Genomic DNA, 57,671 nt, shown 5'->3' with positions numbered 1-57,671 from the left:
CAGGATCCCCATCATACCAATGGTAGGGGTAGGGAATACCGGACCATCCGGAGATTGGTTATAGAAGCTTACATTACCACCGGTAACAGGCGTATTGAACTTATGACAGGCTTCTCCCATGCCTTTAATCGCATATACAAACTGGTAGTATACTTCCGGATCGTAAGGGTTACCAAAATTCAGACAGTTGGTAATCGCTACCGGTTCTCCACCGCTGCATACGATATTACGGGCAGCTTCTGCCACTGCCATCTGGCCACCCAGGTGCGGGTTGGCATATACATAACGGCTGTTACAGTCTGTAGTAACCGCTAAAGCCTTTTTAGTACCTTTTACGAGCACTATAGCAGCATCGCTGGGCGCATTGGTGCTGGCATTAGCTGTACCTACCATACTATCATACTGGTTGTAAATCCAGCGTTTGGAAGCAATATTAGGCAGCTGTATCAGTCGCTCTGCTACAAAACGGGCATGTGTGGTATCCGGAACGGCCTGAATATCAAATGCTTTTAATTTCTCAAAGTAAGCCGGCTCTGTGTACGCACGGTGATATTGCGGAGCACCACCACCCAGTACCATACTTTCAGCAGGTACATCAGCTTCCAGTTCACCATTCATGAAGAACTTCAGATTTTTATCTGCTGTTACTTCACCAATCTGCACACAGTGCAGATCCCATTTATCAAATATTTTCAGCACTTCTTCCTCACGGCCTTTGTGCACTACAATCAACATTCTCTCCTGGCTTTCGCTCAGCAGCATTTCCCATGCCTTCATATTTTCCTGGCGGGTAGGAACTTTATCCAGCCAGATATGCATGCCATGTTCTCCCTTAGCGCTCATTTCAGCAGTAGAACAGGTAATACCGGCAGCGCCCATATCCTGCATACCTACCAGAGCAGTAGTCTGGCACAGTTCCAGGCATGCTTCCAGCAATTTCTTTTCCTGGAAAGGATCCCCTACCTGTACAGCTGGTAAATCCTCCACGCTGTCTTCCGTAATGTTAGCAGAAGCAAAAGAAGCACCACCAATACCATCTTTACCGGTAGCAGAACCTACGATGAATACCGGGTTGCCTGCTCCGTAAGATGTAGCAGAAACAGTTTGTCCTACTTTTACTACTCCCACACTCATGGCATTCACCAGCGGGTTGGTGCCATAGCAGTCTTCAAAATAAGCTTCTCCACCCACGGTAGGCACACCAAAGCAGTTACCATAATGGCCAATACCATGTACGATCCCTTTTACCAGGTGTTGTGTTTTTTTATCATTGATATTACCAAAACGCAGGGAATTCAATGCCGCAATAGGGCGTGCACCCATGGTAAATATATCACGGTGAATGCCACCAACACCGGTAGCTGCACCCTGGAAAGGCTCAATAGCAGAAGGGTGGTTATGCGATTCTATTTTAAATACCACCGCGTAGCCATCGCCAATATCTACCAGACCAGCATTTTCTTCCCCTGCTTTTACCAGCAGGCGTTCTCCGTCGCGGGGCAGGGATTTGAGCCAAACTATAGAGTTTTTATAACTACAGTGCTCACTCCACATAACGGAGTACATACTTAATTCGGTAAAATTGGGTGTGCGGCCTAAAATAGATTTTATGCGTTCAAACTCGTCGGCGGTAAGTCCTAGCTGTTCAGCAATTTCTACGGTGGTTTGCATGTATGTGAATATGTAAATACAAGAATTAAAAAGAAGATGCAAACCTACATGATTTTCCGGCAATTGACAAGAGGGTAGCCATCTCTGCCTGCAAGTATATATATGATAATGGGTTCATTCCTGCCAGGTGAAGGTGCATTTAACAGATTATATCATATTATCAAATTTTCAATATATCAGTTTCAGCGTACTCCCACCTCTTTTTTTTGTTTAAATATCAAAAAACGGGGTTCATTTCCCTTAAAAGTGTAATTTTTTCTTCTTAACGAACATAATTCTTGCATTTGTTGTAAAAGCGCCGTTTTTTTGTATAAAATATTACAGCATGCAATCGTTACGCTTTACAGCGCTGGAAAACTTATCATCCGGCAGTGATTCAAAGATCAAGCCCGAACAAAACGGTAAGATTACCGATATGTTTGGCAGTAATGTATTTACCGGCAAAGTTATGCGGGAACATCTTAATGATGAGGCATACAAAAGCCTGATGAATTCTATTAAGAATGGTACCAAGATAGACCGTAAAATGTCTGAGCAAATTGCTTCCGGCATGAAAGCCTGGGCAATGAAAAAGGGTGTAACGCACTACACACACTGGTTTCAGCCTTTAACCGGTACCACTGCTGAAAAGCATGACTCTTTCTTTACACTGAAAGGTGATGGCACTGCACTGGAAACTTTTGATGGCGATGCTTTGGTACAACAGGAACCTGATGCTTCCAGCTTCCCAAATGGTGGTCTGAGAGCAACATTTGAGGCCCGTGGTTATACTGCCTGGGATCCTTCCTCCCCTGCTTTTATCCTGGAACAAGGTTATGGTAAAACCCTCTGTATCCCTACTATATTTGTTTCATACACCGGTGAATCCCTGGATTACAAGGCACCGTTGCTGAAAGCACTGGCTGCCATTGATAAAGCGGCTGTAGACGTATGTAATTATTTTGATAAAAATATTACCAAGGTAACCCCTACCCTGGGATGGGAACAGGAATACTTCCTGGTAGATGAGGCTATGGCCAATGCCCGCCCTGACCTTATCATGTGCGGACGTACCGTTGTGGGCCATGCGCCTTCCAAAGGACAACAGCTGGAAGATCACTACTTTGGTGCTATTCCTGAGCGTGCATATGCTTACATGCGCGACTTTGAACTGGAATCCTATAAACTGGGTATTCCTTTAAGAACGCGTCATAACGAAGTGGCTCCTTCCCAATTTGAGTGTGCTCCTATTTTTGAAGAAGCTAACATTGCAGTAGATCATAACTCCCTGTTAATGGACGTAATGACCAAAGTGGCCAAACGTCATAAATTACGGGTACTGCTACACGAAAAACCTTTCGCAGGTATCAACGGTTCCGGTAAACACAATAACTGGAGCATGGCCACCGATACTGGTGTAAACCTGCTGGCTCCCGGTAAAACGCCGAAAACCAACCTCATGTTCCTGACCTTCTTTGTAAATACCATCAAGGCAGTACATGATTACGCAGACCTGATGAGAGCATCTATTGCCTCTCCCAGCAATGATTTCCGTTTAGGAGCCAACGAAGCGCCCCCAGCTATCATCTCTGTATTTACCGGCAAATACCTGTATGAAGTATTACAGGAAGTTAAAACCCGTGTAAACAATAAATTTGACGAACAGGATGAAGCTATCCTGAAGCTGGACCTGCATCGCCATATTCCGGAACTGATGCTGGACAATACTGACCGTAACAGAACTTCCCCTTTTGCTTTTACCGGCAATAAATTTGAGTTCCGTGCGGTAGGTTCTTCTGCCAACTGTGCCTCTGCAATGACTACCCTGAACTCTATTATGGCTAAAACCCTGATCGATTTCAAGGCAGAAGTAGATGGCCTGATTGAGAAAGGTGAGAAAAAAGAGATTGCGATCATGCAAACTCTTCGGAAATATATTGTAGATTCGGAAAGAATTTTGTTTGAAGGTGATGGCTATAGTGATGATTGGGCAAAAGAAGCAGAAAAAAGAGGTCTTGAAAATATCAAAACCACGCCTAAAGCTCTGGATGCTTTAATATCTGCTAAATCTGCTGACCTGTATACCCAGATAGGTGTATACACCGCGAAAGAATTACACGCCCGCCACGAAATACTGCTGGAAGATTATGTGAAGAAAGTACAGATCGAAGCACGTGTAATTGGTGACCTTGCTACCAATAACATTTTACCGGCAGCTATCCGTTATCAGAATGAACTGATCGCGAATATCCGTGGATTAAAAGAAATTGGCCTGGGCGATGCTGCGGCAAAAGCACAGAAACAAATTGCTGAAAAAATTGCTGAACATATCAACGTAATCAGTGAAAATGTACAGGCAATGATCGAAGCACGAAAAGTAGCTAATAAGCTGACCGACAGCCGTCAGAAAGCAATTGACTACTGTGAAAAGATCAAACCTTATTTCGATGTAATCCGCTACCATTCCGATAAATTGGAATTCCTGGTGGATGACAGAAACTGGACACTGCCTAAGTACAGAGAACTTCTTTTCTTGCGATAAACCGTAAGATTGTTTTGGTGTATGATTAGCCCCTGGTTTTTACCAGGGGCTTTATTTTTTTACAGATCATTAAGAACCAACCACTTAAGCACCTCTATTAAACTTCCACCTTTCTCATCAGTCCAACCCTCACAAACAAATACTTTTCTTATGAGAAAATTTGCCGTTATCGCACTATTGCTGATTTTATCCGGAACAGTTATTTACGCACAGGATACTACCCGCCAGGCCGGAAAAAATAAATTCAGGAAGGACCTGAGTCTGACCACCCAACAGCGTGATCAGTTGAAAAGCATTAATGAGGGATACATGAAAAGTGCACAGGAAGTAAGAACCAACAAAGCATTAAGCGATCCCGACAGAAGCAGTAAACTCCGGGAGTTGAGTACTGACCGCGAAGGTAAAGTTAAAGCCGTGCTTACACCACAACAATTTGATACCTGGCAGCAACAACGTACAATAGCACAGGAAAGAATGGGAAAGATGCGGAAAATGAAAGATGGTAAAGGCCGGAAAGATGGAGATAAATTCGGGAAAAAAGCCACTGCATCATTAGGTCTGACAGCAGACCAGCAGCAACAGCTGAAGAATATCCGTGAAGAATTCAAAACCCAGGCAGGTACCATCAGGAATAATACAAGTCTGGATGATGCTGCCAAAAAAGAACAAATGCAAACACTTAAAAAGGGGCAGCAGGAAAAAATAAAAAGCACCCTTAGTGCAGCACAATTTGAAAAATATCAACAGGTGCGGAATCACAGAATGAAACGCATGAAAACATTGGAAAAGCAACAGGACAGAGACTTACCAGGTAAAACATCTCCTGGAAAAAGCTGATCATCCGTATTACCTGTAAATAAAAAGGAGCTACCTAATGGTAGCTCCTTTTCTATTCAGACACAGTAGATCTTTTTAAACCAGCTTAAATGTTTCAGTAAACTTCGTTGTAAAGTTACCTTTACGGAAGTCTTCATTACGCATTAATTGCTGGTGGAAAGGAATTGTTGTTTTTACCCCTTCGATCACAAACTCACTCAATGCTCTTTCCATGGTATTAATTGCTTCTTCCCTGGTTTGTGCCATGGTAATAATTTTAGCCACCATGGAATCATAATAGGGAGGAATTACATAACCGGCATAGATGTGGGAATCTACCCGCACACCATGTCCACCAGGTATATGCAATACGGTAATTTTTCCAGGAGAAGGGCGGAAATCATTATACGGGTCTTCCGCATTAATACGGCATTCTATCGCATGCATTTGCGGCGTATAGTTTTTACCGGAGATAGGGATACCCGCAGCGATTTTTATTTGTTCCTTCACCAGGTCAAAGTTGATGACCTCTTCGGTAACACCATGTTCTACCTGGATACGGGTATTCATTTCCATGAAATAAAAATTACGGTGTTTGTCTACCAGGAATTCAATGGTACCTACACTTTCGTAATTGATAGCGCTGGCTGCCCTGATAGCGGCTTCCCCCATTTTCTCACGCAGTTCGGGCGTCATAAACGGAGAAGGAGATTCTTCCACCAGTTTTTGGTGACGTCTTTGAATAGAGCAATCCCTTTCACTCAGGTGGCATACTTTACCGTATTGATCACCTGCTACCTGGATTTCAATGTGACGGGGTTCTTCCACAAATTTCTCCATATAGATACCATCGTTATTAAACGCTGCACGGGCTTCATTTTTAGCCATATTATAGGCGTTTTCTATCTCGCCGTCTTCCCATACTACACGCATCCCTTTACCACCACCGCCGGCAGTAGCTTTGAGGATTACGGGAAAGCCCATTTCTGTAGCCAGTGATTTGGCTTCTTCCACACTCTGCAATAATCCACCGGAGCCTGGAATTACCGGCACACCGGCAGCAATCATGGTTTCCTTGGCGGTCATTTTATCGCCCATCCTGCGGATCATATCAGGTGTGGGGCCGATAAATTTGATCCCATGTTCCCCACATATTTCAGCAAAACGTGCATTCTCCGCCAGAAATCCATAGCCTGGATGTATCGCATCCGCATTGGTGATTTCAGCTGCCGCCATCAGGTGAGGAATGTTCAGATAAGACTCGCTGCTTTGCGGCTTACCGATACATACTGCCTCATCTGCAAACTTCACATGCAAACTATCCTTATCCGCAGTAGAATAAACTGCCACTGTTTTGATACCCATTTCCTTACAGGTACGGATAATCCGCAGGGCAATTTCTCCACGGTTGGCAATCAATATTTTTTTAAACATTGTATTCCTTATAAGTTAAAAAAAGCAGGTAGCTGTTAGCTTTTTTAGCTTTTAGCCGTTAGTAATTAGCTGTTAGCACTTAGCCTTTAACCAGACGATTTGTGTCAACGGGCTAAAGGCTAAATGCTAACAGCTAATAGCTATATTATGGTTCTACTAAAAATAAAGGTTGATCATATTCTACCGGGGAAGCATCATCCACCAGCACTTTCACTATTTTGCCACTTACTTCACTTTCAATTTCGTTGAACAGCTTCATGGCTTCAATAATGCAGACTACTTTACCTGGCGCAATTTCATCACCCACATTTACAAAGGGAGCTTTATCCGGGCCGGCGCTACGGTAAAAAGTACCGATCATGGGAGATTTCACGGTTACCAGGTTATCCGCCTTGGGAGCTGCAGGTGCGGCTTCTGCTTTAGGCGCTGCAGCCGGTGCCGCGGGTTGTGCTGGAATACCGGCTGGTACCATTTGCACAGGTGCTGCTGCTGGAACCGTTATTATTTGTGCCTCGTTATCTTTTTGCTTTATTGTAATCTTAAACTTGTCTTGCTCTATGCTCAGTTCACTGATATTTGACTTGTTAATCATTTTTACCAGCTCCTGAATCTGTTTAAAATCCATGTAGACAGTTTTTGGTTTAGAAATTTTTGTTGTTGGATAAGGTTTATACTATTGTTTTACTCTTTCGATATATTCACCAGACTTGGCATTCACACGGATTAATTCTCCTTCTTCAACAAATAAAGGCACCATTACAGTTGCACCGGTTTCTACAGTAGCTGGCTTCAGGGTACGGGTAGCAGTATCCCCTTTAATACCGGGTTCGGAATAGGTTACTTTCAAAACTATTTTGTCGGGTAATTCAACATTCATGTACTGATCCGTTTCAGTGTTTACCTGTACAAAAACTTCCAGGCCTTCTGTCAGAAACTGTGGAGCATCCACTGATTCTTCCGGCATAGCCATTTGTTCAAAAGTTTCGTTGTCCATGAAGTTGTACCCGCTATCATCTTTGTATAAATACTGGAAAGATTTCTTTTCAATACGAACCGGATAGATATTATCTCCTGAGTTCCAGGTATGCTCAATAGAGCGATTGTTATCCACACCCTTCAATTTTGCCCATACTTTAGCAGCGGCACGGGCGGTTTTGTTCTGACCAAACTCTACAACAGAATATAAGCTGTTATCCAGCTTTATGATTAATCCTGTTCTAATATCTGCGGTGGTAGCCATAAAACGGTTACTGATTTAAAGTTAAAAATTTATATAGGATTGCAAAAGTAAAAATTTTCGCATATGAACAAGCATGAAATTACCAAAATTAGCCGGAATCGTTTCTTTTTGGCCTGGTTTTAGCCCTTTTTGGCACTTTTGGACGGCATTTTAAGGTTTAATAACTTGCCTTGCTTTGTTTCGAACCGGAAAAGTAGCTTAATTTTATCATTCATCAATATAATACGTGAGAACATGCGTTACTTGTTTTTTTTGTGGTTATGCTGTATACCAGCCTTATTACATGCCCAATCAGCCACCACTACACCTCCGGTAAAGGCCCCCTACCTGCAGTACCCGATTATACCTGCCTTTCCGCTTACCCTGCCCGATGGGCATGTGATCAGCAAAAATGACATCCGGAAAAATGTTAAGACCCTGGTGTTTGTATTCAGCGTAGACTGCGATCATTGTAAACACCTGACAGGTGAAATCATAAAAAATATAGATAAGTTCAAGGATAAACAGATCCTGATGGTTACTCCTTTTAAAGTAGAGCAAATGAAAACCTACTATGATGAGTTCAAAATCCAGAACTATCCTAATATTATTATGGCCAGCGAACCTACCCGCCAAATCATGTATTTCTATGATATTAAATATTTCCCTGGCCTGTTTGTTTATAATAAAAAACAACAGCTGGTGAAAGGGTTTGAAGGCGAGGTAAAACTGGATACCATATTGGAGCAATTCAATTAATCCCGGCCAATAGCTACATGGGATAGCAGCTGGTTTTATCAGCAGAAAAATGCAATAAATAAGGCAGTTTCTGTTGACTATATTCTATGGACGGTAAACAAAAAGTACTACTTTTGTTTCTCCAATTATTCTTCACATTTAAACTTTTTAGATAAGATGAAAGTTACTGTTGTAGGAGCGGGTAATGTAGGTGCAACCTGCGCCAATGTACTGGCCCACAGAGATTTTTTACAGGAAGTAGTGTTACTGGACATTAAGGAAGGAACAGCGGAAGGTAAGGCACTGGATATGTGGCAGCAGGCGCCTATTGATTACTACAGCACTAAAACCGTTGGTGTTACCAATGATTATGCTAAAACTGCTAACAGTGATGTGGTGGTAATTACATCAGGCCTGCCCCGTAAACCAGGCATGAGCCGTGATGATTTAATTTCTACAAATGCCAATATCGTTAAATCCGTAACAGAGAATATCACTAAACATTCTCCTGATGCGGTGATCATTATAGTAAGCAATCCGCTGGATGTAATGACTTATTGCGCCTACCTGACGGCTAAAAAAGACAGCAGTAAAGTATTTGGTATGGCTGGTATCCTGGATACTGCCCGTTACCGTGCTTTCCTGGCAGAAGAGATCGGCTGCTCTCCCAAAGATATCCAGGCTATCCTGATGGGTGGCCATGGTGATACCATGGTGCCTTTGCCAAGATATACTACTGTAGGTGGTATTCCGGTAACTGAACTGGTAGCTAATGACAAACTGGAAGCTATTATCCAGCGTACTAAAGTGGGTGGCGGTGAAATCGTAAACCTCCTCGGTACTTCTGCATGGTATGCTCCAGGTGCGGCGGCTGCACAAATGGTAGAAGCCATCCTGAAAAATGAAAAACGTATTTTCCCTTGCTGTGCATGGCTGACCGGCGAATACGGATTAAAAGATATCTACCTGGGTGTTCCGGTGGTATTAGGCAAAAACGGTATCGAAAAGATCATCGAACTGCAATTGAACGAAGAAGAAAAAGCTTTGCTGAATGCTTCTGCACAACACGTGAAAGAAGTAATGGACGTACTGGACAATATGAAGGCAACTGCCTAGTTCACTAACCATTAGATATAAAGCATTAAAAGCGTAAAGCCAGCCGGCCTTACGCTTTTTTTTACCTGTGATTGGTGCAACAAAAGGCCGGGCTGAAGGGTTATAATAACAGATCGTTCATTACAGATTATCCACCTGTTATTTTCCGGGAGGATCATTCATAATCAGTTTTTGACCATTTATAATTCGTAAATTTAGATAGCATAGCGTTGAGGCACATACCCTTATCACAGTTCCGGTATGTTGACTTTTCTTATCTTCACGCCTTTTTAGCGCTATTTATTCAGAAGGTATGTCAAACAACATTGAGAAGCTGATTTCGCAGAAAGCATTCAATAACGAGCACCACAAAGGGCTGGTGAGTCTTATTTTTGTTGGCAACTGGGTCACCTCACGGCACCAGCAGTTTTTCAAGAAGTTTGATATTACTATGCAACAGTATAATATACTGCGCATCCTGCGTGGGCAGCATCCCAAAGCAGCTACCATCAATCTGCTCAAAGAAAGAATGCTGGACAAAATGAGTGACGTATCCAGACTGGTGGAACGGCTTCGTAAAGCCGACCTGGTAGAGCGAAAAAACTGCGAACTGGACCGAAGGGCCGTAGACGTGAAAATAACTCCCAAAGGCCTTCAGCTGCTGAAAACCATTGATGAAGAAATAGCAGAGCTGGACAGCTGCATGAAGTCCCTCTCTGAAAAGGAAATTATACAGCTGAATAAACTATTGGATAAAATGCTGGATAACTATTAACAGTATAATGTTTACCCCGGACACGGGTATTACTACAATTCTTCAACATAATTCAGGTCTTTCCCAAACGTTTCCTCAATATTCCAGGAAGTTATCAATGCTACCGCTATACAGATAGCTGCTACAATAGCACCGCTTTGCAGATAGGTAAATGAAGATTGCAGGCCAGTGAATAACAAGGATATCAATGGTAACATACCCCGTGCAAAATTAGGTACAGTAGTCGCTACTGTGGCCCGCAGATTTGTTCCAAAACTCTCTGCTGCAATAGTTACAAATATGGCCCAGAAGCCAACTCCAAAGCCTAATGCAAAACATACCGTATAAAACAGCCAGGTTTCAGCCCCATGCATCTGGAAATAGGTAAATACAAAAATGGAGGTTAACACCAGAAAGAGTAACATTACTTTACGCCTGCTTTGCCACAACTGGCTGATAAGTCCGCTGCTGAAATCACCCAGCACCAGGCCGGTGTAACAAAAAGCCACCGCATCACCTGGGCTAATGCTGCCTTTTACATTCATTTCTACGGCAAACTTGTTGGAAAAAGCCATTAATATTCCTACCACAAACCAGGTAGGAGTACCCAACAGCATGCATTTAAGATATTTCAGAAAGCGGTCACGACGGGTAAATAAAGCGAGGAAACTGCCCCGGTTAGACGTGCTGCTCTTGATGCTGTTAAACATATGTGACTCCATAACGCCCACCCGTAACGCCAGTAAAGCCAGGCCCAATCCACCACCTATAAAATAGCAGATGCGCCAGTCGCCTACCATCTTGGCGATAAAATTGGCAGCCACAGCACCCGATACCCCTACAGTAGCCACAATCATGGTACCGTACCCTCTTTTTTCCTTTGGCAGTAGTTCAGAAACCAGGGTAATACCAGCCCCCAATTCTCCTGCCAGGCCCAACCCGGCTACAAAACGCCATAACAGGTATTCATTGGTGCTATGGATAAAGCCATTGGCAATATTAGCAACAGAATAGATTAATATAGAGCCGAACAACACATTCAGCCTCCCTTTCTTATCACCGATAATGCCCCAGAAGATGCCGCCTACAAGCAGTCCCAACATCTGCACATTAATCAGTAATAATCCAACCCCTGTATCTATTTCCTGCTGCGGTACTCCCAGCGATTGCAGGCTGGGCACTCTTACTATTGTAAATAACAACAGATCATATATGTCTACAAAATAGCCCAAAGAGGCTACGACCACTGCTATGTTAAAAACAGATACAGGACGATTGGTGGAATTCATATGGTTGATAAAATGGGTGTAAGTGTTAATTACGCCACAGGATCTTTCTCCTCAGGTTTTACCGGCTCATGGTGCTGGTGTTTTATTTTTCCAAACACCAGTTTGATAATTACCGGCAAAGTAGTGATCAATATAATTACCAGGATAATCCATTCCAGGTGATTTTTCAGATTCGGAAATAATTTATCCAGGTAGTGTCCGGCCAGCATCATGGAAAATACCCAGGTAAAAGAGCTCGCGATATTAAAGATCATAAATTTCTTCCGGTCCATTTGCACAATACCTGCTACTATTGGAGCAAAGGTGCGTACGATAGGGAGGAAACGGGCCAGGAAAATGGCGCCTCCACCATATTTATCATAAAACTCTTTGGCCTGGTATAAGTGTTTTTTCTTAAAGAAGAAAGTGTCTTTACGGCTGAATAATAAAGGGCCGGATTTGCGTCCGAACCAAAATCCTACCATGTTGCCCAGTACACCTGCAACGGCAATCAACGTCATGATACCAAAGAAAGGCATATTGAAAAAGCTTTCACTCAGCAAGCCGCCGTAAATCCCAGCTACAAATAACAAGGAATCGCCTGGTAAAAAGAATCCGATAAACAGACCGGTTTCTGCAAAAATAATTGCTAATAAAAGGTAAAGCCCGCCATGCTCAATAATCCACGTGGGGTTAATCAGGTGCTTAAATAACTCAATAATCTGGTCCATCTGTTTCTGTGTGTATGTCTGTCCGCTGTTTTTTAGTACGCTATATCAGCGTGCGGCAAAATAATAATTTAAAAGTTAGCGAATTGTTATTGTTTCTGATAGAGGTCTGCTGGAGGGTTCCAGGCCTTTTCCCATTTAGATACTACCGCCGTAGCCATCGCATTGCCTATTACGTTGGTAGCGGAACGTCCCATATCCAGTAAATGGTCTACTCCCAGCAACAATAATAATCCTGCTTCCGGTATTTTAAACATGGAAAGTGTACCGGCAATAACAACCAGGGAAGCACGGGGTACCCCGGCAATGCCCTTACTGGTGATCATTAATACCAGCAACATTGTAATCTGTTGATCCATAGGCAGATGCATTCCATATGCCTGGGCAATAAACAAGCTGGCAAATGTCATGTACATCATAGAGCCATCCAGGTTGAAGGAATAGCCAAGGGGTAATACAAAACTAACAATCCGGTTATCACAGCCAAATTTCTCCAGCTCCTCCATTGTACGGGGGTAAGCCGCCTCACTGCTGGCCGTACCAAAGGCCAGTAGTACCGGATTTCTTATCCGGCCCAGCAAGGGAAATACCGCACGCCCCATCACGAAGAAACCCGCCAGGGCTAATAACAGCCATAAACAAGCCAATCCGATATAAAACTGGAGGATGAACACCCCGTAAGTTAAGAGGATACCTAATCCCTTTTGTGCAATGATAGCCGCCATAGCGCCAAATACCGCAAATGGCGCAAAGTTCATCACAAAACCAGTCACCTTCAGCATAATATGCGCTACACTATCCATCAGCTTGACCACCGGAGTACCCAGCTCACCAATGGAAGCAGTCGCCACCCCAAAGAAAATCGCAAATACCACAATCTGCAGGATTTCATTATGGGCCATGGCCATCACCACACTATCCGGAAATACATGGTGAAAGAATCCTTTTAGAGTCATATCAGCCTTGGATACGCCAGTCGCTGCATGAATATCAGGTAAAGGAAGCCCCAGCGATACGCCGGGTTGCATTACATTGACCAGTACAAGTCCCAGAAACAGGGAAACAAAAGTAGCTGAAATGAACCAGAGCATTGTTTTTCCGCCTATACGGCCTACCGCACGGATGTCGCCCAGCTTGGCCACCCCTACTACCAGGGTAGAAAATACCAACGGAGCAATGATCATCTTTACCAGCCGGAGGAAGATATCTGTAAGAATGGAGATATTGTCTGCAAATTTTTTAAGAGAAGCCTCATTCGCTGCCTCTTTCACCAGATCCCCGGCCTGTCGGGTAATTTTTATATTGTTACCATCCAGGGCTACCTTTGTATCACCACCATACATCTGATTAATGATATACCCCAAAATGATCCCCAAAACCATTGCTACAAATATGAACAACGTAAGCCGGTTAGATTTCTTCATGCAGTAATGATTTATGCCTTATTTAAATGTATTTATCCTTTTTAAAAGGTGTATGTTAAACAGGTACCCTGGTGTTAAAATTCCCCAAAAATAAGGTTACTGTAGTAAAAAAGCGCTTTGGAGGCCAAAATAAAAGTGGGGGCATTTACATTTTACATATTATATTTGGCAATCTGTTACACAAAAATCTAAACCACTTAACCATCAACCACAACCAAAAAGTATGAGCAAACTCTTTGCTAAGAAAACGTTATCAATCTTAATAGCAGAAGCGGATGAATCTGAAAAAGGATTAAAAAGAACGTTAGGTTCTGGCTCACTAGTTGCCCTTGGTATAGGTGCTATCATTGGAGCAGGTCTTTTCTCCCTTACGGGGATAGCGGCTGCTGAAAATGCTGGCCCTGCTGTTACTATTTCCTTTGTATTAGCAGCCTTTGGTTGTGCTTTTGCCGGCCTTTGTTATGCAGAATTTGCCTCTATGATACCTGTTGCCGGTAGTGCATACACCTATTCTTATGCCACTATGGGTGAATTCATAGCCTGGATCATAGGCTGGGATCTGGTGCTGGAGTATGCCTTAGGTGCTGCTACGGTAGCTGTAAGCTGGTCAAGATATCTCCTGGAGTTTTTACATAAATTCGGCATCCATCTTCCCCATCAGCTGGTTGTATCCCCCTGGGAAACTATCAAGATGAGTGATGGTACTATGATTGAAGGAGGATTATTCAATCTCCCGGCAGTTATCATTGTATTACTGTTGTCCTTACTATTGATCAAAGGTACCCGGGAGTCTGCCGGGATGAACAACTTCCTCGTAATATTAAAAGTATCTGTAGTGATATTGTTTATTGTTTTAGGCTGGAGCCATATTGACCCTGCCAATTACGATCCGTATATCCCTGCTAATACTGGTAAATATGAACATTTCGGATGGACGGGTATTGCCACCGGAGCTGCTGTGGTATTCTTCGCCTTTATAGGCTTTGACGCCGTATCCACCGCTGCGCAGGAAGCCAAAAATCCTCAAAAAGGTATGCCAATTGGGATCCTGGGATCATTGATCATTTGTACCGTATTATATGTGCTTTTTGCACACGTGATGACCGGCTTATTAAATTATAAGTTATTTGCAGGTGATGCCAAACCAGCAGCCACTGCTTTTGCCCAAACAGGGTATGACTTTTTACAGACAGGGCTGATCGTTGCTATTCTCGCCGGGTATACCTCTGTGATATTGGTAATGCTACTGGGACAGAGCCGTGTGTTTTACTCTATGAGTAAGGATGGATTGCTGCCTAAATTCTTCAGTGATGTACATCCAAAGTTCAGAACCCCCTGGAAAACCAATGCCTTCTTTATGGTATTTGTGTCCCTTTTTGCCGGACTGGTACCGGTAAGCGACCTGGGCCACATGGTAAGTATTGGTACTTTGTTTGCTTTTAGCCTGGTATGTATAGGAGTGATGATTATGCGGAAGAGAATGCCGGATGCTCCCCGTGCCTTTAAAACCCCATTTGTACCTGTTGTACCGATTATAGGCGTGATTGTGTGTGTGTACCTCATGTATTCCCTGCCTAATGAAAGCTGGGCAAGGTTGGCCATATGGCTGGGACTGGGATTAGTAATTTACTTTACCTACAGCCGTAAGAACAGCAAAGTAAGTAACAAGCCGTAAATACTACTAAACGATATCGGATACTGCCCACCTTTCAAAGTGGGCAGTATTTATTTTAAGCATAGCGGTATGTTTTGCAGAATTTAATATTTTTGTGCCTCGTAAAATAAAATACCGATTGCAGCAAGGCATTAAAAGCCCAAAGACAATCATTGACCCCAGCTAATTTAAATTATAACAATGGGAAGAATATTTGAAGTAAGAAAAGCTACCATGTTTGCCCGCTGGGACAAGATGGCCAAACAGTTTACCCGTATAGGCAAGGAAATTGCCATGGCAGTAAAACAATCCGGACCTGATCCGGACAACAACCCCGCTCTCCGTCGTTGTATACTGAATGCCAAAGGTGTAAATATGCCCAAGGATCGGGTAGATGCTGCTATCAAACGCGCATTGGGAAAAGACAAAACTGATTACGAAGAGGTAGTATATGAAGGATATGCGCCACATGGCGTAGCAGTGATGGTGGATACCGCTACCGATAACACCACCCGTACAGTAGCCAATGTACGCATGCATTTTAATAAAGGTGGCGGCAGCCTGGGTAATAGTGGGTCTGTTGGATTTTTGTTTAACCGTGTAGGAGAGTTTAAAGTAAAAAATGAAGGACAGGATCTGGAAGAACTGGAGTTAGAGCTGATTGATTTTGGATTAGAAGAAATAGGGGAAGACAGTGAGGGCAATATCATTATTCGTGCTGCGTTTAACGAATTCGGAAATATGGCCAAAGCACTGGAAGACAAGGGGATCGTTACTATCAGCTCTGAATTAAAGCGGATTCCAACCACTGTAGTGGAGCTGAATGAAGAACAGGCAAAAGAAGTGCTGGAGTTAATAGACCGCCTGGAGCAGGACGACGACGTACAGCAGGTATTTCACAATTTGAAGTAAGTACAATAAACTATAATTAAAAGCGTCCTGCTGTAATAGTAGGACGCTTTTTTTATGACAAAAACAGTAGGAGGTTTATAAGGCACAATATCTACTGCCTATACCTATAGATATAGCATCTTTGGCGGAAAGGTAAGTACCAGTTATGCACTGGCAGCCTCGCAGCAATTATCATTGATAATAAACATAAAGCCTTTGCCGTGGAAAGTTTCCAGTCTGATGGTAGGATCCAGTGAAAAATGCTTGCGTAAGCGGGTAAGGTATACATCCATACTCCTGCCGGCAAAGAAATCATCACTTCCCCAGACGTGCATCAGCACATACTCCCTTTTCAGTTTCTTGTTAGAATTTTCACAAAGGAACCGTAGTAATGCAGCTTCTTTGGGAGGCAGCTGTATACAGGTATTGGAAGCATTGTGGAGAATTTTTAACTCACTGAAGTCGAATGTCAGGGAGCCCATATTGTAAGAAAGGCGCCTGTCACTCTGCAGTAGCCTGCTTCTTTTCAAAAACACCTCTACCCTCATCAGGAGTTCCTCCAGGTTGAAAGGCTTGATCATATAATCATCACAGCCAATTTCAAATCCATGAATCCTGTCCTGCTCCAGATAGCGGGAGGAAGTAAAAATAATAGGCATGTTTTCATCCTGGGCACGGATTTCCTTTGCCAGGTTAAATCCATCCTTTTTGGGCATAATAATATCTAATAAACAAAGGTCAAAGGGGTGATCCTGAAAGGTTTCCCATCCCTCTTCCCCATCCTGGCAATGTGTTACTTCATGCCCTGCTCTTTCCAGGTGCCGTTTTACCACTCTGGCAAAAAACTGGTCATCTTCGACCAAAAGTATTCCTGCTTTCATATTCGTTTTGGTTGGTTTTTGGTTTAATGAAAGTCTTTGGTTCTAAAGATGTTGTGTAAAAAATGGTTGAGCACTTGGGTGGGTTTTCTAAAATCCTAACCAATTTAGGATTATAGCACTAAAATGGACAAATCCTTTATTGTTCATTTTAATTTATCCTGTTCATTTTGTTCATTTATGATGTTAATAAAACATTTTACATATAGGCTTCGGGGTCTATCAATAAAAAGCACATAGCAGGTAATTATAAATTGTATAATTACCTGCTATGTGCTTTTTATTAAATGCTTATTTATTCACTACATTCTGGGGGCGCCCGGCTAAAAAGGCCTGGATATTGTCTATTACGGTTGTTAATAACCGTTGCCGGGCCGCCTGCGTTGCCCAGGCAATATGAGGTGTAATAAGGCTATTCTTGGCAGTAAGAAGGGGGTTATCCGCAGCCGGTGGCTCTGTAGACAACACATCCAGCGCAGCACCGGCAATGTACCCCTCATTAAGTGCTGCCGCCAGATCCTGTTCCCGGATCAATGGTCCTCTGCTGGTATTTATAAGGAAGGCTCTTTTTTTCATGGTGGATAATAACGCCAGGTTTACAAACTCCCTGTTTTGTTCATTTAAAGGACAATGCAGGGTAACAATATCTGCCTCCCGGAAACAATCTTCCAGCGAAACAAATGTTACCCCTTCCATCCTGTCCCGTTCAGGATGCCTGTGAGAAGCTATTACTTTCATCCCAAAAGCAAGTGCAATACGGGCTACCGCCTGCCCTATCTGCCCCAGCCCCACTATACCCAATATCTTACCCGCTAATTCATGCAAAGGCATTTTCCAATAACTGAAATCCTGACTATTACTCCACTCTCCTGCACGTGCACTTTGCGCATGCAATCCTACATGATTACATAATTCCAGCAGAAGGGCAAAGGTAAGCTGCGCCACCGACGGCGTACTGTAAGCCGGAACATTGGTTACCGGAATCTTCCGGGCACTGGCGCCTGGCAGGTGCACCACATTATATCCCGTGGCCATCACCCCAATATACTCCAGGTGAGGCAGCTGCTCAATAGCCGCCGCACTTATGATGGCTTTATTAGTAAGCAGAATAGCTGCATCCTTAGCCCGTTCTATTACCGCTGCTTCACTGGTACGGTCATACACGGTTACCTCCCCCAACATTTTCAAGGGCCCCCAGTCCAGATCACCCGGATTTAATGCATAGCCATCCAGTACAACTATCTTTTTCATATAGTCTTATGTTTTATATCAGAATACTAATTTAGGGAAGATTTTTTCTTCCTCTAGCTATGATTAGCCTGCTATTATAAAAAAACGCAGGAATATTGCTATCCTGCGTTTTCTCAATATCAGATATCTGTTAATGACCTTATTATTCTTCCATCATTTCCATTACTATCTTCACAATATCCTCTGTGTTAGGCTTAGAGAAATAATCTCCATCAGAACCATAGGCCGGGCGATGTGCCTGAGCAGTTAAGGTGCGTGGAGCTACATCTAGCCAACGATATCCCCCCTGCACTTCCATTACCTGCTGGAACATGTATGCTGAGGCTCCCCCAGGTACGTCTTCATCTATAAACAGGATCCGGTTGGTTTTCTTCAGCGATGCAATAATACTTTCATGGATATCAAATGGCAGCAATGTTTGTACATCTATCAACTCGCAGGAAATACCAATTTCCTGTAAGGTGCCCATAGCTTCCTCAATGATACGAAGCATAGAACCATATGAAACCAGCGTAATATCCGTACCCTCATGCAGTACTTCTGCTACACCCAGTGGCACAGTAAACTCACTAAGATTAGTAGGAAGCTTTTCTTTAAGACGGTATCCATTCAGTGATTCAATTACAATAGCCGGCTCATTTGCTGTCAAAAGGGTATTATACATACCGGCAGCCTGCACCATATTACGGGGTACACACACATGCATGCCCCTTAATGAGTTAATGATCATTCCCATAGGAGAGCCGGAATGCCATACACCTTCCAGACGATGCCCACGGGTACGCACAATAATAGGACAATGTTGTATACCGCGAGTACGGTATTGTAAAGAGGCTACATCATCACTCAATGGCTGTAAACCATACAGCAGGTAATCCAGGTACTGAATTTCTGCGATAGGCCTTAATCCACGCATGGCCATACCTATGCCCTGCCCCATAATGGTTAGTTCCCGTATACCCGTATCAGATATACGCAATTTGCCATGCTTCTGTTGCAAACCTGCAAATCCCTGGTTTACATCTCCAATCTTTCCTACATCTTCCCCAAAAGCAAACACACGGGGATTATTGACAAACAACTGATCAAAGTATTTATTCAACACTTCATATCCGTTGATCATGTGCGCCTCTTCCTCATATGCGGCAGGTACCACTGCTACATTCAACGCAGAGTTAACTCCTGTAGCATGCAGGTAAGTGTTGTAGTTTTCTTTTTCCAGTTGTATCTGCTGATCATAATATTGCTGCAGCTCCTGCAATGCGGGCAGATGCAGCCATCTTTTGTGTTTGAACAGAATGGTAGCTGCCGCTTTCAGAATATCACGCCGCTGTGGTTCCCGGTTAGCACTCAACTCCTGCAACAAATGATTTACCAGCTCACTATTTATCTCTGGAATTGCAGCTACAGCCTTCCCGAGCGCGATAAATGCCTGTACCTTTTGTTTGATGGGAGTAATGAATTTTTCCCAGGCAGCTTTACGTGCCTGCTGGGCAGTTACTTTCGCTTCTGCCTCCACCTTTAATAAGGTCTCTTCATCTACCAGCGCATTTTCCAGCAGCCATTGGCGCATTTTAAGATTGCAATCGTATTCTCTTTCCCATGCCAGTCTTTCTTTGCTTTTATAGCGTTCATGAGACCCACTGGTAGAATGTCCCTGAGGCTGCGTCATTTCTTCCACATGAAATAAAGCAGGCGTATGCGTTTCACGCACCTTACGGATACCTGCTTCAAACACTTCACACATACCAGCGTAATCCCATCCTTTCACATTATAAATATCAAAGCCATTGGAATCTTCCGTTTTACGGAATCCTTCCAATGCTGCACTGATAGAACCCTTTGTAGTCTGATATTTACGGGGTACAGAAATCCCATACCCGTCGTCCCAGACAAATACGGCCAAGGGTACCTGTAGCACTCCGGCAGCATTCATTGTCTCCCAGAAATGTCCTTCAGACGTAGAAGCATCACCGATAGTAGCAAAGCAAACTTCATTACCATGATTTGATAAATTGCTGAACTGTTGCAGATCAGCTACCTGCCGGAACATTTTAGAAGCATATGCCAGTCCTACCGCCCGGGGCATCTGCGAAGCAGTGGGTGCCATATCGGCCGCCATGTTTTTTATCTGGGTAAGGTCCAGCCAGTTCCCATTCTCATCCAGATTAGGCGTAGCAAAATGGGAATTCATCTGCCTACCGGCAGAAAATGGATCATGTTCCAGATCCGGATCCGCATATAATTGCGAGAAGAACTGCTCCGGAGTACATACGCCACTGGCAAAAGCAATGGTCTGGTCGCGATAGTAGCCCGAACGGAAATCACCAGGCTGGAAATACTTGGACATTGCAATCTGCGCCACTTCTTTCCCATCCCCAAATATTCCAAATTTGGCCTTGCCTGTTAATACCTCTTTACGGGCCAGGAGACTAACCTCCCTGCTTTCGCAGGCCAACCTGTAGTCATGTAATACTTCCTTGCGGAATTCCTCGAATGACAACCGGCTTTCCATATTCATAGCTAGTTCGTTATTTTCTATCATGCCTCTTGGTTAAAGTGCAAAAGTAAGGTTAATTATACAGTTGAAAAACGCCTGATAATCCGGTATTTAAAATAAATTGATTTTTTTTAATAAGATTTTAATAATTTGTAAGGTAAGAAATACTTTTTGGCTGTAAATTTGTACTAAGAAAAAAGGAAATCTTTTTTTTAACCGGTCGATATAAAACCATTATATGAACATGAAAAAACTAATCTTATCCCTATTTGCAAGCATGCTGTTAACTACAGCTTTATTTGCACAGGCTCAAACTGGTTCCGGTACTGCTAATCCGGCTGATGCTAAAGTGAAGTTTGTAAAGGAAACTATTGATTTTGGAAAAACTGAACTGAACAAGGCAGTAACAATAGACTTTGAATTTACCAACATCTCTAAAGAACCCGTTTTGATTGAAACTGCCCGGGCCAGCTGTGGTTGTACCACCCCTAAATGGACGCTGGAACCTATTTTACCTGGTAAAAAAGGGAAAGTAACTGCTTCTTACAGCGCTAATGGCGTAGGTCAGCAGAACAAAACCATCTGGGTTAAATTTAAAGGCATAGATCAGGACAAGGAATTGCACCTGACTGGTACTGTTACCGCGGGCAGTAAATAATTAATAATTTAATTACTACCGGCCTCCTGCGTACCGATTGTTGAAGAGTGAATGCGTGCAAACAGGAGAATTATGCCTTCATCATACTGCTAAAAATAGCAAAAAGCCTTACAGTATACAGCTGTAAGGTTTTTTTTGCCCCATTATTAATAATAGCACAAAATTTACTATGGATAAATGCGATTCAAATAATAGGCAAGCCATTTGTCCTTTCCTGCAATTCGCTGCACCTCAAAATCCCCTACCTTTGCATCGCTAAAAGAATTGAAGAATTATGCCTACCATTAGCCTGAGAGGACAGCTGATGCCTCCTTCTCCTATCAGAAAATTAGTACCGTTTTCAGAAGCTGCTAAAAAAAGAGGGGTACATGTATACCACCTTAACATTGGCCAGCCGGATATTGAAACGCCCAAACCTATACTGGATGCAGTACGGCATGCGGATTTCAAAATACTGGAATATAGCCACAGTGCAGGCAATGAAAGCTACCGCCGGAAACTAGTAACTTATTACGAAAGGTTTGGAATCTCCCTTACCCCACAACAGATTATTGTAACCACCGGAGGCTCCGAAGCTATTGTTTTTGCATTCATGGCCTGCCTGGATCCGGGGGATGAAGTGATTATTCCGGAACCTTTTTATGCTAACTATAATGGCTTTGCCGTAGAAGCAGAAATAAGCATAAAAACGATTACTTCCAGCATTGAAAGCGGTTTCGCTTTACCTGCCATGGAAGCGTTTGAAAAAGCGATTACTCCTAAAACCAAAGCCATCCTGATCTGTAATCCGAATAACCCCACAGGATACCTATATAGTAAAGCGGAAATGGAAGTATTAAGACAATTATGCCTTAAACATAATCTGTTCCTGTTCTCTGATGAAGCTTACCGCGAATTCTGTTACAGCGGTACCCATTTTTCAGCAATGAATCTGGAAAATATGGAAGAGCATGTGATTTTAATGGATACTATTTCCAAACGATATAGTGCCTGTGGAGGCCGTATCGGTGCTTTTGTCACCAAAAATCAGGTGGTACTGGATGCTGCAATGAAGTTTGCACAAGCCCGGTTAAGTCCCCCATCCTTTGCTCAGATAGCAGGTGAAGCTGCAGTAGACTTGCCAGGTGATTATTTTAATGGTATTAAAGCAGAATATCTGAGTCGTCGTGATCTGTTGGTAAAATTAATGAATGAAATACCAGGAGTGTTTTGCCCCAACCCCGGTGGAGCATTTTATGCTATGGCCAGATTGCCCATAGATGATAGTGACAAATTTTGTCAGTGGATGCTTGAATCATTTGAATATGAACAGCAAACCGTGATGATGGCACCAGGTACCGGCTTTTATGCTACTGCCGGATTGGGAAAAAATGAAGTAAGATTAGCTTATGTACTTAATCTTAAAGATATAGCCAGTGCCATGACTTGTTTAAAGAAGGCATTGGAAGTTTATCCTGGCCGCACTACAGCTTAATTTATCTCCTACTCCTGCTGTATGGAAGAATATTTTTCCATACAGCAGGAGTTATTTTCGGAATCGTTCCCGGTAATATTTTAACAAAACCAGCCAATATAGCCCCATTAACAAGTATTTCAAGTAATTGAAAGAAAGACTATATGTATTATATAAAATAATATATAATTAATTTTAAGAAAAATGTACATTATTTAACATCACACCTTGCATTTTTAATAATTTGTATTGTATCTTTGATCTATAATTAACAGTTAAGATTAAAATATTCAAATAATAATATTTACAATACGATTAAAAGCAACCTGTTCATTGTTTAGCAAAAATTTAACCTACATTATTTTTGTAAACATAAAATTGGTCCGAACTTTGAATTATAGATGTACAGATCACAGAATTATCAATGATCTGTAAAAAAAGAGAAGACTAACTAAAACGTTTTAGCTAAATATCGTATTTTTGTATCAGTTTTTCATAACGTGGAATTTATAAAGGCAAACGGCTCCGATCACGGAGCCGTATTTTTTTGCTCATAACTTACTCATTTTGTTATAGTTATAATAACCACCTCGCTCTCCTGCCCTTTGTTTCCTTTAGTAAACTCCTATCATTAGCCAGATCGCTTGTTTGATAAACGCTGCAATATCTAAAATAAAAACGGCCCCGAAAACCGGCGCCGCTTCTGCTTTATTTTAACAGGCAAATATGTGAAAAATGGCTTGATCTATAAAACAATCCTATTATTTCATATTCGCTTTAATCATGTTGAAAAAATCATCAAATAAATAACGGGAATCATGTGGACCCGGAGTAGATTCCGGATGGTACTGTACAGAAAATGCGGGCTTATTCTTTACCCGGATTCCCTCTACTGAATTATCATTCAGATTAATGTGCGTTACTTCCACATGCTCACTGGCTTTTACAGCTTCCTGATCCACCGCAAAACCATGATTCTGGGTAGTGATCTCACATTTTCCAGTCAGCAGATTCTTTACCGGATGATTCAAACCCCTATGCCCATGGTGCATTTTATGCGTAGGAATACCATTAGCTAATGCCAATAACTGATGACCTAAACAAATACCAAACATAGGTTTGTTGGCATCCAGTATTTTCTTCACAGTATCCACAGCATACTTAAGCGGAGCCGGATCACCAGGGCCATTAGATACGAAATAAGCGTGGGGCTTAAATTTTTCGCACTCTTCAAAAGACGTTGCTGTAGGGAACACCTGAAGATAAGCTCTGTCAGACAAACATTTCAGCATATTACGTTTAACCCCATTATCCAGCACCGCAATACGGATCTCCGAAGCCGGATCACCCAGGTTGTACACTTCCTTGGTAGACACCTCTGCACATAACGCCAGCCCTTCCATGGAAGGTACTTTTGCTAATGTTGCTTTCAGTTGCGCCACGTCTGTAATTTCAGACGAAATAATACAATTCATCGCACCTTTACTACGAATATGCGACACTAATGCACGTGTATCAACATCATATATAGCTACCAGATCATTATCAGTTAAAAACTTTTCCAACGACTCATCTGCCATCTTTCTGGAATAGTTATAAGCAATGTTCTTACAGATCAGTGCACTGATTTTTACAGCACTACTTTCTACATCCTCCTTTTTAGTACCGTAGTTACCTGTATAACAGTTGTTCATAATAAGCACCTGTCCTTTATAGGAAGGGTCAGTAAACACTTCCTGGTAACCTGTCATACCGGTATTAAAACACAATTCTCCGGCAGCAGTACCGATTTTACCGAAAGCTTTTCCATGAAAAATAGTGCCGTCGTCTAACAGCAGTATAGCAGGTGGGATGGTTCTAGTCTGAGGCATTTTCTGGTATCTGTTTCTGTTTTATTTTATTCTAAAAAAAACCTTCAAGGGGGTATAACGCCCTGAAGGTTCGGATAAAAAACCGTGCAAAGGTATGAAATCAATTATGAATTATAAATGCTTTTTTTGGAGATTATCGGAGTCTGATGGATTTCAGTACTCTTATGGCTACTTTTTCACCTATCTTATCATCTTCCCGGTAAGTAATGCTCACCAACCAACGATGCGGGCCTTTCACTATAATCAGATTCCTGAATGCCAGCCGGATGGCATCTTTATACAAATATTCCCCTTCCATTAAAAGCCCTGGATTCCCTGCCTGCAACGCAGGACATGATTTATACTCCAATGCTGATACCCCAGAGGTAGACTTTATTTCATTCAAAACTCCTCCGGCCGCTTCTTCCAGGCTATTAGACACATGCTTCCAATAGCTGTACATATTTACTTCTATCCTAAACCCACTATTATCCGAACTACTGTAGCATTTCACATATTCAGCCCGCTCCGCAAGGTCTGCAGGCAGGGTATGATCATTGATGCGTAAATGCAGCGGACTGCTGATTTCAAGCGCCTGACGGCCAATAACAACTGTTTCCCAGGAGGTATACAACCACGACTGTGGGGCACTCGAATAAAATAAGGTCAAAACAGCCCGTTTGCCAAAAAGTGTCCCTCCGGTTATTAATAAGATAATGACTAATGCACTGGCTATTAACCACTTATTTCCTTTATGCCTTTTCCATTGATTGGTGATCCATCCCGCTTCATTGTGCTCCTCCTCTTGCTCCTTTTCTACTATCATGCGCAGATATGTTTCAAAATCCTGTCCGGGATACTGTTGCTGCCACTCCACAAAGCTACCTGTCAGCTTTTTGGCGCAATGCCCGCAAAACGTCAGGTAAACAGATTTTACTGCATTCTGATGCCCACAGCTGTTACACTTAAGGTAGTTCATAGGGATAGGTAGGTTTAAATGGCAGTTGGGATTTTCAAGACTCTATATTACGAAATTTTTGAATTTAATTGCATAAAAAAGGACAAAGCAATTGCTTTGTCCTTTCTGATATTTTACTGAAAAACTATTCAGCTGACTTTTCTTCTGCTTTAGGAGCAGCAGCTTCTTCAGTTTTAGCTGCTTCTGCCTCTTTCTTCTTAGCTCCACCGGCACGACGGGTTTTCTTAGCAGCAGCTTTTTCTGTTGCTTTACCGTAGATTTCGTTGAAGTCTACCAGTTCTATCATTGCTACTTCCGCGTTATCTCCAAAACGTTTACCCAACTTAATGATGCGGGTATAACCACCTGGGCGGGTTGCAATTTTTTCACTGATGCTGCCAAACAATTCCTTGATAGCTTCTTTATCCTGCAGGTAGCTGAACACTGTTCTACGATTGTGTGTAGAATCCACTTTAGCTCTGGTCAACATTGGCTCTACATAAACACGCAGGGATTTAGCCTTTGCGAGTGTAGTAGTAATACGTTTGTGACTGATCAATTCACAAGCCAGGTTAGACAACAGGCTTTTACGGTGTGCAGATGTTCTGCTTAACTTATTAAATTTCTTTCCGTGACGCATGACATTTGTTTTTTATTCCGCTGTACCGTGTCAGGAATTACAGCGTACTTGTTAAAAGCAATTAGCTTTTAGCGATGGCTGCCAGCTAAACGCTAACTGCAGATTGCTAAAAGCTAATTTATTATTCTTCTTCTAATTTCAGTTTGCTCAGGTCCATACCGAAGTGTAAACCTCTCTCGCCCAACACCTGTTCGATCTCGCTCAGTGATTTCTGCCCAAAGTTTCTAAACTTCATCAGCTCTTCCTGCTCGTATTGTACCAGTTCACTCAGTGAATTGATCTTAGCAGCTTTCAGACAGTTAAATGCACGTACGCTCAGATCCAGATCTTCCAATGGTGTTTTCAGGATCTTACGCAGCTGCAGGGTTTGCTCATCCACTACATCTTCTTTTTCAGTATCCTTTGTATCAAAGCTGATGTTTTCATCAGTAATGATCATCAAATGCTGGATAAGAATGCGGGAAGCTTGCTTCACAGCTTCTTCCGGATGAATAGTACCGTCTGTTATCACTTCCATGATCAGCTTCTCGTAGTCGGTCTTTTGTTCCACACGGGTATTTTCGATGCTATATTTTACGTTTTTGATAGGCGTAAAAATAGAATCTATCGCGATGTAGCCAAATACGGCATCTTTGGGTTTATTCTCTTCTGCCGGAACATAACCACGACCTTTACCGATAGTCAGCTCTATATCCAGTTTAGCAGAAGGGTCCAATGTGCAAATCAGCAATTCCGGGTTCATGATCTGGAAAGCAGAAGTTGCTTTTTCAATCATATCTGCACGAAACTCTGTTTTACCCTTAATGGAAAGTTGGATCTTCTCATTCGTTACGTCAGTTTCAGAGATTTTCTTAAAACGTACCTGCTTCAAACTTAAGATGATTTCAGTAACGTCTTCAGTAACCCCTTTCAAAGTGGCGAACTCATGGTCAGCTCCTTCTATTTTTATTCCCACAATGGCATAGCCCTCCAAAGAAGACAACAGTACGCGACGCAGCGCATTACCTACTGTTACAGCATAACCTGGTTCTAATGGACGGAATTCGAATTGAGCTTCAAAGTCAGTAGACTTCTGCAAAACGATCTTATCAGGTTTCTGGAAATTTAAAATTGCCATTGATATGATAGGTTTATTAGTTTACGTATAAAATTAGTCCATGGACCAAAGGCCATGGACCATGGACTAAAAATTATTACTTAGAGTACAATTCCACGATCAGTTGTTCCTTAATGTTTTCAGGAACGCTTTCTCTCTCAGGATATGAAATGAATACACCTTTCATTTCCTTTTCATTCCAATCCAACCAGTTAAATTTAGGATTTTTTCCACGAATTACGCTAGTCAGTGCGGTATTGTTCGATGTTTTATTTTTCAGACCCACTACGTCTCCTGGCTTCAGCTGGTAAGATGGTGTATTTACCACTTCACCATTTACAGTAACGTGTTTGTGAGATACCAGCTGACGTGCAGCAGGACGGGAAGGTGCGATACCTAAGCGGAATACGGTATTGTCCAGACGTGCTTCCAGCAATTTGATCAATACTTCACCGGTAACACCCTTTCTGCGGGTAGCTTCCTCAAACAGGTTGTGGAACTGGCGCTCCAGCAAACCGTAAGTGTACTTTGCTTTTTGCTTTTCTTTCAGCTGTAAAGCGTATTCACCTAATTGTTTGCGTTTACGGTTACCACCGTGCTGGCCCGGAGGGTTACTGTTTTTCCCTAAATACTTCCCATTACCTAAGATGGGTTCGCCAAAAATTCTGCAAATTCTGGTCTTTGGTCCTGTGTACCTTGCCATGTTTTAATACTTTAGATTTTTTAGTTACGGTGTATGCTCTTCAAAAAATCTGAAAACCTGATCATACACCCACTATGTTAAAAACGAAAATTCCGGAAGTCAGTAACCGGATGCCGCAATAATAATTGTAGCATCCGATTACCGACTTTCGAATATAAATATTCCTACACTCTTCTTTTCTTAGGAGGACGGCAGCCGTTGTGAGGTAAAGGCGTAACGTCTTTAATCATGCTCACTTCGATACCGGAGTTAGCAATTGCACGGATAGCGCTCTCACGTCCAGCTCCTGGTCCTTTTACAAACACATCTGCTCTTTTCAAGCCAGCGTCCATTGCAACTTTAGCAGCATCCTGTGCAGCCAGCTGTGCAGCATACGGAGTATTCTTCTTAGAACCTCTGAAGCCCATCTTACCAGCAGATGACCAGGAAATAACCTGACCATGTTTGTTAGTGATGCTTACAATGATGTTGTTAAAGCTAGCGGAGATGTGTACATCGCCGTAGTTATCAACTTTTACTACCCTCTTTTTACTAGCAGCAGTTTTTGTGTTGGTTGCTTTTGCCATAATTCTTAAAATTCCAAAAATGAAATTCCAAATCCCTATTTATTATATAATAAACTCCTTAAGCTATTGGAATCCCGGACTTGGAATGTGGGATCCCAACAGGGGATTTAATTCCTATTTCTTAGGTGCTTTCTTCTTACCAGCAACTGTCTTACGTTTACCTTTACGTGTACGGCTGTTGGTACGTGTACGCTGGCCTCTCAGCGGTAATCCCTTCCTGTGACGTAATCCACGGTAGCAAGCAATATCCAGCAAACGCTTGATATTCATTTGTACTTCGGAACGTAACTGACCCTCTACCTTAAACTCAGCGTTGATCACATTACGAATCGCACCTTGCTCATCGTCATTCCAATCTTTCACTTTTTTATTCAAGTCTATTTCCGCCTTTGTTAGAATATATTGGGCGGTAGAACGGCCTATACCAAAGATATAGGTGAGGCCTATTTCTCCTCTTTTATTTTTAGGAAGATCTATACCGGCTATACGTGCCATATTTTAATTTTAGATTTTACGATTTACTATAATGCTATTCCGAAATGGTCGAAACCTGCATTGAATTATCCCTGACGTTGTTTAAACCGAGGATTCTTTTTGTTGATTACCAACAAAACACCTTTCCTGCGTACAATTTTACAGTCTACACTTCTTTTTTTGATTGCAGCTCTTACTTTCATGATTATATATTGTTGTAAGGTTATTATAAATTTAAATGATCCGTTTAATGATCTGTACCTTATTTGTATCTGAAAATTATACGGCCCCTTGATAAATCATATGGGCTCATCTCTACTCCTACCTTGTCTCCTGGTAAAATGCGAATATAGTGCATTCTCATTTTTCCAGATATGGTGGCCAAAATCTCGTGCCCATTTTCCAATTTTACACGGAACATAGCGTTCGACAAGGCTTCTAGTATAATTCCATCCTGTTTAATGAGTGCCTGTTTTGCCATAAAAATTTTTAGGACTGCAAAGATAGCATTTATCTTTTGAAATAGAAAAAATTACCAAAATAATTCTGATCTGGCCTTATTTTTTTACAAAAATAAGCCGTATTATACCCGGAATTGCTCAAATATTCAAAAAACAACGCCTGCATAATGACTAATTTGCGCTTAGAGCAGGATTGTTTTTTTCCGCTTCTTCGATTGCTGTAAAAGAGGATAACAGATCCGGCCGGCCTTTTGCCACTGCCACGTTATGCTCAAAATGTACAGAAGGACTGCGGTCTTTTGTTACCACGGTCCAGCCATCTTCCAGGTACTCTACTTCCCGGGTCCGGAGGTTCACCATCGGTTCGATAGCAATAACCAACCCCTCTTTCATCACCGGGCCACTCCCTCTTTTGCCGTAATTAGGCACCTGCGGGTCTTCATGTAAATGTTTACCCAATCCATGCCCTACCAGCTCTCTTACTACCCCATATCCCCGTTCTTTCTCTGCATATTCCTGTATGGCGTATGCTATATCTCCAATGCGGTTACCAACAACCGCCTTTTCAATCCCTTTATATAACGCGGCTTTGGTAGCAGTGAGTAAGCGTTGTACATTTTCCGGCACTGTACCTATTGCAAAAGTGTAGGCACTATCCCCATGGTATCCGTTCAAATAGACACCTACGTCTACAGAAACGATATCCCCATCCTTAATCACATAATCGGTTGGTATCCCATGTACTACTGCTTCGTTTACTGAAATACAGCAGGCATTGGGGAATCCGTTATAATTTTTAAAAGAAGGCGTCGCACCATTATCCCGAATGAACTGTTCTGCCAGTGCATCCACTTCCAGGATGGTCATACCCGGTTTAATTGCTTTCGCTACCTCTGCCAGGGTTGCACTCACCAGCAACGCGCTTTTGCGCATTAATTCTATTTCGTCCTTACTCTTATAGTGAATCATGATACTTTCAATAAACTAAGCCGGTTACCTGCCTGAGCAAACAACTATTGCTGATTTCCGTCCTGCAGCCGGAAAAAAATTAAGCCAGCGGAAACATAAAAATCCGACACCCCAGGAAAACTCCCGTGTTTGACTTTATGCTTCCGTGGCTATATCGTTCTTACCTTTAACAGGCAACTTACCTACACATTTGCGGGGGCTGTTCTGCCCTTGATCCGGCCAGTGCTCATCAAACCATCGTAATGGCGCATCAGCAGCTGACTTTCAATTTGTTGTAAGGTATCTAATATAACCCCTACCATGATCAGCAGGGAGGTACCTCCAAAGAAGGAAGCAAAGTTACTGTTTATGGTGGCTGCTGCCGCTAAACCCGGCATAATACCTACCAATGCCAGGAAAAAGGCACCAGGTAAAGTAATACGATCCATTACTGCTCCAATATAATCCGCAGTGGCTTTACCAGGCTTAACACCTGGGATAAACCCGTTGTTCCGCTTCATCTCATCCGCCATTTGATTGGGGTTGAAGATCAGTGCAGTGTAGAAGTAAGTGAATACCACTACCAGTATTGCATAAATTACATTGTACCAGCCATTGGTATGGTCACTGAATATACGTACGAAACCGGAAGCACTTTCTGAAGAAGTAGCAAAACCAATCGCAGTAGCAGGTATAAACATAATGGCCTGGGCAAAGATGATAGGCATTACACCCGCTGCATTCACCTTCAGGGGAATGAACTGGCGTACTCCACCATATTGCTTATTACCAACAATACGTTTCGCGTAGTTTACCGGAATCTTACGGGTACCCTGTACCAGCAAAATAAGTCCTACCGTGATAAGTATAAATACCGCTATTTCAATCAGGAATACCAGTATGCTACCGGTTGTTGCCCTGGAGGTAAACTCCTGCAGCAACGCCTGTGGCAAACGGGCAAGGATACCTACCATGATAATGATGGAAGTACCATTACCGATACCTTTATCCGTGATCTTTTCACCCAGCCACATTACAAACAAGGTACCTGCTGTAAGAATTACTGTAGTGGAAAGCCAGAAGAAGAAGGTTCCATATTCTGCAATGATAGCACCACCAGACTGATTACGCAGGTAAGCCACATAAGCGCTGGCCTGGAAAGCAGTCACTACCACAGTGAGTAAACGGGTATACTGCGTGATTTTTTTTCTGCCGCTTTCACCTTCCTTCTGTAATTTCTGGAAGTAGGGTACCGCAATCGTTAACAACTGAATGGCAATAGACGCAGAGATGTAAGGCATGATGCCCAATGCGAATATTGACGCCCTAGAAAACGATCCACCTGCAAACATATTGAACAATCCCAGGATACCCTGATTAGATTTCTCAGAGAAGTTGTCCAACAAATTCGCATCAATGCCGGGTAATACGATATAGGATCCTACGCGGTAAATGAGGATCAGAAGCAAAGTAGTTAAGATGCGGTTACGCAAATCTTCAATGCTCCAAATATTCTTAATCGTGTCGATAAATTTCTTCACAGGAAGATAAAGGTTTAATAGCGCTATTAAATATGAAAAGACGCACTACTCCGTAGGCGTCTCCTCAGTCGTAAAGTCTTATACCAGTTCTACTGATCCACCTGCTGTTTCGATGGCCTGCTTTGCTTTTTCACTGATCGCGTTCACTTTTACAGTAACCTTAGCTTTCAGTTCTCCCTGGCCCAGAATCTTAACTTTTGCAGTTCTATTGACCAGGCCATTCATATATAAGTTCTCAAGGCTAAACTCCTGCAGACCATATTTTTCAACCAGGTGATCCAGTTGACCCAGATTAAATACCTGGTATTCAACACGGTTATTATTTTTAAAACCGCGTTTAGGTAAGCGGCGCTGAATTGGCATCTGACCACCTTCATGTCCTCTTTTGCTGCTATAACCAGCGCGGGACTGACCACCTTTATTACCTTTAGTAGAGGTACCACCTTTACCGGAGGCTTCACCGCGACCGAGGCGCTTTTCTTTATGTACGGAACCTTGTGCAGGTTGTAATGAATGCAGATTCATAGTTCAATTTTTTTTACTTACGCGGAAATTAACCGCTCGCTTTTAAATATAATGTGTAATTCCTAAAGTACCGGCGGCAAATATAAGAAATTTAACAGATAACTACACCGCAGTGTATTAAGCGTTAACTTCTTCTACTTTTACCAGGTGATTCACTTTAGTCACCATACCCAACACCTGAGGAGTAGCCTCAACTTCTACAGAAGCGTTCATTTTCTTCAGCCCCAGTGCTTTCAAGGTCAGTTTCTGCCTTTCAGGACGGTCAATACCACTTTTTACTTGAGTGATCTTAATCTTTGCCATGTGTATAAATTTACAGCTGGCAGTTCACAGTTTACAAAGCTGGCTTATGCCAACTGCTCACTGAAGACTGCAAACTTCTAATTATCCGTTAAATACTTTCTTCAGAGATACGCTTCTGGTTTTAGCTACGCTGATAGGCTCACGCAACAGACCTAAGGCTTTAAACGTAGCTTTTACCACGTTGTGAGGATTAGCAGAACCTAATGATTTTGCCAATACATCCGTAAGACCTGCACTTTCCAATACAGCACGCATAGAACCACCTGCAAGTACACCGGTACCATGAGCGGCTGGTTTGATCAATACCTTGGCAGCACCTTCTTTTGCAAACTGATCATGAGGAATAGTACCATGCATGATCGGAATCTGGATCAGGTTCTTTTTAGCATCGTCAATACCTTTAGTGATAGCTTGCTGTACTTCCTTCGCTTTACCTAAACCATGACCTACCACGCCGTTTTCATTACCTACAACCACTAAAGCGGAGAAACTGAATGTACGACCGCCTTTGGTAGTTTTGGTAACACGGTTGATGGCCACCACTTTTTCTTTCAACTCCAGGTCACCGGCCTTTACTTTATTGAATGAATTCTTTGCCATTTTATTTATTAAGAATTACAATTTCAGATTATTTGTTTAAATGTTCCCTTGTCCGGAAAATCCGGATGTTGGAATTAGAACTGGAGGCCACCCTCTCTCGCTCCGTCTGCCAGGCTTTTTACGCGGCCATGATATAAATATCCGCCTCTGTCAAAAACACACTCAGCGATGCCTAATGCTTTTGCTTTAACTGCTACTGCATTACCTGCCAGCTTGGATTTTTCTGATTTATTACCTGCCTGTGCCTTGATATCTTTATCTCTGGTAGATGCAGATGCCAAAGTTACGCCATTGGTATCATCAATCAGCTGCACATAGATATCGCTGTTGCTGCGAAATACAGATAATCTTGGCTTTTGTGGAGTTCCTGCAACCTTTTTACGGATGCGGAAGCGGATTTTCTGTCTCCTATTAAGTATTGTGCTCATTTCTTGTTTATTTAGTTCACCCGATGCTGCCGGGCGATTTTAACGTTTTAGTTTAAGCAACCTGTTGCCTGTAGTATTCAGGCAACAGGTAACTATAATTATTTACCAGCTGACTTACCAGCTTTCTTACGTACCACTTCATCGCTGTAACGAACACCTTTACCTTTGTAAGGCTCTGGTTTACGCAGGCTGCGCAGTTTTGCGGCTACCTGACCCAGCAGTTGATTGTCAATACCTTCCAGCATAATCTTAGGGTTCTGACCTTTTTCAGTTAAGGTAGCTACCTTCAGTTCCTTAGGTACTTCAAAGATGATATTGTGAGAATAACCTAATGCCAGATCCAGCAATTGGCCCTGGTTAGTAGCTTTATAACCTACCCCTACCAGTTCCAGTTGTTTTTTGAACCCATCAGTTACACCAATAACCATGTTAGACAGCAATGCGCGGTATAAACCGTGTAATGCTTTGTGACGGATCTGCTCAGTTGGACGGATCACAGTCAACACACCATCCTTAACTTCTACCTTCATGTCCCTGTCGATGACTTTCTTCAATTCACCTTTAGGACCTTTTACGGTTACTTCATTAGCCGGAGAAACAGATACTGTAACACCTGTCGCTAACTTGATAGGACTTTTACCTATACGAGACATAACTTTAGTTTAAAGTTGATTATTTGATATCCAGCGTTCCGTGTTCAGCGCCGTATAGAGAGCTTAATTGTCAGACACGCCTTTTTCAGTTGATAAGGCCTGTCTATAAACAGGCCTTTATCAACCAATATATTAATAGATGCTGCAAATTACTTCGCCGCCTACATTTTGAGCTTTGGCTTCCTTATCGGTCATTACACCTTTGGAAGTAGAGATGATAGCTATACCTAAACCATTCTTCACACGTTTAAACTCTTCTGGTTTAGCATATTGACGTAAGCCTGGACGGCTGATACGGTGCAATTCCTGTATAGCAGGTACTTTAGTCTGAGGATCGTATTTCAATGCGATCTTGATAACACCTTGTTTGTTATCTTCTTCAAACTTGTACTTCAGGATATAACCTTTATCGTACAGTATTTCAGTAATACGTTTTTTCAGCTTGGATGCCGGAATTTCAACGATCCGGTGAGTGGCCATTTGCGCGTTCCGGATTCTTGTCAGGAAGTCTGCTATTGGATCAGTAACCATTGTTTCTGTTTTGCTTAATGTTTTACAATGCGATATCCAGTCAGTAATAGATAGGAATCAATTCAAATAACTGTTTACGGTCAGTCTTTACAGGTGGCAGGAACTGCATCGCTGTAAAAGTACCGGCGCAATAGTGCTTACCAGCTGGCTTTTCTAACGCCAGGGATTTTACCTGCCAGTGCGAGGTCACGGAACATGTTTCTGCACAGACCAAAGTGACGCATGTAGCCCTTAGGACGACCGCTCAGCTGGCATCTGTTGTGCAGACGAACCGGAGATGCATTTTTAGGTAGTTTGTCCAAAGCTGCATAATCGCCTTCTGCTTTCAGTGCAGCGCGTTTTTCAGCAAATTTGGCTACCATTGCTTCCCTTTTCCTTTGTCTGGCTTTTACGGATTCTCTTGCCATAATTTTATTTAGGTTTCAGACTACTGCTCCCAGTTTGCCAGGATACCTGGTTAGCTGCGAGCCTTCATCTATTTATACTTAGTTTTGGTTATCTTTTTTCATGTTTCTGAATGGCATACCCATTTCTTTCAGCAGCTCGTAAGCTTCTTCATTGGTATTTGCCGTAGTAACAAAAGTGATATCCATACCGGTCATCCGGGTTACTTTATCGATGTCAATTTCCGGGAAAATGATTTGTTCTGTGATACCCATGGTATAGTTACCACGGCCATCGAACGCTTTTTCGTTCACCCCTTTAAAGTCGCGCACGCGGGGAAGGGATACAGCGATCAAACGATCCAGGAAATCATACATATTAGTACTGCGCAGTGTAACGCGTGCACCAATAGGCATGTGTTTTCTCAACTTAAAGTTGGAAATATCTTTCTTAGACATGGTAGCGATAGCTTTCTGACCAGCAATACGGGTCATTTCGTCTACTGCAACGTCTACTAATTTCTTATCACCAACCGCACCATTGATACCTTGGTTCAGGCAGATTTTCACCAGGCGGGGTACCTGCATTACACTTTTGTAATTGAATTTTTTCATCAGAGCAGACACCACTTCTTCGCGGTATTTAGTCTGCAACCTTGGGATATATGTAGTGTTTGCCATTATTTGATTACCTCCCCTGATTTTTTAGCGATACGAACTAATTTTCCGTTTTCTCTCTGCCTGTTTACTTTGGTAGGTTTACCAGCCTTCGCATCCCACAACATTACGTTAGAAATAGCAATAGGAGCTTCCTGCTTTACAATACCACCTTTGGTATTCTGTGCAGTAGGCTTGGTGTGTTTGGTGATAATATTAACACCTTCCACCAGGATACGGCCTGCCTCAGGAAGCATTTCCAGCACTTTGCGTGGTTTGGTCCTGTCCTTGTCGTCGCCGGCAATTACCGCTACCAGGTCGCCTTTCTTAATGTTGAACTTAGGCTTGAATCTAGTTTTCATTACTTTGTTTGTTTATAAACGCCAAGCGAAACATTGGTTTCGCTTGATTAATTGTTTTTCTCGTTTTGGAAACGGGCTGCAAAGATAAGTGATAAAGCTGAAAGCACAAAGCGTTAAGCCTAATTTGACAATTTCCGGCTTTTGGGCCCCTCCGTTTCCGGATTTATGCTTTCAGCTTTCAGTTGCTTACAACACTTCAGGTGCCAGGGATATAATTTTCATATATCCTTTGTCCCTCAGTTCACGGGCCACTGGTCCGAAAATACGGGTACCGCGGGGCTCGTCTGAGTTATTCAGCAATACAACGGCATTGTCGTCAAAGCGGATATAAGAACCGTCTTTCCGGCGTAATTTGTTTTTAGTTCTAACAATTACAGCCTTTGTAACTGTTCCTTTCTTAACGCCACCACCAGGAATAGCATCTTTTACGGTCACCACAATCCTATCGCCTACTTTAGCATAGTCCTGGCCGGAGTTGCCTAATACACGGATGCAGAGTACTTCTTTAGCACCGCTATTATCAGCAACATTCAGCCTTGATTCTTGTTGTATCATCGTAATGAGTTTTGTCTTGTTCTTTGTTTAGTCAGCGGCTGGACCCGGGAACACCGGTATACAGCTTGAAACAATAATAAATTATTTTACCTTCTGGATTACTTCCACCATTCTCCAGCATTTGTTTTTGCTCAGAGGACGGGTTTCCATAATTTTTACGATATCGCCTATGCTGCACTCATTCTTTTCATCGTGCGCCATAAACTTGGTAGTTTTCTTTACGAACTTACCATAGATCGGGTGTTTTACCTTACGCTCAACGGCTACGGTAACAGTTTTATCCATTTTATTGCTGGATACAACTCCGGTCCTGGTTTTTCTTAATTTTCTTTCGATCATTTTGAAAGTATTTTTACCTTTCCACACCTCCCGGCAGGGAAGCTATAAATGTGATTATATTCAGTACTGATCAATCCAGGCCCCCGGGAGGGCAAGGATTAAAGCCCTAATTGTCTTTTACGCAATTCAGTGTTCATACGCGCGATATCACGTCTTACCCCACGAATGATCATTGGGTTTTCGATAGGCGTAATCGCATGACTGAAGGAAATTTTCTTCAAGCGTAACTCTTCCGCAGAGATTTTCTCTCTCAGGTCTTGCTCGCTCAGGCCTTTCAGATCCAGCTTTTCTTTTGCCATTGTATTATGTTTGTTTCAGGTTTCTGGTGGCAGACGGATCAGCCATCCAGTGTATGTGATTTATTGACTATCCGGGTAATTAAGCTACGTAGTCGCGGCTCATTACGAATTTTACTTTGATAGGCAGTTTCTGAGCAGCCAATTCCATTGCTTCTTTAGCAACTTGCATGGATACGCCGTCTGCTTCAAATAAAATTCTGCCGGGCTTCACTACTGCTGCCCAATGGTCAGGAGCACCTTTACCTTTACCCATCCTCACTTCTAATGGCTTAGCAGTAATAGGTTTGTCAGGGAAAATGCGGATCCATACGTTACCTTCACGTTTCATGTGTCTGGTAAGCGCTACCCTCGCAGCTTCAATCTGCCTGTCAGTGATCCACTTAGGTTCTAATGCTTTAAGACCGAAAGTACCAAAGGAAAGTGCAGCACCACGCTTGGCATTTCCCTTGATGCGGCCTTTATGCATCTTCCTGTGTTTCGTCCTCTTTGGCTGTAACATTGTCTATGTTGTTAATGTTAATAGTAATTTGTTAATCCTTTCTCGCCGGTATTACCCAACGTATTATCTGCGGCCGCCGCCACGGTGTTCTCCACCACCTCTTCTGTCACCACCGCGCTCTCTTCTGTCGCCATGATCTCTTCTTTCACCACCGTGATCACCTGGTCTTCTTTCACCACCGCGGTTATCACCTTCTTTACCGGTGAGTACGTTAGGGTTAAGATCGCGCTGACCCAGTACTTCACCTTTACAGATCCATACCTTGATACCTATTTTACCATAAACGGTTAAAGCAAACAGGGAAGCGTAATCAATGTCCATACGGAAAGTGTGCAAAGGTACACGACCTTGCTTCATTTCTTCTGAACGGGCAATTTCAGCACCACCTAAACGGCCACTGATTTTTACCTTGATACCTTCAGCTCCCATTCTCAGGGCAGTTGCAATCGCCATTTTAATAGCACGCTTGTAGTTAATACGGCTTTCTATTTGTTTGGCAATTGTTTCTGCTACGATATTGGCATCCATTTCAGGACGGCGGATTTCCAGAATGTTGATCTGTACATCTTCCTTGCCGGTCAATTTCTTCAGCTCTTCCTTGATGCGATCAACTTCATTACCACCTTTACCTATAATGATACCAGGTTTAGAAGTATGAACTGTGATAATCAGCTTACCCAAAGTTCTTTCGATCACAACACGTGAAATACCACCTTTATTAATACGGGCATTCAGGTAAGTTCTGATCTTGTTATCTTCGATTAGCTTGGTAGCGTAATCTTTTTTGCTACCATACCAATTGGAGTCCCATCCTCTGATGATACCTAACCTGTTACCAATAGGATTTGTTTTCTGACCCATGTTCCTGGTTTATATGAGTTTAATACTTTAAATTTCTACTATTTAGCTACCTTTTCTTCGGCCACCACACGGCTGTCTACAACAATCGTTACGTGGTTGCTTCTTTTACGGATACGGTATCCTCTTCCTTGCGGAGCAGGGCGCATTCTTTTCAGGATACGGCCACCGTCTACAAAAATAGTTTTCACATGAAGATTAGCATCCTCAACCCTTGCACCTTCATTCTTCACTTTCCAGTTAGCAATGGCAGATACCAACAGCTTTTCCAGAGGTACGCTTGGGTGCTTAGGATGGAATTTCAAAATATTCAAAGCCTTTTCCACATCCAAACCACGGATCAGATCTGCCAGCAAACGCATTTTGCGGGTAGATGTAGGATTATTACTAAGCTTAGCTACTGCTTCCATTGTTATTAAATTTCTTATTTATTGTTTGATGTTCGATGTCTGATGTTTGACGTTTGATACTATCACCAGCAACTTCAAACCTCAAACTCTCAAACTATAATTACTACATTTTCTTGTTTGCGTGTCCTCTGAAATTGCGTGTCGGCGCAAATTCACCCAGTTTATGACCAACCATAAATTCCGTTACATAAACAGGAATAAATTTGTTGCCATTGTGTACTGCGAAGGTGTGACCTACAAAATCAGGAGTGATAGTAGACCGACGGCTCCAGGTCTTGATTACAGACCTTTTGGTGCCCTCATTCATTTTTTCTACTTTCTTCTCTAATTTAAAGTCGATGTAAGGACCTTTTTTAATGGAACGAGCCATGTTTTCTTATTTATAGTTTTTCTACCCGGGCTCCGCAATTACTTCCGGAACCCGGATTTCAAAATATTATAATTTTTTACCGTTTTTTCTGCTGATGATCAGCTTATCAGAACTCTTATGCGGTTTCCTTGTTTTCAGACCTTTCGCATATTTACCAGTTCTGGATCTTGGATGGCCTCCGGAAGATTTACCTTCACCACCACCCATTGGGTGATCTACCGGGTTCATGGCTACACCACGAACGCGTGGACGGATACCTCTCCATACGTTGGCACCAGCTTTACCGATGGATTCCAGCGCGTGATCAGAGTTAGAAACAGTACCAACAGTTGCTTTACAAGTGCTTAACACCTTGCGCAGTTCACCGGATGGCATTTTCAATACGGCATATTTTTCTTCCTTGTTCGACAACTGTGCATAAGTACCGGCACTTCTTGCGATCGCGGCACCTTTACCAGGTTGCAGTTCAATGTTATGTACCACAGTACCCAGTGGCATGTTCTTTAACGGTAAAGCGTTACCCACTTCCGGAGCAGCATCTGCACCACTGGATACGGTAGTACCTACCTGTAAGCCTTGTGGGGCAATGATGTAACGTTTTTCACCATCAGCATACACTACCAGCGCGATAAATGCACTACGGTTAGGATCATATTCAATGGTCTTAACAGTTGCCGGAATTCCTTCCTTATCACGTTTGAAATCAATGATACGGTAATGTTGTCTGTTACCACCACCTATGTAACGCATAGACCTGCGGCCCTGCGCGTTTCTACCACCGCTTTTGGACAGTGGCTCCAGGAGGCTCTTCTCAGGGGTATCCGAAGTCAGCTCTGCATAAGCATTGCCTATTTTCCAACGGGTACCGGCTGTCATCGGTTTGAATTTCTTCAGTGCCATTACTTCCTAAAAAGTTAAATGTTAATTATTAATTATAAAGTGATCTGCATATACATCCATCAATCCCGCATTGCTGCGGTATTGCGCACTATATGTTAGCATACAGATCTATAGTTTCTCCTTGGGCCAGGGTTACCACTGCCTTTTTATAAGAAGGCTTTTTCCCTGATATAAAACCAGCTTTAGTAAAGCGGGTCTTAGCTTTACCCGGCATTACCATGGTATTCACGTCTCCAACAGTCACACCATAAAACTCTTCCACTGCTTTCTTGATCTCCAGCTTGTTGGCTTTTTTGTCAACGATGAAGTAGTAGCGGTTAAATTTATCGGTGGCTTTGTTCACCTTTTCAGATACCACTGGTTTGATTAAAACGTCTGAAAGTCTCATCTTGTATAGCGTTTAGCTATTAGCGGTTAGCGCTTAGCTTGTTTTTTGTATTTGATTTCTCGCTTATCTGTATTGCTGCCAATGACAACAATGTTTACGCTTCTGCTGCAATTGGCTCTTCTGTAAAGATTTTAGCAGCACTTTCTGTAAACACCAGGTAGTTACTGTTCATGATGTCATAAGTATTAACATCACTGAGCATAGTACCAGCCACAGTAGGAATGTTTCTTAAAGACAGGTAAACATTGTCATTGTATTCTGGTAAAATGAACATGGTCTTTTTACCGGCTACATTGATGTTTAAGTTCTTCAGGATGCTTACAAACTGTTTAGTCTTTGGTGCATCAAATTTCACATCTTCCAATACGATAATGCTGTTTTCTTTAGCTTTTACAGAAAGGGCAGAGATCTTAGCCAGATCTTTCACTTTCCTGTTCAGCTTAAAGGCGTAGCTATGAGGCTTAGGCCCGAAGATGGTACCACCACCTTTGTACAGTGGGTTACGGATGTTACCTTTACGGGAACCACCGGTACCTTTTTGTTTGTGCAGTTTACGGGACGCACCCTTCACTTCTGCTCTGGTTTTCACCTTATGCGTACCTTGGCGCTGAGCGGCCAGGAATTGCTTTACAGCCAGGTAGATCACGTGGTTGTTCGGTTCTACACCAAATATCTCTTCAGGAAGCTCAATAGATCTTCCGGTTTTCTTACCTTCTATATTAAAAATATCGACTTGCATGTTACTTCTGGATTAAAACGATTGAACCATTGTGGCCGGGAACGGAACCACTTACCAGGATATAATTCTTTTCAGGGAATATCTTCAGGATCTTTAAGCCTTTCACTTTCACTCTTTCGTTACCAGTTTGGCCTGCCATGCGCATACCCTTAAATACACGGGAAGGATAAGAAGAACCACCAATAGAACCAGGAGCCCTGCTTCTGTCGTGCTGGCCGTGGGATGCTTCACCCACACCGCTGAAGCCGTGGCGTTTTACAACACCCTGGAAACCTTTACCTTTGGAAGTGCCTACGATGTCTACAGTTTCGCCTTCTGCAAATATTTCGCAGGTGATAGATTCACCAAGGGCTTTTTCAACATCTGGGTTACGTAATTCTTTTACAAAACGTTTGGGAGAGGTGCTTGCTTTCGCGAAGTGATTCAATTCTGCCTTTGTGGTGTTCTTTTCTTTCTTTTCTCCGAAAGAAACCTGAATAGCGGTGTAACCGTCAGACTCCTGGGTCTTAACCTGTGTTACAACGCATGGACCTGCTTCGATAATGGTACAAGCTGTTTGCTTACCATTGGCCTCGAAGATACTGGTCATACCAATCTTTTTACCAATAATACCTTTCATTTGTTATATGATTTTACCCAGCGCCTGGGGGTGTTCTTGCTCTCCCCAGGATGGGCGGTTTAAATACTTTATTGGGCGGCCACCCGGAAGGTGTGACCTATTATACGTTACAAAATACCTCAAGTGGGCCTTTTACCCACTTCTGAAGTCCTATGCTTTAATTTCCACTTCAACCCCAGAAGGTAAATCGAGCTTACTCAGCGCGTCTACAGTTCTGGAAGAAGACGTATAAATATCCAGTAAACGCTTGTGCGTACATAACTGGAACTGCTCGCGCGCTTTCTTATTTACGTGCGGAGAACGCAGTACCGTAAAAATCTTCTTCTCTGTGGGTAAAGGTATTGGACCTGTTACCACGGCACCCGTGTTTCTCACGGTTTTAACGATCTTCTCAGCAGACTTGTCTACCAGGTTATGATCGTAGGACTTCAGCTTGATTCTTATTCTCTGAGACATATGCAATGAACTTCTTCTTTTTTTCCCTTTACAATTTGGGAGGGCAAAGGTAATTTGTTTTTTTTATTCGGCAAACAATTTTGAGAAGAAATCAGGAAGATAGGTGGATAAAAGCAGTTATTACTCCTCAATCCCAGGGCTTTTCATCTTATTGGGCATGCTGACGGGGTGTCACAAATCGTTGATACTCTATGTCTTAATAAAATTATCCACAGGCTTATCGCCCTCTAAATAGTCCCTGATTATTTTTTAAATCTTTTTACGCATTTTTTCAAACCAGGGAAACAAATATAGAAAAAGAGATGGAAAAGCCATCATTTTGCACATTTATTTTTCCGCGATTTTATCCACCGCCACCCCATTATCCACATTCCTCAAACAACACCTCCTCCCTCCCCGTTTTCCATGAAAAAAGGCTGCCTTCCATCATCGGAAAAACAGCCTTTTTTGAGTACAATAAAATTTAGCGTACTGAGCCTGATTTACTTAGAATGGTAAACCAGTGCCCCCCAGTAAGGATTTAACCAATCCCAGTACTAATGCTAACAGTTGATTCAGCAAGTCCATAATGTACGGTTTTTCATAAGTTTCCGCCTACTCTCTTAATTTGGTTTTCGGCAATCCCAAAAGTTCAATGTGTATAAAGCACGCTTTAAAATTAGGAGCAATTATTAATAATAATGTCATTCATTTTATTCATTATCAATGCTTTCAGACCGGCTGTTCATTGCATGAAGGCACCGGATATCCGCTTAACCTGTAGTATAAAAAAACTCCAGAACAAATGCCTGGAGTTCATAAGGGTGTTAGACAACCTCTTTCTTAATACCGGGGCTATTAAAGACCTCCGGTTAAAGATTTCAAAAGTGCCAATAATGTTTGCAACAATCTGCTAAGAAAATCCATGTTGAACATTTTTAGGATATGGTTATACCTACTCTGTTTCTTTGGTTTTCGGCAATCCCAATTAACTATATGCACATTAAACTTAGCACTAATATAGGAGGTATTGTTTATAAGGAGGTCATTCATTCCATTCATTTTCAATAAGTTCAATTCATTCTATTCAGCATTTTAATGGTAGTTCCATTCACCCAATATCAGACTCCCCCTTTTCCCATCCGGCATGATCCCACCAGCTCCCCGCCACCATCATTCCCAATATCCTCCCACCCACCCTTTCCGGCTCCTTACCCCTGCCTCCTCCATTTCCAGGCACAAAAAAAGCTCCGGACTACCGGAGCTTCAACCAAAAAAACTGTGGTTAAACCTCAATATTTCACTACCTCAAAGTGAAATAATTTTATAGCCCACCAGCTACAATGCTTACAAACTTTAACACAGCTGCTAAAATAGTGCTTAACATAGAAAAGGTTTTAGGGTGAATTGAGCCTACTCTATTTATTTGGTTTTCGGCATTCCCAATAAGCGGCCAATATTGGCAACGCTCCCGCTAAAATAAGGGCTAATGGTGATAATCGCGCCATTCAGTTTATTCACTTAATATGCAGATAATCATTTCGTTCAGCAGTTATTAACAACTACTCCTCCCCCTTTTCAGTACCCCATCTTTGTAATGCTACCCACAAAAAAAGCTGCCAGTACACTGACAGCTTTCTTTATAAAAACGGTAGTATTTTAACTGCTTAGCGCTGCTCCTCCCGGATAATCTGTTTAGCTTTTGCAGTAGGTAAGTAAATCTGGAAGCCTAAGTTAAAGCCCAGCTGGTTAGAAGTAACAGAATTACCAAAACCAACAATCAGATCATACTTTACCAATGCTTCCAAAGCCACATTTGGCGTAATAAAATAAGCCAGACCAGGTCCTGCTCCAAGGTTTAATCCATTTGTAGAAGCCCCGCTTGCCGGATTAGTTCCTGCAAAACCTGCATTCGCTTCCACAAAGAAACGAGCTCTCTTCGAAAACTCCAGCTTCTTTACATTCTTATCATTGATGAAATAACGTCCAAATGCACCAATGCCATAATCTACTGTAGAGCCGGCACCTTTTGCAGTGGAAAGCCCGAAGTTTACATAACCTCCCAAGGCCAGATCATCCTTAATAAAATACCCTAGTTTTGGTGTCAGATTAAAATCAAATTTGGTGCTGCCTTTCTGAAAATTAAAGCCAAAGTTAGTAAGGTCGCCCCCTACCATTAAATTGCCTTTCTGGGTTTGTGCCATGGCTGTGGATCCAAACAACATTGCAAACATGACAAGGGTTAAGTGACAAATTTTTTTCATAATCTTAATTTTAGTTTTAACAAATAAACGCTGCTGTAATAACTATTTCCATGCAAAAAGGTTGTACAATGATTTGCTTCTCACACAGTGAAATATTACTATAGATAAACATGAACTGAACAAAAAGAGCTACTTGTGACAGGTTGGGGATAATGGGGATACATGACCATTTACACACAGGGCATTCATTCACAGGAACGTATATGAAACGTTTACACAAAAGTACTGTAAATGAAGCTAATAAACATACATCTTAGCATAAAAATATAAAAAAACAGTCCGGTCACTTTTTGTAAAAAATATCTCCGTTTGCTACACAAACTGTGCTCCTCATATATAAATGATCCTATTGTACGTTTTATTAGTAAGTAAACTGTATATACCAATGAAGCCCCTTCAATATCTTTCCTTGCTACTTCCCATTATCCTTTGGGTAATGCTACTACCAACTGCCTCCTGCAAAAAAGAGGCCAAACCACCTGCCCGGGACGAAGAATGGCCAGCAGACAGCATCCGTACAGTAGTTGAAGGACTTAATTTCCCCTGGGAAATACACTGGGGGCCAGATGACCACATATGGATGACGGAAAGAAATGGACAGATCAGCCGCATTGTCCCCAAAACGGGTCAGGTAATCCCACTGCTTAGGATCAGCGAGGCAAAGGCAATGGGAGAAGGTGGCCTGCTTGGCATGACTTTACACCCTGATTTTAATACCCAACCCTATGTATATGTGATCTATAATTACGATAAAAGCGGGACCTATACAGAAAAAGTAGTCCGCTATACCTACGGGAACGGCGCTCTTTCCTCCCCGGTTACACTGCTGGACAACATAAACGCGGGCAATATCCACAATGGTGCCCGTTTGCTGATCAGTACAGGAGCTGCTCCAAAACTATGGATCTCTACCGGAGATGCCGGCCAATCGGCTGTTGCCCAAAATACGGCTGCTCCCAATGGGAAAATACTCCGGATCAACCTGGATGGCAGCATTCCGGCTGATAATCCATTCCCCAACAACCCTGTATGGAGCTACGGACACCGCAATCCCCAAGGGCTGGTACAAACTGATAACACGCTGTACAGCTCAGAACATGGGCAAAATATTGAAGATGAGGTAAATATCATTGAGAAACAACGCAACTACGGCTGGCCCAATGTGGAAGGGCCCTGCGATCAACCGGGCGAAGCCACCTTCTGTAATGCCAACAATGTAAAACAACCTGTATGGTCTTCCGGAAACAGTACCGTAGCTACCTCCGGGATGGATTACTATAACCATGACCGCATCCCGCAATGGAAAAATTCCCTGCTCCTGACCACCCTGAAAGGCCGGCGCCTCTATCAGCTAAAACTAGGGGCAGATGGTAAAAGTGTTACCGGTACAACAACTTATTTTACGAACGCCTTTGGCCGTCTGCGCGATGTCTGTATATCCCCTGCCGGCAGGGTATACCTGTGTACCAGCAATGGCGGAAATGCGGATAAAGTGGTGGAAATCAGCTATTAGCTTCCAAAAAATCCCGATGTGCACAAAACTGGCCTTGCTGCTGTAAAAATTGTAAGAAGCCCTCCATCTTATCCCGCATTTTATTACCGGACATACGGCTGATATAGCCAGGCAGGGAATAACCCTCCAGCTCGGCCAGCTCCCAGGGATGGAAGTAAAAAGAGAGGTATTTATCGCGTTTAAGGATCGTTTTACTGAAATGCCGGGACATCCATAAAGGGGCGTTTTTTACACTCAACCAGAATACAGGATACCGGCAGATGGGAGATACGGAAGAAGGAATAATCCACATTTCTTTTTCGCGGAACAGGGTTCTTGGCAGGTGCCAGTTGTTATAACGTCCTGGCATCCAGGTGGGGTTTACAGAAGCATCGTAGGTGTATCCGGCTGCTTTTAATGCGGTCATATTTACCTGGCGTAGCCGCGGCATCCTGAACCCGTATACCTGCTGTCCGCTGATTTCCTGCAATGCCAGCCTGGAACTCTCCAGGTCTGATTCCTTGAAACTGCTATGGTAATAAGCGTGGGAGGCGATTTCATGTGTTGCTGCCATTTGCCTGACCAGCTCCGGATAATGCTGCGCCCAATAAGCAGTGATAAAAAAAGTAGCCCGTACATGGTACCGTTCAAACAATTCCAGGGTCCGCTCCAGGCCACGCCTGGATACTTCCAGCTTCTCCTGCAAAGGTACCTGCTGCCCAAACTCTTCGGGGATATCAAATTCCTCCACATCTACACTAATCAACAACTTTTTGTCCGGCTTCATAAATTTTAACCCTGATTGGCAGCTATAATACGCAGATAATTTCTAAATTCTTTCAATAACAGCTTTATTTTAAAAGAAGAAAAGCGGATGCCTGCCCTGCAGTGCACGGTTACCGGAGCAATACGCAGCTGGCGGCTTTTCCCGGCGCGGTACATAAACTCACTGTCATACAAAAAACCATCTATTTTGGTAGACAGCAGTACTGCTTTGCCATATTTATTAAACCCTTTTAAACCTGCCTGGGCATCTGCTACTTTCAGCTGTAATACATACTGGTTCATCATCCGGCTGATACGGGTTATAATACGCCTTTTCCGGGGCAAACGGTCCAGATAGGCGGCCCCCCTTTCTCCGGCTACTACATCTGCGCCGGATAACAATTTATCATAGGCATGTTTAACCGCCTCTACGCCAAAAGGAAAATCAAGGTCGGTATATACCTGCAGGTCATACCGGGCCATTTTTACCCCTTCCCGCACAGCATAACCTTTCCCCCTGTTAGCAGCATAATTCACGACTATTATGCCCGGAATCACCGTTTCCAGCTGAAAAATCTGTGCAGCAGTAAAGTTTTGGGTAGAACCATCGTTCACCACGATCAGCTGTATAGGTACATGCTCCATGAGCTGTTGTACTTCCTGGTAATGCTGGGCCAGCATGTTTACCCAATTGTCAGACGGATTCCAGCAGGGTAAAATGAGATCCAGACCGGCGGTATTTACCAATAACGCATCCGGTCCGGAAACTCCAGCTGTAGGTGTAGATGATAAAGCTAGTACAGACATATCGGTCAATTGGTATATAAAAAGCTACCAGAGCATGGTTATTCTACCTATTGACGTATATATGCCGGGTATCCCCCTAGCCGGGATTAAAAAAAAGAAAAAGTTATTAAAAAGCGGAAGGGTTACCCTGCGGGAAGCAGGATAACCCTTCTGTTATTTACAATCAACCTTGCGGTCAATTAGGCATTCACTTTACCTTTTACTTTAGCGATCACTTCTTCTGCAATGTTGTTAGGTGCAGGAGCATAGTGAGAGAATTCCATTACGGAAGAAGCACGTCCGGAAGACAGGGAACGCAATTGCGTTACGTAACCGAACATTTCCTTCAATGGCACTTTCGCCTTGATCACCTGTAAACCTGCTCTTGACTCCATACCTTCCAGCATACCACGACGACGGTTCAGGTCACCTGTTACATCCCCCATGTACTGGTCAGGAGTGCTTACTTCTACTTTAAAGATAGGCTCCAGCAATACCGGTTTAGCTTTGCGTGCTGCTTCACGGAAAGCCGCTTTAGCACACAATTCAAATGACATCGCATCAGAATCCACCTGGTGGAAAGAGCCATCAAATAAACGAACACGCAAGTTATCCAGCGGGTAGTTAGCCAGTACACCTTGTGTCAGTGACTGCTCAAAACCTTTCTGAATAGCCGGGATAAACTCCTTAGGAATGGAACCACCAAAGATGTCGTTCACAAACTGCAGTTGTTTACCTTCGTTTGCTTTCAGCCATTCTCCTTCTGCAGGCCCGATCTCAATCTGAATGTCCGCGAACTTACCACGACCACCAGTTTGTTTCTTGAATATTTCACGGTGCTCAATAGTTTGAGTCAGCGCTTCCTTAAATGCTACCTGAGGTTCACCTTGGTTTACTTCTACCTTGAACTCACGACGCATACGGTCAACGATGATTTCCAGGTGCAGCTCACCCATACCACTCAGTACAGTCTGACCAGTTTCCTCATCAGTCTTCACTTTCAGGGTCGGATCTTCTTCTACCAGCTTGGCAATAGCCATACCCATTTTATCAACGTCTGCCTGCGTTTTAGGCTCAACAGCAATGGAGATTACCGGTTCTGGGAAAGTCATTGTTTCCAGTACGATCGGATTGTCCTCATTACAAAGGGTGTCACCGGTTTTGATATCTTTAAAACCAACAGCAGCTCCGATATCACCAGCTTCGATGAAATCAATAGGATTCTGCTTGTTAGCGTGCATTTGCATAATACGGCTGATACGCTCATTTTTACCGGTACGGGTATTCAATACATATGACCCCGCATCCAGGTGACCGGAATAAGCCCGGAAGAACGCCAGACGGCCTACGAAAGGATCGGTCATGATCTTAAACGCCAATGCTGCAAATGGTTCTTTAGCATCTGGTTTACGCTCAATTTCCTCACCGGTATCAGGATTGGTACCTTTTACTGCTTCCAGATCCATTGGAGAAGGCAGGTAGCGGCAAACGGCATCCAGCATTTTCTGAACTCCCTTGTTCTTGAAAGAAGATCCGCACATCATCGGAATGATAGCGATATCGATGGTAGCTTTACGGATAGCTTCGTGGATCTCAGCTTCAGAAATAGAATTAGGATCTTCGAAGAATTTTTCCAGCAGCTTGTCATCATACTCTGCTACTGCTTCTACCAGCTTAGCTCTCCATTCTTCTGCCTCATCTTTCATGTCAGCAGGAATTTCAATCTCCTGGTAAGTAGCTCCTTTACCTTCTTCATCCCAGATAATACCTTTCATGGTGATCAGATCTACTACTCCTTTAAAAGAGTCTTCTGCACCAATAGGCAATACCAATGGAACGGGGTTAGCACCCAGCATTTCCCTTACCTGTTTTACCACGTTCAGGAAGTCGGCACCGGAACGGTCCATTTTGTTAACAAAACCGATACGGGGTACACGGTAACGGTTAGCCTGGCGCCAAACGGTTTCAGACTGAGGCTCTACACCGGATACAGCGCAGAATAACGCTACCAGACCATCCAGTACACGCAGGGAACGCTCTACCTCTACGGTAAAGTCCACGTGACCCGGAGTATCAATGATGTTAAATTTATACTGTTTGGTATCGGCAACCTGCTTACCCTGAAGGGTAGGGAAATTCCAGAAACAAGTGGTTGCAGCAGATGTAATGGTAATACCTCTTTCCTGCTCCTGTGCCATCCAGTCCATGGTAGCCCCGCCTTCGTGAACCTCACCTATTTTGTGGGTTTTACCTGTATAATACAGGATACGTTCTGTGGTAGTGGTTTTACCCGCATCAATGTGCGCTGCAATACCAAAGTTCCTTTGAAATCTTAAGTCTGCCATAATATTAAAATGACTATGTAATAATGCAATTTGGGGGGCAAAGGTAACTTATTTTTACCAATAAATAAAACTCCCCGCTTTGCCAAATTGTTATTTCTTCTTAACAAGCCTTTTTCCCTCATTTTATTGGTAAATACCGCTTTTTATCCCGAAAAGACCACTTTTATACCAAATTCAACCGAAAACTAAATACCGGGTGAAAAATAATTTGTTTTCTATTATATTTGTACATATATATGCAGGTTTACCAAATAACGTCCCCAAACGTTGCCCCCTGCTTCCATGTTATGATTTGTGAAGAACCAAAATAAAATTAATACCATATATAAAAACTATTTGCGAACAGAACTAAAATACGAGCACATTACCATCAGAAAGATTACCGAATACCATCAACAGATTGTCTTTAAGCATCATTGATCCCGGATCAACCCAAAAACATCTCAAATATCATGAAATCAAACTGTACGTCTTACAGGGGATACCCCCATGTGGTGTTAACTCCCCATTATCTCTCGGCTGCTTCTCCACCTGTTGTAAACAGGTGGTAACAAGTATCAGATAACCCTGATGGTTACCAATACTTAACGCTTTTTGCTGTGTATAATACATGGCAGGGGATTTTATGTGCCAAACGATCACGCACACACGCTATCACCCGGCTATCCGGATTGTTTCACCTAACCCGTTTCCAATATGAAACTGATCTACCATTCCTGCAAAATCCTGTTGCTCTTTACCGGCCTGCTCCTGTTGTCTTACGGAGCCCGGGCACAATTACTGCTCAACCGACAGGTAGTGGCCAGCAGCGGCGGCAGCAACACAGTCAACAACATTCTATTTGAGTACACAATAGGCGAAGCTGCTGTAATGACCTTATCCCAGGGCAGCATGATACTTACGCAGGGATTCAACCAACCGGAAGTATTGCCCAAGCAACCTCCCGGAGCAAATCCGGTGTTGAGCTACATGCTGTATCCTAACCCTGCCGCCACTACGCTGAAAATAGAATTAGATCTCCTGACAGATGCAACGGTAACATTCCAGCTGTTTAATACTGCCGGACAATTGGTTTACCAGCAATACAAAGAGTTTGGAGCTGGCAAAGTAATATTTCCTATAGCGGTAAACAGGTTTGCAGCAGGCATCTATACCGTAAAACTAAAAGTAAACGCCAGTGTATTCTTTGAAAAACTGATCATTCAATAAAACCATTTCATACAAATGGACGCCTCCTTTTTTGCTTTTTAAAACCCAACATCATGAAGTATTGTTTTACCATATGCTTTGTTTGCGGTATACTCATAGTACCCCTGCTATCAGTAGCCCAGAAAACACAAAGTCCGGTCAACGTAGGTGCTACCTTCCTGCTGATCAACCCGGATGCACGGAGCGCTGGCATGGGAGATGTCGTAACCGGCATTGAACCCGACCCTAATGCCCTGTTTGGCAATGCCGCTAAACTATTATTTGCGGGCAACTGGGGTATCAGCGCTAACTATTCTCCCTGGATGCGCGATATGAACAACAATAAAAGTAACCTGGGTTATCTGTCGGCTTATAAAACCTGGAACGGTTCCGAAGGTGTAGGGCTGTCCATGAAATTCTTTGATCATGGGCAAATCACTTTCCGGGATGATAATGGTACCATGATGCAAAACTACCATGCAGTAGAATATGCCATTGATGGTACCTATGCCCGTAAACTGGGCGACCACCTGGGTTTGGCACTAACCATCAGGTACATACGTAGCCAGCTGGGTGCCGGTGCATTCAATGGCTTACAACAAAAACCGGGATCTGCCGTAGCGGGTGATGTGGGCCTCTATTACCAGAACTCCGCCGATAACCTCGATTTCGGTAACCGGTATTGTTGGGGCATCAGCTTTACCAATATTGGCACCAAACTGAAATATACGGATGATACCAAACGTCAGACATTCCTCCCTATGAATTTACGTATAGGTGGCGGATATACGTTTGTACATACGCAGGAACATCAGTTTGCACTGGCGGTCGATATCAATAAGCTGCTCGTTCCTACCCCTCCTATCTATAAAGTAGATGCCGGCGGGCAAATCACCAATGAAATTGAAAAAGGCAGAAACCCCGACCGCAGCGTGGCAGAAACTATTTTCTCCTCCTTTACAGACGCTCCCGGAGGCTTCCAGGAAGAATTGCGGGAATTTACAGTGGCTTCCGGACTGGAATATACCTACCAGCACCAGTTCTTTGCCCGGGTAGGTTATTTCTATGAACATCCCAACAAAGGGTACCGCCAACATTTCTCCGCGGGCCTTGGGGTACGTGTAAAGGCGCTCGAACTGGATATGGCCTATCTCATGCCTACAGATGGCAGTCAGCAGGAACGGCGTACCCTGCGTTTCTCCCTGGTATACAATATCTCAAACGATAAATAATTCCCTGATTATCACTCACTGATAAAGCGTTTTTTATGAAAAAAAGCCTCTTACTGATCGCCTTGATAACAGCCACACTCGGCATACAGGCGCAGCAAAAATCCATTGATCGCTTATTCCCGGATTTTGCAAAAGATCAACAACGTGCGAAAGCACTGACCAATAAACATGCGCAGCTTCCCAAAGAAGCTAAAGCAACCCAACAGGAAATAGAAAGTATGATATTTCCCGGCAGCAAATTGCCCGGCAATGCTGCCAGCATTTCACGTAAAAGCTTCGCTCCTGCTCCAGCTGCTGCCAAAACCCAGCAGCTGCCATCAGCAGTCACAGCAGAGGAAGCCACCAAAAACAATGAGGCGAACAATGCGGCTGCCTTAAAAAAAGCAGCCCTTCCTCCCCCGGAACAAGGTGAAGAACCTGCTCCGGCAAAAACCACCACCCCGGTAAAACAACCAGCTTCCCGTAACGTGAATGTGAAAAAACAATAAAACCGATCCAATGAAAAAGTTATTATACCTGTCATCTTTATTCTTAGCCTTGTTTACGCAGGGAGCTTTTGCCCAAAGTGGCCTTGCTGGCATTAACTACCAGGCAGTAGCCCGTAATAATAATGGTACCGTACTGGCCAGTCAAAACCTGACCGTTCGTTTCACCATTCATGGCGGCGCGGCTGCTGGTCCGGTTCAATACCAGGAATCACACACCACCACTACCAATGCACTAGGACTGTTTACCCTGCAATTAGGACGTGGTACACCGCTCAATGGCACCTTCGCAGGAGTGCCATGGGGAGATGCCAATCAATACCTGCAGGTGGAAGTAAATACAGGGGGCGGATTTGCTGACCTCGGGACTTCCCAGCTCATGAGCGTTCCTTTCGCACAATTTGCGGCTAATGGTACAGCCGGACCAGCTGGACCTCCAGGCCCGGCTGGCGCACCCGGAGCAGCTGGACCAATAGGACCTGTAGGACCGGCAGGAGCAGTGGGACCCGTAGGACCTGTGGGACCAGCGGGAGTGCCAGGAGCAGTGGGACCTGTAGGGCCTGTGGGACCAGTAGGGGCACCAGGAGCAGTGGGTCCAATAGGGCCTGTGGGACCAGCAGGAGCACCCGGAGCAGTGGGGCCAATAGGACCTGTGGGACCGGCAGGGGCAGCCGGAGCAGTTGGACCGGTAGGACCTGTGGGACCAGCAGGAGTACCCGGAGCGGTGGGTCCAATAGGACCAGTAGGACCGGCAGGGGTACCCGGAGCGATGGGGCCCATAGGGCCAGCCGGGCCTGTAGGGCCAGCAGGACCTGCGGGATCTATTGCGGGGGCACCGGCTGGCGGAGATCTGAGCGGTACCTATCCTGATCCGGTTATAGCCAACGGCGTAGTTACCCTGGCTAAATTAGCTCCTGGGGTAATACCGGCCGCTCTGCCGCCTAATGGTCCGGCAGGAGGTGACCTGGCAGGTACTTACCCTAATCCCTCCGTAAAAGCCATCCAGGGCAAAGGCGTAAATAATGCAGCGCCGGCAGCCAACGATGTCCTGAAATTTAATGGGGTAGAATGGGCGCCCGGTACAGTAGGAGGTACTTTTGTGTTGCCTTACGCGGCTAACGAGAATAATGCTGCCACGCTTTTCTCTATTGCCAATAGTGGGGATGGTACCTCGCTGGAAGGAGTCAACAATACCACCACTTCCAATATTGCTGCTATCCGGGGTATTGTCTCCAGTACCGGTCCTGGTGGGTTTTCCTCCGCTCTACGGGGTATCAATAATGGTTCCGGTGGCCTGGGGATCGGCGTCTATGGCTCACAGGCTGGCTCCGGATGGGGGGTATACGGTACCACCCCAAATGGCCTGGGGGTGTACGGTAATTCCTCCGCTAATGGTACGGGTGTGTATGCCAACAGTAATACCGGTACAGGTATCACCGGTACCAGCAATAATGGTATTCCTGCCAGTTTTTCCATCTTTAATAATTCCAATAACAATATAGTCGTAAATGCCAATACTGTGGGAAATGGAACGGTGATAAATGCCAGTACCACTGGGAATGGAACGGGAGTTAATGCCACCAGTACCGGAGGTATGGGTGTCAGGGGCACCACAGCTTCACAATCCTCCGCCGGGGTCATAGGCTATAATAATGGCGCTGGTGAAGCAGTGGTGGGCATCACTAACAGCAATATTGCCGGGGCTGTAGTAGGCCGCAATGATGGTGGTGGTTATGGCGTACGGGGTTTTATTGCTACCAACGCAGATAATACCGCAGTGGGCGTATTGGGCCAGGTAGGGCTAAGTAACAGTACCGGTATGGCTGGCAAATTTGAAAACTTTAACAAGACCAATACAGAAGCCAATACTGTAGACGTTGTTTCTATAAGTAATGGTAATATCCCGGATCGCCACACAGGAAATGGCCTAAATGTATTGATTGATAATGCGAATAGTGTATCTGCTGGCATAAGAGGTGAGGTAACAACCATCTTCGGCAACTTCGGAGCTGCTGGTGTAATGGGTGAGTCTTCCGGGACGGGTGGTGTAGCTGGGCTTTTCTACCAATCTAATGCTGCAGGTAATGGCCATGCCCTGATAAGCATTGAGGAAGGTAATGGGAATGCGATCGTTGCCAATGCCAAAAAAGATGGCGATGGTGTGGTAGCTACTGCTAACGGAACTGGCCGGGCTGTATATGGCTGGGTTCCCTCTTTTGGTAAGGGCAGGGCCGGAGAATTCATGATATTCAATGAAGACAATGATAATCCGGTGGTGCTTTCCAAAACCGTAGGGAATGGTAATGCAGGAGAATTTATGGTAGACAGGGTAACGGGTACATCCGCTGCAGTAAAAGGTACGGTCAACAGCCAGTTTGCCAACTTTGGTACAGCTGGTATTTTTGGCGTAAGTGAAGGCACCGGTGGATATGGTGGTTTATTCTACCAGTCCAATCCTGCTGGTAATGGTCCCGCTTTGATAGCCATCGCCAATGGTAATGGTAATGGTATTACTGCCAATGCCGGTGGCAACGGTGATGGTGTAGAAGCTACTGCAGATGGTGCCGGGGCTGCCTTGTTTGCCTGGAAACCTACTTTTGCCAGTGGTATATCCGGCCGGTTTATAAATTATAATGAAACCAACAGTTCTCCCACCGTAAGTGTGGAAAACAGGGGTACGGGCACAGCTTTACTCACCAATCACCGGGGGCCTTCCGGCAATATTGCCGTATTTCAAAGTAATGGCGCCAATGTAGCCCGTATCAATAAAGCAGGCCGGGGCTTTTTCAATGGTAATATGCAGGTAGGTGGTGCAGACCTGGCAGAAGCGTTTGATGTGATCGGACAGATGGCGGATTACGAACCTGGGGATGTACTGGTCATTGCCACCTCAACAGACAGAACCATGGAAAAATCATCCACCCCCTATTCTACCCTTGTAGCGGGTGTATACGCCACTAAACCAGGGGTCTTTCTTACAGAAGGAAACCCACTGGAGGATATCACCGATCAGGTGCCTTTAGGGGTGGTAGGCGTGATTCCTACCAAAGTATGCGATGAAAATGGAGCTATCAAAAGAGGTGACCTCCTGGTTACTGCCAGCCGCGCGGGCTATGCCATGAAAGCCGACCCGGATAAAGTAAAACCCGGACAGGTAATTGGTAAGGCCCTTCAGGCTTTTGAAGGTTCCGGCACCGGGAAGATAAAAGTACTGGTGAATGTTAAGTAATTAGCTTTTAGCTGTTGGCTAATAGCTTTTAGCTGATCGAAGCGTATAAAAAAGCGATGGACTAATATTTAGTCCATCGCTTTTTTATGCCTAAGCCCAGGGCTTACAATTTCTTTCCTTCTATCCTCTAAAAGCTTAAAATAAAAAACGGCGAGCTATCAGCTCACCGTTTAAATATTTATATAAGTTACACTTATGCTTCTATTTCTTTTCGCTTCAATCAGCTAATAGCTAACTGCTCAAAAACTAACTGCTCAAAAATTAGATTCTGAAGTGAGAGAAAGCCTTGTTAGCTTCAGCCATACGGTGTGTATCTTCTTTCTTTTTGAAAGCAGCACCTTCACCTTTGCTGGCAGCTACAATTTCATTTGCCAGTTTCTCAGCCATGCTCTTACCATTTCTTTCACCTGCAAAACGGATCAACCACTTGATGCTCAAAGAGATCTTTCTGTCAGCACGAACTTCAGCAGGAATCTGGAAGGTAGCACCACCAATACGACGGCTTCTAACTTCAACAGCAGGAGTAACATTATTTAATGCCTTTTTCCACACTTCATAACCGTTTTCACCAGTTATCTGGCTCACTTTATCCACCGCGTCGTAGAATATTTTATAGGCAATGCTCTTTTTTCCTTGCTCCATTACGTTATTAACAAAACGGGTAACCAATTTGTCATTGAACCTGGGATCCGGAGCCAGAGGCAACTTTTTCGCAGCTTGCTTTCTCATTTATTTGAAAAATTACAACTATTTACAATGAATTATTTCTTAGCCTTTTCCTTTTTGGTACCATACTTGGAACGGCTTTGTTTCCTGTCCTTCACACCGGCAGTATCCAGAGA

Annotated in this window: 61 protein-coding genes (1 of these 61 cut by a window edge); 14 read left to right on the top strand and 47 right to left on the bottom strand. The window is 43.4% G+C overall.

The genetic code is table 11. The features are described 5' to 3' along the window. Window positions 1-1,671: the 5' portion of a phosphoribosylformylglycinamidine synthase subunit PurL gene (gene purL, locus ABR189_RS24625; RefSeq protein ID WP_354663154.1), read on the bottom strand. Its footprint begins 552 nt before the window's first position; only the first 1,671 of its 2,223 coding nucleotides appear in the window; it begins with the start codon at window positions 1,669-1,671; the stop codon falls past the left edge of the window. A gap of 325 nt (window positions 1,672-1,996) precedes the next feature. On the opposite strand from purL, the gene ABR189_RS24620 reads away from it, so the two are divergent. Both ABR189_RS24620 and ABR189_RS24615 read left to right on the top strand, forming a co-directional pair. Continuing rightward, a complete protein-coding gene (locus ABR189_RS24620; RefSeq protein WP_354663153.1) occupies window positions 1,997-4,192 on the top strand; it encodes a glutamine synthetase III family protein in 2,196 nt (731 codons plus the stop codon). A 150-nt stretch (window positions 4,193-4,342) separates the two neighbouring features. After that, window positions 4,343-5,029, top strand: a complete 687-nt coding sequence (locus tag ABR189_RS24615; RefSeq protein WP_354663152.1) for a hypothetical protein — start codon at window positions 4,343-4,345, stop codon at window positions 5,027-5,029. A gap of 75 nt (window positions 5,030-5,104) precedes the next feature. Here ABR189_RS24615 and accC read toward each other — a convergent pair whose 3' ends face one another. From accC to efp, 3 genes are all read right to left on the bottom strand, one after another. Further along, complete coding sequence (gene accC / locus ABR189_RS24610) at window positions 5,105-6,442, bottom strand: acetyl-CoA carboxylase biotin carboxylase subunit (protein ID WP_354663151.1); 1,338 nt, start codon at window positions 6,440-6,442, stop codon at window positions 5,105-5,107. Between the two features lie 145 nt (window positions 6,443-6,587). Continuing rightward, complete coding sequence (accB, locus tag ABR189_RS24605; protein ID WP_354663150.1) at window positions 6,588-7,067, bottom strand: acetyl-CoA carboxylase biotin carboxyl carrier protein; 480 nt, start codon at window positions 7,065-7,067, stop codon at window positions 6,588-6,590. A gap of 48 nt (window positions 7,068-7,115) precedes the next feature. Further along, on the bottom strand, window positions 7,116-7,682 hold the full coding sequence (gene efp / locus ABR189_RS24600; protein ID WP_354663149.1) for an elongation factor P: 567 nt from the start codon (window positions 7,680-7,682) through the stop codon (window positions 7,116-7,118). Between the two features lie 234 nt (window positions 7,683-7,916). Between efp and ABR189_RS24595 the strand changes: the two genes are divergently transcribed. From ABR189_RS24595 to ABR189_RS24585, 3 genes are all read left to right on the top strand, one after another. Beyond that, a complete protein-coding gene (locus ABR189_RS24595; RefSeq protein WP_354663148.1) occupies window positions 7,917-8,420 on the top strand; it encodes a peroxiredoxin family protein in 504 nt (167 codons plus the stop codon). Between the two features lie 156 nt (window positions 8,421-8,576). Continuing rightward, the gene (gene mdh / locus ABR189_RS24590; protein WP_354663147.1) at window positions 8,577-9,515 is read left to right on the top strand and encodes a malate dehydrogenase; all 939 of its coding nucleotides are present in this window, start codon (window positions 8,577-8,579) and stop codon (window positions 9,513-9,515) included. Window positions 9,516-9,807: 292 nt separating this feature from the next. Beyond that, complete coding sequence (locus tag ABR189_RS24585; RefSeq protein ID WP_354663146.1) at window positions 9,808-10,269, top strand: MarR family winged helix-turn-helix transcriptional regulator; 462 nt, start codon at window positions 9,808-9,810, stop codon at window positions 10,267-10,269. 32 nt (window positions 10,270-10,301) lie between these two features. Here ABR189_RS24585 and ABR189_RS24580 read toward each other — a convergent pair whose 3' ends face one another. The 3 genes from ABR189_RS24580 to ABR189_RS24570 all read right to left on the bottom strand — a co-directional run bounded on the left by ABR189_RS24580 (window position 10,302) and on the right by ABR189_RS24570 (window position 13,668). Then, window positions 10,302-11,537 carry an MFS transporter gene (locus ABR189_RS24580; RefSeq protein WP_354663145.1) on the bottom strand — a complete coding sequence of 412 codons (1,236 nt, stop codon included), beginning with the start codon at window positions 11,535-11,537 and terminating at the stop codon, window positions 10,302-10,304. A 29-nt stretch (window positions 11,538-11,566) separates the two neighbouring features. Then, entirely contained in the window at window positions 11,567-12,247 is a 681-nt protein-coding gene (locus tag ABR189_RS24575; protein WP_354663144.1) for a DedA family protein, read from the bottom strand. Window positions 12,248-12,333: 86 nt separating this feature from the next. Then, the gene (locus ABR189_RS24570) at window positions 12,334-13,668 is read right to left on the bottom strand and encodes a dicarboxylate/amino acid:cation symporter (RefSeq protein ID WP_354663143.1); all 1,335 of its coding nucleotides are present in this window, start codon (window positions 13,666-13,668) and stop codon (window positions 12,334-12,336) included. A 223-nt stretch (window positions 13,669-13,891) separates the two neighbouring features. On the opposite strand from ABR189_RS24570, the gene ABR189_RS24565 reads away from it, so the two are divergent. Together ABR189_RS24565 and ABR189_RS24560 are read left to right on the top strand one after the other, a co-directional pair. Further along, complete coding sequence (locus ABR189_RS24565) at window positions 13,892-15,343, top strand: amino acid permease (protein ID WP_354663142.1); 1,452 nt, start codon at window positions 13,892-13,894, stop codon at window positions 15,341-15,343. Window positions 15,344-15,523: 180 nt separating this feature from the next. Next, window positions 15,524-16,234, top strand: a complete 711-nt coding sequence (locus ABR189_RS24560) for a YebC/PmpR family DNA-binding transcriptional regulator (protein ID WP_354663141.1) — start codon at window positions 15,524-15,526, stop codon at window positions 16,232-16,234. Between the two features lie 143 nt (window positions 16,235-16,377). On the opposite strand, the gene ABR189_RS24555 is transcribed toward ABR189_RS24560, so the two are convergent. The 3 genes from ABR189_RS24555 to ABR189_RS24545 form a co-directional block, all read right to left on the bottom strand. After that, the gene (locus tag ABR189_RS24555) at window positions 16,378-17,094 is read right to left on the bottom strand and encodes a response regulator transcription factor (protein WP_354663140.1); all 717 of its coding nucleotides are present in this window, start codon (window positions 17,092-17,094) and stop codon (window positions 16,378-16,380) included. Between the two features lie 288 nt (window positions 17,095-17,382). After that, complete coding sequence (locus ABR189_RS24550) at window positions 17,383-18,342, bottom strand: D-2-hydroxyacid dehydrogenase (protein WP_354663139.1); 960 nt, start codon at window positions 18,340-18,342, stop codon at window positions 17,383-17,385. Window positions 18,343-18,484: 142 nt separating this feature from the next. Continuing rightward, window positions 18,485-20,887 carry an alpha-ketoacid dehydrogenase subunit alpha/beta gene (locus ABR189_RS24545; protein ID WP_354663138.1) on the bottom strand — a complete coding sequence of 801 codons (2,403 nt, stop codon included), beginning with the start codon at window positions 20,885-20,887 and terminating at the stop codon, window positions 18,485-18,487. Window positions 20,888-21,086: 199 nt separating this feature from the next. On the opposite strand from ABR189_RS24545, the gene ABR189_RS24540 reads away from it, so the two are divergent. After that, window positions 21,087-21,500, top strand: a complete 414-nt coding sequence (locus ABR189_RS24540) for a DUF1573 domain-containing protein (protein WP_354663137.1) — start codon at window positions 21,087-21,089, stop codon at window positions 21,498-21,500. A 274-nt stretch (window positions 21,501-21,774) separates the two neighbouring features. Then, complete coding sequence (locus ABR189_RS24535; RefSeq protein ID WP_354663136.1) at window positions 21,775-22,974, top strand: pyridoxal phosphate-dependent aminotransferase; 1,200 nt, start codon at window positions 21,775-21,777, stop codon at window positions 22,972-22,974. 740 nt (window positions 22,975-23,714) lie between these two features. Here the strand turns inward: ABR189_RS24535 and carA are convergent. The 33 genes from carA to ABR189_RS24370 all read right to left on the bottom strand — a co-directional run bounded on the left by carA (window position 23,715) and on the right by ABR189_RS24370 (window position 45,307). Beyond that, a complete protein-coding gene (carA, locus tag ABR189_RS24530) occupies window positions 23,715-24,824 on the bottom strand; it encodes a glutamine-hydrolyzing carbamoyl-phosphate synthase small subunit (RefSeq protein ID WP_354663135.1) in 1,110 nt (369 codons plus the stop codon). 133 nt (window positions 24,825-24,957) lie between these two features. Beyond that, complete coding sequence (locus ABR189_RS24525) at window positions 24,958-25,782, bottom strand: hypothetical protein (RefSeq protein ID WP_354663134.1); 825 nt, start codon at window positions 25,780-25,782, stop codon at window positions 24,958-24,960. 124 nt (window positions 25,783-25,906) lie between these two features. Further along, on the bottom strand, window positions 25,907-26,401 hold the full coding sequence (gene rplQ, locus ABR189_RS24520; protein ID WP_435575335.1) for a 50S ribosomal protein L17: 495 nt from the start codon (window positions 26,399-26,401) through the stop codon (window positions 25,907-25,909). A gap of 121 nt (window positions 26,402-26,522) precedes the next feature. Continuing rightward, window positions 26,523-27,518 (bottom strand): DNA-directed RNA polymerase subunit alpha, encoded by a 996-nt coding sequence (locus ABR189_RS24515; protein ID WP_354663133.1) that lies wholly within the window; start codon window positions 27,516-27,518, stop codon window positions 26,523-26,525. Window positions 27,519-27,594: 76 nt separating this feature from the next. Beyond that, window positions 27,595-28,200, bottom strand: coding sequence for a 30S ribosomal protein S4 (rpsD, locus tag ABR189_RS24510; protein WP_354663132.1), 606 nt, complete (start codon window positions 28,198-28,200; stop codon window positions 27,595-27,597). Window positions 28,201-28,364: 164 nt separating this feature from the next. Further along, window positions 28,365-28,766, bottom strand: a complete 402-nt coding sequence (gene rpsK / locus ABR189_RS24505) for a 30S ribosomal protein S11 (RefSeq protein WP_354663131.1) — start codon at window positions 28,764-28,766, stop codon at window positions 28,365-28,367. Between the two features lie 114 nt (window positions 28,767-28,880). After that, window positions 28,881-29,261, bottom strand: a complete 381-nt coding sequence (gene rpsM / locus ABR189_RS24500; protein WP_354663130.1) for a 30S ribosomal protein S13 — start codon at window positions 29,259-29,261, stop codon at window positions 28,881-28,883. Window positions 29,262-29,326: 65 nt separating this feature from the next. Further along, window positions 29,327-29,443 carry a 50S ribosomal protein L36 gene (gene rpmJ / locus ABR189_RS24495; RefSeq protein WP_354663129.1) on the bottom strand — a complete coding sequence of 39 codons (117 nt, stop codon included), beginning with the start codon at window positions 29,441-29,443 and terminating at the stop codon, window positions 29,327-29,329. Between the two features lie 59 nt (window positions 29,444-29,502). Then, window positions 29,503-29,721, bottom strand: a complete 219-nt coding sequence (gene infA / locus ABR189_RS24490) for a translation initiation factor IF-1 (protein WP_012789309.1) — start codon at window positions 29,719-29,721, stop codon at window positions 29,503-29,505. 151 nt (window positions 29,722-29,872) lie between these two features. After that, complete coding sequence (gene map / locus ABR189_RS24485; RefSeq protein ID WP_354663128.1) at window positions 29,873-30,670, bottom strand: type I methionyl aminopeptidase; 798 nt, start codon at window positions 30,668-30,670, stop codon at window positions 29,873-29,875. 182 nt (window positions 30,671-30,852) lie between these two features. Next, entirely contained in the window at window positions 30,853-32,190 is a 1,338-nt protein-coding gene (gene secY / locus ABR189_RS24480; protein WP_354663127.1) for a preprotein translocase subunit SecY, read from the bottom strand. Between the two features lie 78 nt (window positions 32,191-32,268). Further along, the gene (gene rplO / locus ABR189_RS24475; protein WP_354663126.1) at window positions 32,269-32,715 is read right to left on the bottom strand and encodes a 50S ribosomal protein L15; all 447 of its coding nucleotides are present in this window, start codon (window positions 32,713-32,715) and stop codon (window positions 32,269-32,271) included. A 117-nt stretch (window positions 32,716-32,832) separates the two neighbouring features. Next, entirely contained in the window at window positions 32,833-33,018 is a 186-nt protein-coding gene (rpmD, locus tag ABR189_RS24470) for a 50S ribosomal protein L30 (RefSeq protein ID WP_354663125.1), read from the bottom strand. Window positions 33,019-33,099: 81 nt separating this feature from the next. After that, window positions 33,100-33,618, bottom strand: a complete 519-nt coding sequence (gene rpsE, locus ABR189_RS24465; protein ID WP_354663124.1) for a 30S ribosomal protein S5 — start codon at window positions 33,616-33,618, stop codon at window positions 33,100-33,102. 74 nt (window positions 33,619-33,692) lie between these two features. Continuing rightward, window positions 33,693-34,046 carry a 50S ribosomal protein L18 gene (rplR, locus tag ABR189_RS24460; RefSeq protein WP_354663123.1) on the bottom strand — a complete coding sequence of 118 codons (354 nt, stop codon included), beginning with the start codon at window positions 34,044-34,046 and terminating at the stop codon, window positions 33,693-33,695. Window positions 34,047-34,144: 98 nt separating this feature from the next. Beyond that, window positions 34,145-34,699, bottom strand: coding sequence for a 50S ribosomal protein L6 (gene rplF, locus ABR189_RS24455; protein WP_354663122.1), 555 nt, complete (start codon window positions 34,697-34,699; stop codon window positions 34,145-34,147). Window positions 34,700-34,831: 132 nt separating this feature from the next. Continuing rightward, window positions 34,832-35,230: a 30S ribosomal protein S8 gene (rpsH, locus tag ABR189_RS24450; RefSeq protein WP_354663121.1), complete on the bottom strand. Its 399-nt coding sequence runs from the start codon at window positions 35,228-35,230 to the stop codon at window positions 34,832-34,834. A 137-nt stretch (window positions 35,231-35,367) separates the two neighbouring features. Next, window positions 35,368-35,637 carry a 30S ribosomal protein S14 gene (gene rpsN / locus ABR189_RS24445; RefSeq protein WP_354663120.1) on the bottom strand — a complete coding sequence of 90 codons (270 nt, stop codon included), beginning with the start codon at window positions 35,635-35,637 and terminating at the stop codon, window positions 35,368-35,370. A 78-nt stretch (window positions 35,638-35,715) separates the two neighbouring features. Then, window positions 35,716-36,294, bottom strand: coding sequence for a 50S ribosomal protein L5 (rplE, locus tag ABR189_RS24440; protein WP_435575334.1), 579 nt, complete (start codon window positions 36,292-36,294; stop codon window positions 35,716-35,718). Continuing rightward, window positions 36,294-36,632, bottom strand: coding sequence for a 50S ribosomal protein L24 (rplX, locus tag ABR189_RS24435; protein WP_354663119.1), 339 nt, complete (start codon window positions 36,630-36,632; stop codon window positions 36,294-36,296). Before rplX ends, rplE begins: the two co-directional genes overlap by 1 nt. Window positions 36,633-36,818: 186 nt before the next feature. After that, window positions 36,819-37,187: a 50S ribosomal protein L14 gene (gene rplN / locus ABR189_RS24430; protein ID WP_354663118.1), complete on the bottom strand. Its 369-nt coding sequence runs from the start codon at window positions 37,185-37,187 to the stop codon at window positions 36,819-36,821. 81 nt (window positions 37,188-37,268) lie between these two features. After that, window positions 37,269-37,526 (bottom strand): 30S ribosomal protein S17, encoded by a 258-nt coding sequence (gene rpsQ, locus ABR189_RS24425; protein ID WP_354663117.1) that lies wholly within the window; start codon window positions 37,524-37,526, stop codon window positions 37,269-37,271. A gap of 98 nt (window positions 37,527-37,624) precedes the next feature. Then, the gene (gene rpmC, locus ABR189_RS24420) at window positions 37,625-37,825 is read right to left on the bottom strand and encodes a 50S ribosomal protein L29 (protein ID WP_354663116.1); all 201 of its coding nucleotides are present in this window, start codon (window positions 37,823-37,825) and stop codon (window positions 37,625-37,627) included. Window positions 37,826-37,904: 79 nt separating this feature from the next. Next, window positions 37,905-38,324, bottom strand: a complete 420-nt coding sequence (gene rplP / locus ABR189_RS24415; RefSeq protein ID WP_354663115.1) for a 50S ribosomal protein L16 — start codon at window positions 38,322-38,324, stop codon at window positions 37,905-37,907. 63 nt (window positions 38,325-38,387) lie between these two features. Continuing rightward, window positions 38,388-39,185 carry a 30S ribosomal protein S3 gene (rpsC, locus tag ABR189_RS24410; protein WP_354663114.1) on the bottom strand — a complete coding sequence of 266 codons (798 nt, stop codon included), beginning with the start codon at window positions 39,183-39,185 and terminating at the stop codon, window positions 38,388-38,390. Window positions 39,186-39,223: 38 nt separating this feature from the next. Further along, window positions 39,224-39,592: a 50S ribosomal protein L22 gene (gene rplV / locus ABR189_RS24405; RefSeq protein ID WP_354663113.1), complete on the bottom strand. Its 369-nt coding sequence runs from the start codon at window positions 39,590-39,592 to the stop codon at window positions 39,224-39,226. 103 nt (window positions 39,593-39,695) lie between these two features. After that, a complete protein-coding gene (gene rpsS / locus ABR189_RS24400; RefSeq protein ID WP_354663112.1) occupies window positions 39,696-39,962 on the bottom strand; it encodes a 30S ribosomal protein S19 in 267 nt (88 codons plus the stop codon). A 66-nt stretch (window positions 39,963-40,028) separates the two neighbouring features. Then, entirely contained in the window at window positions 40,029-40,862 is an 834-nt protein-coding gene (gene rplB / locus ABR189_RS24395; RefSeq protein ID WP_354663111.1) for a 50S ribosomal protein L2, read from the bottom strand. Between the two features lie 88 nt (window positions 40,863-40,950). Beyond that, window positions 40,951-41,250, bottom strand: a complete 300-nt coding sequence (gene rplW / locus ABR189_RS24390) for a 50S ribosomal protein L23 (RefSeq protein WP_354663110.1) — start codon at window positions 41,248-41,250, stop codon at window positions 40,951-40,953. 94 nt (window positions 41,251-41,344) lie between these two features. Beyond that, window positions 41,345-41,989 carry a 50S ribosomal protein L4 gene (gene rplD / locus ABR189_RS24385; RefSeq protein ID WP_354663109.1) on the bottom strand — a complete coding sequence of 215 codons (645 nt, stop codon included), beginning with the start codon at window positions 41,987-41,989 and terminating at the stop codon, window positions 41,345-41,347. 1 nt (window position 41,990) lies between these two features. After that, window positions 41,991-42,608 carry a 50S ribosomal protein L3 gene (gene rplC / locus ABR189_RS24380; protein WP_354663108.1) on the bottom strand — a complete coding sequence of 206 codons (618 nt, stop codon included), beginning with the start codon at window positions 42,606-42,608 and terminating at the stop codon, window positions 41,991-41,993. Between the two features lie 150 nt (window positions 42,609-42,758). Further along, window positions 42,759-43,064, bottom strand: coding sequence for a 30S ribosomal protein S10 (gene rpsJ, locus ABR189_RS24375; RefSeq protein ID WP_012789286.1), 306 nt, complete (start codon window positions 43,062-43,064; stop codon window positions 42,759-42,761). Between the two features lie 1,646 nt (window positions 43,065-44,710). Continuing rightward, the gene (locus ABR189_RS24370; RefSeq protein WP_354663107.1) at window positions 44,711-45,307 is read right to left on the bottom strand and encodes an outer membrane beta-barrel protein; all 597 of its coding nucleotides are present in this window, start codon (window positions 45,305-45,307) and stop codon (window positions 44,711-44,713) included. Window positions 45,308-45,692: 385 nt separating this feature from the next. Here ABR189_RS24370 and ABR189_RS24365 point away from each other — a divergent pair, with 385 nt between their 5' ends. Further along, window positions 45,693-46,820, top strand: coding sequence for a PQQ-dependent sugar dehydrogenase (locus ABR189_RS24365; protein WP_354663106.1), 1,128 nt, complete (start codon window positions 45,693-45,695; stop codon window positions 46,818-46,820). Here ABR189_RS24365 and ABR189_RS24360 read toward each other — a convergent pair. The 3 genes from ABR189_RS24360 to fusA all read right to left on the bottom strand — a co-directional run bounded on the left by ABR189_RS24360 (window position 46,810) and on the right by fusA (window position 50,695). Then, on the bottom strand, window positions 46,810-47,586 hold the full coding sequence (locus ABR189_RS24360) for a polysaccharide deacetylase family protein (RefSeq protein WP_354663105.1): 777 nt from the start codon (window positions 47,584-47,586) through the stop codon (window positions 46,810-46,812). The two genes, ABR189_RS24365 and ABR189_RS24360, sit on opposite strands and share 11 nt — an antisense overlap. 5 nt (window positions 47,587-47,591) lie before the next feature. Continuing rightward, window positions 47,592-48,371, bottom strand: coding sequence for a glycosyltransferase family 2 protein (locus ABR189_RS24355; protein WP_354663104.1), 780 nt, complete (start codon window positions 48,369-48,371; stop codon window positions 47,592-47,594). Between the two features lie 179 nt (window positions 48,372-48,550). Further along, entirely contained in the window at window positions 48,551-50,695 is a 2,145-nt protein-coding gene (gene fusA, locus ABR189_RS24350) for an elongation factor G (protein WP_354663103.1), read from the bottom strand. Window positions 50,696-51,391: 696 nt separating this feature from the next. Here fusA and ABR189_RS24345 point away from each other — a divergent pair. Genes ABR189_RS24345 through ABR189_RS24330 form a run of 4 tightly spaced genes read left to right on the top strand, consistent with a single transcriptional unit; the run spans window position 51,392 to window position 56,829 of the window. Beyond that, the gene (locus ABR189_RS24345; protein ID WP_354663102.1) at window positions 51,392-51,904 is read left to right on the top strand and encodes a T9SS type A sorting domain-containing protein; all 513 of its coding nucleotides are present in this window, start codon (window positions 51,392-51,394) and stop codon (window positions 51,902-51,904) included. Between the two features lie 53 nt (window positions 51,905-51,957). Then, entirely contained in the window at window positions 51,958-53,115 is a 1,158-nt protein-coding gene (gene porV, locus ABR189_RS24340; RefSeq protein ID WP_354663101.1) for a type IX secretion system outer membrane channel protein PorV, read from the top strand. Between the two features lie 35 nt (window positions 53,116-53,150). Next, complete coding sequence (locus ABR189_RS24335; RefSeq protein WP_354663100.1) at window positions 53,151-53,603, top strand: hypothetical protein; 453 nt, start codon at window positions 53,151-53,153, stop codon at window positions 53,601-53,603. Window positions 53,604-53,613: 10 nt separating this feature from the next. Beyond that, entirely contained in the window at window positions 53,614-56,829 is a 3,216-nt protein-coding gene (locus tag ABR189_RS24330; protein WP_354663099.1) for a beta strand repeat-containing protein, read from the top strand. Window positions 56,830-57,090: 261 nt separating this feature from the next. Here ABR189_RS24330 and rpsG read toward each other — a convergent pair whose 3' ends face one another. After that, window positions 57,091-57,558 carry a 30S ribosomal protein S7 gene (rpsG, locus tag ABR189_RS24325; RefSeq protein ID WP_354663098.1) on the bottom strand — a complete coding sequence of 156 codons (468 nt, stop codon included), beginning with the start codon at window positions 57,556-57,558 and terminating at the stop codon, window positions 57,091-57,093. Window positions 57,559-57,671 lie beyond the last annotated feature (113 nt).

This window comes from Chitinophaga sp. H8, from assembly GCF_040567655.1.
In the GTDB taxonomy this organism is placed as follows: domain Bacteria; phylum Bacteroidota; class Bacteroidia; order Chitinophagales; family Chitinophagaceae; genus Chitinophaga; species Chitinophaga defluvii.
Note: the sequence above shows the minus strand (reverse complement) of the source record. Positions and strands in the feature narration are given on the sequence as shown.

Coding starts and splice junctions, on each gene's coding strand:
- ABR189_RS24365 (WP_354663106.1), top strand. CDS start 45,693: ATGAAGCCCCTTCAATATCTTTCCTTGCTACTTCCCATTATCCTTTGG.
- fusA (WP_354663103.1), bottom strand. CDS start 50,695: ATGGCAGACTTAAGATTTCAAAGGAACTTTGGTATTGCAGCGCACATT.
- ABR189_RS24555 (WP_354663140.1), bottom strand. CDS start 17,094: ATGAAAGCAGGAATACTTTTGGTCGAAGATGACCAGTTTTTTGCCAGA.
- ABR189_RS24360 (WP_354663105.1), bottom strand. CDS start 47,586: ATGAAGCCGGACAAAAAGTTGTTGATTAGTGTAGATGTGGAGGAATTT.
- rplQ (WP_435575335.1), bottom strand. CDS start 26,401: ATGCGTCACGGAAAGAAATTTAATAAGTTAAGCAGAACATCTGCACAC.
- ABR189_RS24545 (WP_354663138.1), bottom strand. CDS start 20,887: ATGATAGAAAATAACGAACTAGCTATGAATATGGAAAGCCGGTTGTCA.
- rpmJ (WP_354663129.1), bottom strand. CDS start 29,443: ATGAAAGTAAGAGCTGCAATCAAAAAAAGAAGTGTAGACTGTAAAATT.
- rpsG (WP_354663098.1), bottom strand. CDS start 57,558: ATGAGAAAGCAAGCTGCGAAAAAGTTGCCTCTGGCTCCGGATCCCAGG.
- ABR189_RS24565 (WP_354663142.1), top strand. CDS start 13,892: ATGAGCAAACTCTTTGCTAAGAAAACGTTATCAATCTTAATAGCAGAA.
- carA (WP_354663135.1), bottom strand. CDS start 24,824: ATGCCTCAGACTAGAACCATCCCACCTGCTATACTGCTGTTAGACGAC.
- rpsK (WP_354663131.1), bottom strand. CDS start 28,766: ATGGCAAAAGCAACCAACACAAAAACTGCTGCTAGTAAAAAGAGGGTA.
- rplW (WP_354663110.1), bottom strand. CDS start 41,250: ATGAGACTTTCAGACGTTTTAATCAAACCAGTGGTATCTGAAAAGGTG.
- ABR189_RS24330 (WP_354663099.1), top strand. CDS start 53,614: ATGAAAAAGTTATTATACCTGTCATCTTTATTCTTAGCCTTGTTTACG.
- ABR189_RS24535 (WP_354663136.1), top strand. CDS start 21,775: ATGCCTACCATTAGCCTGAGAGGACAGCTGATGCCTCCTTCTCCTATC.
- rplN (WP_354663118.1), bottom strand. CDS start 37,187: ATGATACAACAAGAATCAAGGCTGAATGTTGCTGATAATAGCGGTGCT.
- ABR189_RS24345 (WP_354663102.1), top strand. CDS start 51,392: ATGAAACTGATCTACCATTCCTGCAAAATCCTGTTGCTCTTTACCGGC.
- efp (WP_354663149.1), bottom strand. CDS start 7,682: ATGGCTACCACCGCAGATATTAGAACAGGATTAATCATAAAGCTGGAT.
- rpmD (WP_354663125.1), bottom strand. CDS start 33,018: ATGGCAAAGATTAAGATCACTCAAGTAAAAAGTGGTATTGACCGTCCT.
- rpsC (WP_354663114.1), bottom strand. CDS start 39,185: ATGGGTCAGAAAACAAATCCTATTGGTAACAGGTTAGGTATCATCAGA.
- rpsE (WP_354663124.1), bottom strand. CDS start 33,618: ATGGCAAAGAATTCATTCAATAAAGTAAAGGCCGGTGACCTGGAGTTG.
- rpsQ (WP_354663117.1), bottom strand. CDS start 37,526: ATGATCGAAAGAAAATTAAGAAAAACCAGGACCGGAGTTGTATCCAGC.
- ABR189_RS24585 (WP_354663146.1), top strand. CDS start 9,808: ATGTCAAACAACATTGAGAAGCTGATTTCGCAGAAAGCATTCAATAAC.
- ABR189_RS24580 (WP_354663145.1), bottom strand. CDS start 11,537: ATGAATTCCACCAATCGTCCTGTATCTGTTTTTAACATAGCAGTGGTC.
- rplB (WP_354663111.1), bottom strand. CDS start 40,862: ATGGCACTGAAGAAATTCAAACCGATGACAGCCGGTACCCGTTGGAAA.
- ABR189_RS24620 (WP_354663153.1), top strand. CDS start 1,997: ATGCAATCGTTACGCTTTACAGCGCTGGAAAACTTATCATCCGGCAGT.
- ABR189_RS24540 (WP_354663137.1), top strand. CDS start 21,087: ATGAAAAAACTAATCTTATCCCTATTTGCAAGCATGCTGTTAACTACA.
- rplE (WP_435575334.1), bottom strand. CDS start 36,294: ATGGCAAACACTACATATATCCCAAGGTTGCAGACTAAATACCGCGAA.
- rplX (WP_354663119.1), bottom strand. CDS start 36,632: ATGAAAACTAGATTCAAGCCTAAGTTCAACATTAAGAAAGGCGACCTG.
- rplF (WP_354663122.1), bottom strand. CDS start 34,699: ATGTCTCGTATAGGTAAAAGTCCTATCAAGTTAGCGACAGGTGTTACA.
- rplP (WP_354663115.1), bottom strand. CDS start 38,324: ATGTTACAGCCAAAGAGGACGAAACACAGGAAGATGCATAAAGGCCGC.
- rpsN (WP_354663120.1), bottom strand. CDS start 35,637: ATGGCAAGAGAATCCGTAAAAGCCAGACAAAGGAAAAGGGAAGCAATG.
- ABR189_RS24615 (WP_354663152.1), top strand. CDS start 4,343: ATGAGAAAATTTGCCGTTATCGCACTATTGCTGATTTTATCCGGAACA.
- ABR189_RS24335 (WP_354663100.1), top strand. CDS start 53,151: ATGAAAAAAAGCCTCTTACTGATCGCCTTGATAACAGCCACACTCGGC.
- rplV (WP_354663113.1), bottom strand. CDS start 39,592: ATGGAAGCAGTAGCTAAGCTTAGTAATAATCCTACATCTACCCGCAAA.
- ABR189_RS24575 (WP_354663144.1), bottom strand. CDS start 12,247: ATGGACCAGATTATTGAGTTATTTAAGCACCTGATTAACCCCACGTGG.
- accB (WP_354663150.1), bottom strand. CDS start 7,067: ATGGATTTTAAACAGATTCAGGAGCTGGTAAAAATGATTAACAAGTCA.
- rpsH (WP_354663121.1), bottom strand. CDS start 35,230: ATGGTTACTGATCCAATAGCAGACTTCCTGACAAGAATCCGGAACGCG.
- accC (WP_354663151.1), bottom strand. CDS start 6,442: ATGTTTAAAAAAATATTGATTGCCAACCGTGGAGAAATTGCCCTGCGG.
- rpsS (WP_354663112.1), bottom strand. CDS start 39,962: ATGGCTCGTTCCATTAAAAAAGGTCCTTACATCGACTTTAAATTAGAG.
- rpsM (WP_354663130.1), bottom strand. CDS start 29,261: ATGGCACGTATAGCCGGTATAGATCTTCCTAAAAATAAAAGAGGAGAA.
- ABR189_RS24525 (WP_354663134.1), bottom strand. CDS start 25,782: ATGAACTACCTTAAGTGTAACAGCTGTGGGCATCAGAATGCAGTAAAA.
- ABR189_RS24515 (WP_354663133.1), bottom strand. CDS start 27,518: ATGGCAATTTTAAATTTCCAGAAACCTGATAAGATCGTTTTGCAGAAG.
- mdh (WP_354663147.1), top strand. CDS start 8,577: ATGAAAGTTACTGTTGTAGGAGCGGGTAATGTAGGTGCAACCTGCGCC.
- rplR (WP_354663123.1), bottom strand. CDS start 34,046: ATGAGCACAATACTTAATAGGAGACAGAAAATCCGCTTCCGCATCCGT.
- rplO (WP_354663126.1), bottom strand. CDS start 32,715: ATGAATCTGCATTCATTACAACCTGCACAAGGTTCCGTACATAAAGAA.
- infA (WP_012789309.1), bottom strand. CDS start 29,721: ATGGCAAAACAGGCACTCATTAAACAGGATGGAATTATACTAGAAGCC.
- rplC (WP_354663108.1), bottom strand. CDS start 42,608: ATGAAAGGTATTATTGGTAAAAAGATTGGTATGACCAGTATCTTCGAG.
- ABR189_RS24570 (WP_354663143.1), bottom strand. CDS start 13,668: ATGAAGAAATCTAACCGGCTTACGTTGTTCATATTTGTAGCAATGGTT.
- ABR189_RS24550 (WP_354663139.1), bottom strand. CDS start 18,342: ATGAAAAAGATAGTTGTACTGGATGGCTATGCATTAAATCCGGGTGAT.
- rpsD (WP_354663132.1), bottom strand. CDS start 28,200: ATGGCAAGGTACACAGGACCAAAGACCAGAATTTGCAGAATTTTTGGC.
- map (WP_354663128.1), bottom strand. CDS start 30,670: ATGATTCACTATAAGAGTAAGGACGAAATAGAATTAATGCGCAAAAGC.
- rplD (WP_354663109.1), bottom strand. CDS start 41,989: ATGCAAGTCGATATTTTTAATATAGAAGGTAAGAAAACCGGAAGATCT.
- ABR189_RS24370 (WP_354663107.1), bottom strand. CDS start 45,307: ATGAAAAAAATTTGTCACTTAACCCTTGTCATGTTTGCAATGTTGTTT.
- rpmC (WP_354663116.1), bottom strand. CDS start 37,825: ATGGCAAAAGAAAAGCTGGATCTGAAAGGCCTGAGCGAGCAAGACCTG.
- porV (WP_354663101.1), top strand. CDS start 51,958: ATGAAGTATTGTTTTACCATATGCTTTGTTTGCGGTATACTCATAGTA.
- rpsJ (WP_012789286.1), bottom strand. CDS start 43,064: ATGTCTCAGAGAATAAGAATCAAGCTGAAGTCCTACGATCATAACCTG.
- ABR189_RS24595 (WP_354663148.1), top strand. CDS start 7,917: ATGCGTTACTTGTTTTTTTTGTGGTTATGCTGTATACCAGCCTTATTA.
- ABR189_RS24355 (WP_354663104.1), bottom strand. CDS start 48,371: ATGTCTGTACTAGCTTTATCATCTACACCTACAGCTGGAGTTTCCGGA.
- ABR189_RS24560 (WP_354663141.1), top strand. CDS start 15,524: ATGGGAAGAATATTTGAAGTAAGAAAAGCTACCATGTTTGCCCGCTGG.